Below are 55,088 nucleotides of genomic sequence, written 5' to 3'. Positions count from 1 at the left end.
CGGGTTTCATCTCCTTCGTCGTCCTGAATGGTGACGTCATAGGAGGTGATGGTGTACAGCTCGTCCATCAGGGCTCCGATTCGCATGACGCTCCAGGCTTGCTCGTCGAAGGGCTGACCTTTGAGCTTGCGGTTCTGGCGCATCACGTCCTGAACCATGCGGGGCGTGACGTCCTCCTCACGGATGGGTCGTGGAGGACGACTGAAGACGCGCGTCTGCATCAAGCGGGAGGTGAACTTGCTGCCGAACACGGTGGAGCGGAAGGCTTCACCCGCGTCCTGCAACTGCCTCACCTTGTACCCGGTCCTGGCACGCGTGGTCTTGCGTGGCCAGTTGCGAGGCTTGGGAAAGGTCCTCACCGTGATGGACTTGTGGCCGGAGAACCAGGACAGCAGCGGGTTGAGCTGGGGTTTGCCATCACCGTTCTCGACCTTCTCCGGGGGAGTCCGCACCGTGAGGCCCGCTTGAAGGCTGACGGTGGTGTGGGCCGGGAAGCGGAGCACGAGCGGGGCGGGGAGACCGGGACGGCGGAGCAGGGGGGCAAGGGTTTCACCCTGGGCGTCGCTGTAGGCAGTCATGAAGGGGCGGTTATGGCCGCTCTGAATGATCTCGTGGATCGCCGCCCTGACTGCGATATGAGACCAGTCGCTGCGGCTGATAGCTTCAGCTTCCTTGCGTTCACGTTCCAGCTCGACCGGCAGCGTGAAGCGCACGAAGGCGGAGAGTCTCATGCCTCGCTTGGGGTCCCAGCGGTGCACGACACGCCAGAGGCTGATCAGCGCGGCGCTGTGGGCGGCAGAGAAGCTGACGAAGTTGCCTGCCTGTTCACGTGCCGCCAGCAGTGCGATAGGACTGAGCGCGCGGTGCAGCAGCGTGTAGGCGTATTCCTTCTGGAGTGCCGTGCTGTCCTCGCTCGCCAGGATGCCCGCAAGCCGGAGCGTTTCCCCATCACTGAGCAGAACGAAGTCCTGTTCGGCGGTGCGGCGGGCGAGTTCGAAGTCGTCCGCAGGAGTGGTGAAGGCAGGAGCGGCGGTACGGCTGTTGAGCTTGGAGGTCAGGGTGGCGGTGGCCATGTGGGTACTCCTCTTCGGGGGTCGCTGTCGCGCCGCGCCCCCGGTGAACTGGAGGCTGAGGACGCGCGGGTGGCCCGGGGGAAGTTGGCCCTTGCTGGAACTAGACCGGCTGGAGGCTGGTCATCAGGAGTTTCTGGGTGCTGCTCGGGAAAGCGACGGTCGCGGCTTCTCCCAGCGCGGTCGAGCTGACGGCGAGGATGTCACCCCGTCCGTAAATGGGGTGGGCCACCTGTTGCCCGATCTCGAAGGCCAGGGGATTTGGCGCGCGCTCGCGGAGGGGATGGCTCGTGGGTCGTTCCGTGGGGGTCAAAAGCGTCCGGGTTCCAATCTCGAAAGACACCCGGGTCATCTCGCCCAGCACGGTGACGACCTTCTGGAGAACAGTGCCTTCTCCGAACTTCGGGTGGACGATCTGCGGAAGGTCTTCTTCCAAGGCTGCCCTCACCTGCCCACGCACGCTCGCCTCAGGGACGATGGCGGTGCAACGCTCGAAATCCACGATAAGGCACGGGCCGTGCTTCATCTCGGTCTTGCCGCGCAGAACACCACTGCCGAACTCGGGGTGGTGAACTGTCGCGGTGGGCACGACCTGCTCGGCCTGCATCGGGCGTGTCACCTCTTCCCACTTCCGGTAGGTGTTGACGACTGTTTTGCCCTGCTCCACGGCGTCCTTGACGCAGCCCGCGGTGCCACCGGCGCTGCCGTCGAAACACGCGAGGAGCAGGTGAGCATGGTCGACCATGAACTCGTTGCGCCACTGCATCGCCGAGCGGATGTCCGCATCGGCCAGGTCGTCCGAACCCACACAGACCACCAGCGCGGCACGCTTCAGGAGACCGAGGTGGCGTTCCTGGTCGAGTTGCGGCCAGCGCGAGGCCTGGCGGGGGAACGGCAAGGCGGCGACGTAGGGAATCCGCAGCCCGAGAGCGGCGGCCGCCAGGGCGGTGTCCCAGCCGAGCGCCATTCCCGTGATGACGACGTCGGGCCTGAGCTTGAGGAGGTAACCCCTGGCAACTTCAATGAGCGCTTCGAGCGCCTCCAGGCTGAACCCACCGAGTTTGTCGGGCCGGTGTCCGGTTCCGGCAATCACGAACTTCCCGGTCAGGAAGTCGGTCACGCCAGGGTGGCTGGGGCGCAGGGCGGTGAGGTCGCCCAGCAGGATCGTCTTGTCCATCGCAGGTCTCCTTGCCGGGGGCGCGTTTCGCGTCACACCCCCGGTCTTGCAGAGGGGTGACGGGCGCGCGGACGCCCAGAAGAGAACTGTGGTTGGAGGCGCTGCGGCAGTTTACCTGCGGAAAAAGGTCCGCCAGAACAGGAGGAAGCCGATGTACGCTCCATAGAGGAGCAGGGGAGTTGTCACGGCTGCGGCTGGCAGACTCATGCGTTCACTCCCTTGGGACCGTGAAGTACTGCAAGAAGATGAACAGGGCGAAGACCATGCAGCCGATACTGCTGAGCAGGCCCAGCAGGGCATCGAACTTGGGGGACATTCCTGTGCTCCTCGCCGGGGGACCCGCGTCTCGCGCCGCCCCCGGTCTTGCGTGGGGCGCGACGGACCAAGAGGCCCTGGGAGGGGTCAGTACAGACCGTTGTGCCTGGTCCAGGAGGTGTCAAGCGCCGCCCTGGGCTTGCCCTGGCGGGCAAGATTGTGGGCGAGGATCTCATCCACTTTTCCAAGGCTGCACATCTTGCCCACCAGCTCGGCGAGACGCACCTGCAGTTCCGCACGGGTCACCGGAACGTCCGCGCCGCTGGGCATCCGCTCGCACCAGCGCAACTGCATACGGGCAGGTTTGAAATCCCACCCGGCAAGTTGCACGGCCACGGTCTTCAGGCCGAGACGGCGGGCGGCCATGACGGCGGCCTTGCCGACGAGGTCGTCGGTGTCGGCGGCCACCACCGGCACCTGCTTGCGTTGCAACGCGGCAGTGAGGAGCTCGACCAGCCGGTCGAATGCCTCGGCCTTGAGGGCGCGGGGCACCCGGAGGCTCTCCCAGTCACCCGTGACGAACAGGGCGCCGGCCAGCGCTTCTTCCACCCTGGGGTGAAGGGCGCGGGGCTGCACGCTTCTACCCGGCTGCGGGTCCGGCTCGTACCAGGCTCGCGCCTGAAACGTCCCATAATCGCGTACGGGATTCCCCCTGTAGCCGCAGCCCAGGGCTTCGAGCCGGGCCAGCAGTTCGGGGTCAGGGTTCCCCGCTGCCAGCAGTTGCGCGGCAGCTTCCTCAGCGTTGTCGGCAAAGATGCCGAGCGCCTTGAGGTCAGCGTCCACCCCTTGCAACTCGTGCTCGGCGTGTGCCCAGTCTCGCTGGGCTTCAGCGGCGTGGGCTTGTGCCTGCACCTCCTCGGCGTCGAGCGTGTAGCCCACGCCATGCAGGCTCTGCAGCGCGGCGAGTGCCGTGTAATCCACGTCGCCCCGGGTCAGGCCGTAGTGGACACTGGGCTGGAGCATGTCGTCCCGACGGACGAACATCTTGCCGCGCCCAGGCACCATGACATCGCCTTCCTTGACATTCTTCGCGGTGGCGAAGACGGCGCGGATGACTACGTCCCGGGCCTTGGATTCCCACTGGCTTCTTGCGGCGGGCACGGCCTTGACGGCCACACCCTTCTTGAAGGCCAGGGGCACCATCGCCTGGAGCCACGCGGCGGTGTCCTCGTGGGCGAGGAGCGCCCCGTAGACCTTCTCGTCGATGTTTGCCCCGGGCTGCTTGCGAGCACGGGCCAGCAGCTCGACGAGGCTGACGGGGAAAACCGCCACATCCTGTACACTCATCTCGTTTCCTTTCGCTCGCGGTCAGGGGGGTTGGTCGCCCCTCGACCCTGACCGCGAGTCTCGGAGAGAAACAACCCCTTCCCGCGCGGGAAGGAAACGGTGGCACTCCACATCTGCAAATGTGGGGTGCCGCTGCACTAGAAGGGCTCGGGTGAGCCGGGAGCCTCCTCGGGGAGGCCAGCATGAGGTCCGCCGCGCACGTTGCCGCGCCGGTGGGTTCAACAGGGTATCCCGTTGGTGAGTCGAGCATAGCAGGGGAGGCAGATCGGTGCCAGGGACTACGGCAGGGGGAGTGCCGTTCGCCTTTATGCCACTTATGTGGGCCGTGCGGGCCCCCGCGAGCCTTTGGGGGTAAAGGGTCCACCGGACCACGCTGCTCCCCCGCTAAGCCCCTCAGGGCCACCACTGGACCAAGCCGACGAAGACACGGTGGAGGATTCCTACTTTGTGGGTTCTACTTGGTGCCATGTCCTGAACCGGGATGGTCTTCCTGACTGTTGATTCTTCAAAAAGAAAAAAGAGTAGAAAAAATATGATGATCATCATCAGGGCGCCCAGGCGGAGTACGGCCTGGCGCGCCTTTTTCGGAGTGATCCTACAAACTGTCGGAGGCGGGTCCTACAAAGTGTCGGAGGACAACCCGGTCCATCCCGCAAAGTGTCGGTAGGACTCCCAGGACGGCCCCCCTGAGTCCCGCAAAGTGTCGGAGGCGGCTCCTACAAAGTGTCGGAGGGGCTGGAAGGGCGTTTCAACGCTATCCCGCAAAGTGTCGGAGGCAGCTCCTACAAAGTGTCGGAGGGGCTGGGAGGGCATTTCAACGCTATCCCGCAAAGTGTCGGAGGCGACTCCTACAAAGTGTCGGAGGCTCCTGCCGTCGGTCCCGCAAAGTGTCGGAGGGAGTCCTCCTGCCTCTGTCTGCCAAGTCCCACAAAATGTCGGAGGCAAAGGTGGAGCAGCGAAAAGGGAAGGCCCCCGTCATCTGCTCTGCCGGGGACCACAGTGAATTGAGCAGAGACGGGATCAGGGGGTGGGATGCTCCCAACCTGAGATCTGGCCTTCAATCTGGGGCCTTTCGAGCGAACGCAGTTGGAGAAGGTCCAGGGTGCTGACGCGCCCATCCAGGTACAGCTTCACAGCCCGGTCACGCAGGGGCCGGAGGGCACCTGTTTCCTCGAACCTCTGCCCAAGGGCCATGAGTGCAGACTCTGGTTTCCTCTCCACCGGGGCCGGGTCTTCCTCATCGGGTGTGGGCAGGGGTAGAGGAGCAGGCCGCCGCGCACTGGACGGTTTCTCCTGGACCTCCACCGGGTACTTGTCCGGGTCGCGGAGCATATCCACCAGGAGCCCCTGACGGTTCTTGACCTTGCCCTTGTAGGCGGTCTTCATCAAGGCCTCGAAACGCGTCAGGGTTTGATGCACGTGCGCTGCGCTGTACTGCACGGCCAATTCCAGGGCAGCCTTGCTGCTGAGATACTGCGACAAGAGTTGGGCCGCCTCCGGATCGGCCATCCGCACCTCTTCCTCAACGAAGGTGTACGTGAAGGTTTTTTGCCGCCCCCGCCCCTCGGTCGCGACGGCGGCGAGGTAGCCGCTTTCCATCAACGCCTCGTGGGCAGGGATCAGGGCGCGCTCGATGAGGGAGGGCAGGTTGCGGCCGTCCATCTGGTGCGACAGTCCCAGGTGCTCAGCCCAACTCAGGAGGGGAAGTTTGACTTCCCTGGGTGGCGTGCCGTTCTCGGCAAGGTTCGTGCGGAGCATGGAGAGCGCCCGGTAAACACTGCGACTCATCGGCTGCTTGAGCCGGCCGAGCAGGGCGCTGTCGAGGGGTCGAACGTACCCGGAGCGAATGCTCTGCATCAGCTCCGGGTCGAGGCGAATGACGAGCAGCGTCTTCGCCTGCCAACGGCCGATGTCCTCGACTTTTTCGGTGTTGTCTGCCTGCCAGTGCTTGGCGACCAAGTTGAAATCCACTGTCCGCCAGTCGCGCTTGCCTTGGTCGTACCAGCACTCGGTGATGGTGAAGGTGCTGCGCTTGAGCCGGTGCAGGGCACGTTGCACCTCGCCGTAGCTCCTGGCGTTGTCCGGAAGACAGCTCAGCTTCAGCAGTTCGCTGGCGCTGATGCGAATCTCGCCGCCCGGTCTCGTGTTCTGTAGCACGGCAGCGCTGATCAGGCCCAGCAACACATCGTTGTCGATCCCGTGCGGCACCACGTCGTTGAGGTCGGCCGTGCACTCGACGGTCATCGTGCCCAGCGCGTCGAGCGCGAGTTCCTTGCGCCAGCCCTTGAGCGTGGTGCGGTTCTGCGCCAGGACCAGGTTGAGACGGGCGAGGTTCAGCTCGTCGTGCCTCTCCTTGAGCATCACGCGTGAGTTCCCCACCGAGAGCAACATGAGCTGAGTGTACTCCTCATCTCCTTTTCCTCAAGAACAGAATGAGGCGTTGCCTCCCCGGAAGACTCACGCCCTGCTGGAGTTGCACGGCGGCCTCCCGAGCCAGAGCAGGGTTCAACCCCAGACTTCGCAGGGCGCCCGCGGCGCGCTCCTCGCTCTCGCGGGCGTAGGTGGCTGCGATGAGCCGGGCGAGCTGGACGCGCTCTTCCAGGGTGAGCTGCGGCAGCACGCGCCGGGCCGCATCCAGTGGGTCCGTGACCGTCCCGCTTCTGCGCGCCGGCTTCAGGCGCGCGGGCGCGCGATACGCGCTCTCCAGGCTGGAGAGCGCGTGGCGGCGGGTGTAGGGGTCATGGCGACCGTGTGCGTGTGCGCCCTGCTGCCCGACCCCGTCGGCGTAGTCCATCATCACGGGCCGGGCGTCCTCCAGAGCGTACCCCGCCTTTTTCAGTTCACGGGCCAGCCAGTACCCGGCGTTGTTTCGTGCGCCGGAAGCCCGGCTCAGCGCCTCCCGCAACAGGGTCGGCGCGTCCTCCCCGGCCCCCAGCTTGCTCGGGTCGAGTTCCGGCAGCTCCGGCGGGGGCGGGCAGGTGAGGCCTGTCCACAGGGCCACCGCTTCGGGCAGACACGCGGGGTCGAGCAACTCCTCGCTGAGGAGCTGGTACCTCCCGTTGGCCAGAACGCTCGGTGGCAGGACGATCATCCCGCCATCCCCCCGCACATCCAGTCCGGGGAACGGTGGGTTCTTGAAGCTGCCGCTGGCGAGCGTCCGGACTTTCCAACCCGGATGCGGGAAGTACAGGTGCGGGGACCCGCCCCCCGAGAGCGCGCTGGGGGGAAGGCCCCACTCCTTCAGGAGCGCCCAGCCTGCCGTTCCGTCCAGGTCGATCACCACCCGGCTGCTGACCATTCCGGTGACGCCCGCCATGCCCGGGACGCGGCGCCGGGGGTGGAACCACTCGCGCAGCAGGTCCAGGCTGACCCGCTCCTGTTGGAATCCCCGCCAGGCAGGCACCCGCTTCCCCTCGTCGTTGATGGTGTAGTGCCCCGTCTCGACCATGACGGTGTGCGGCCCCTTGAAAGGATGAACCGGGATCACATTCCACCCCACCTCCAGGGCACGCCGGGCCTGTTCCAGCAGGTTCATGCGGACTGCCGCTCGTCCGACTGGTCCCCCGTCGTCTCGGTGTTCGTCCCTGCGGGTGTGGCCGGCAGGACCTGGGCAGGAGGCGCTTTCCCTCGGGCTGGTTTCTCGCCGCTTTCCTTCCCGGGGTCCTTGCCCGCGTCATGGCCCTGGAGCTGCCGGGCCTTGCCGGCCAGCAGGGCGAACATTTCCGGCGTGCAACCGGCGTAGGTCTCGCGCGTCGCGACCTTGCCCTCGTCGTGCCGGAAATCGAGCACCTGCGCGACCGTCTCCTTGTGCCACCGCCGGAACCGCTCATCGTCGAGGATCGCGTATGACGGGAAGTCCAGGCGGTGCCTCCCGCAGCGCAGGGTCTGCTCCTTCCCGGGGATGGCGTCGAATCGGCCTTGCGAGAACGCCTCCTGAAAACGCTGGAGGTACAGCTGAAGATAGCCGGGGTGGTCGAATTGAGCCGTCACATCGGTCAGGTCAGTGATGTGCATGGGGCCGTCCTCGTTTCTGAATGAGGCTGCGGATGACGGTGCGGGTGGTGATCTCGTAGGCCACGGGCCAGCCGCTCAGGCGCCGCAGGTGGAGACCGAGGAGGTCGTCGGGCGCGGTGGCCGTCAGGACCACCAGTGTGCCCTGCTCCCGGTCCAGCCGCAGGGGATAGAGGTCGTGCCGACGGATGGCCTCCTCTGGCAGGAGGTGTTCTTCGAGCGTCACGGGCGCGTGCCGGTAGAGGGGGAGTTTCAGGTGGTCGGCCAGGGCGACCGCGTAGTCGTCCTCACTGATCAAGCCGTCACCCAGCAGCCCCGCTTCCCGGCCCTGGTACGGCCGCATCTCTGCCCCGGGGATCAGTCCGGTGACCGCGAGGCGGTCGGCCAGACTCAGCGGCCCGGCCAGCGCCTCGGGATAGGTGAGGCGCAGACAGCGGCGGTACAGGTCGGGGGGCACGACCGAGCAGGCGAGGTCCCCGCCTCCGGTCAGTGAAATCGCGTGTGCACGTTCCTGGAGCCGCGAGTCGCTGAGGTCGAGGAAAGGGTCGGGGGAGAGCAGGCGCAAGGTTTCCCCTTCGCGCCGCTGTGCCAGGGTAAGGGTGTCCAGCGCGAGGGGACGGGGAAGCATCGGTTCCACCCCGCCGCCTGGCCGGTGAATCGCTTCCTCGACCGTCTCGATGTCGTTCAGGCGGGTGTAGACCGGGCGGCCATGCAGCCGGGCCAGACGTTGCCAGAGGTCGTGGGTGTCGGCCGCGGTGCGTTCCAGGACGCGCAGCAGCGTGCCTCCCAGGGTCTGCTGGGCGCGGAGGGCCGTGTCGGCCTCCTCCTCGCTCAGCAGGCCCCCGGCGTGCAGCAGTTCGAGCGTGTCCTCGGTCATGCCAGGTTGCGCCCGGTGTACCAGCGCACGGCGCGGGCGAGGGTGTCGTCGAGGCGGGTCTGGGGCACGTTGAAACGCAGGTTCTTCTCCTCGATCAGCCGCCCGATTCGTTTCGCCAAAGGCTGGACATCCGGGTAATCGCTCAGGTACTTCTCGGCGTCCTCCCAAAAGCGCTGTGAGGTTGGGTGTTGGTGCCGCAGCTCGACCGTCTTGCTGGGAGCGACCAGGTCGAGGGCCCAGCAGGCCGCCTCCAGTTCGGTCTGGCAGAGCTGTTCACCCCGCACCCGCCCGTCGTAGAGGTGCAGTTCGCCTTCGCCGTACAGCAGTCCGGCCACGTGCGTCTGCAGGCCGTCGGTGACGGCGTAGGTGTGCAGGTGGTAGTGGTTCAGCCCGTTCATGCGTGGGAGAGTCCCGCCCTCCGCCTGGGCAAGGATGTCCTGCCAGAAGCCGTCGAGCCGGGTGAGGGTGCCCACCCGCAGTTGCAGCGACTTTCTCTGGAGCAGCGCCTTGAGTTCTTTCGGCCACCCGCTCGGCGGACGGCGCAACTGTTCGCGCAGGGTGTGCAGATTGGTGTGGACGTACACCAGGTTGTGGAACGGCACGCTGCCCAGGGCGGTGAGGAGTGCGCTGAGGCGCTGTTCCTCCTCACCCTGGCCCTGCACCGGCACGGTGAAGTAGTGCCCGGTCTTGCCTTCGTTGCGGACGTGCATGACGGTGAGGTCCTGGCCTGAGAACTGGAGGTACAGGCGCTGCTCGGGACGTTTGCTGGCTTCAGCAGGCATGGGGCTCCTTGTGACGTTGTTGGTGACCTTGGCGGGCACGCTCGAAGGTGAGGCGGCGTTCCTCTGGGAAGATGGCTTCGTCCCTGCAAACCCCGATCAGGTTCCCCTGCCGGTTGCCATCGGCGTGAATCCACACCTGCGCGGGAGGGGCTGGCCCGCGCAAGGACGGAGTGAGGTGCTGGGTTGTGGGTCGGCTCCGTCCGGCGCAGACGCTGCGTGTGCCGTGGGTCGTGTCCCAGGAGGTGTTCACGCGCCATTCGCCCAGCGTCAACCCAGCCTCGTCGGGTGGGTCGAGGAGGCTCGGCTCTCCGGTTTTGAGCCGCATTGGGGGCTTCCTCAGCAACCGGGGGAGTGAGCAGCGGCCGCAGCGACCGGGACCGCAGGGGACGGGGGAGGGCGCGGGTGACGCGGCAGCGAGGCTGGGGAGGACGCGGCCTGCCCGGCCGCCTCGGTGCCGCCTCGAAGGTGGCAATCAGGCACCCCTCGATGGCGCGGATCAGCCCGCCACCGACCAGGTGCGCGAGCAGTTGCTCCGCCACCTCCCGGGCCACGCTGAGAGCGTTGCGAAACGCCACCCCCGAAAAGCGCCGTGGTCCGTCCGGATGGAGCAGGGTGGACGCCGCCTCGCTTGCCCGCTGGATCAGTGCCGGGTCCAGCGCCGGGCGCTGCGCTGGCGGGCGCAGCCGATACCGGGTGATCTCGTCTCGCCGCAGCCGCACGGTCTGCCGCTCGACGTCAGGCAGATCCTGCAAGACGTCACTCAGCAGCGTCGGATCCCCGCCGTAACCCCCCGGAACTTCCGCAAGCCCCTGTCGCAACTGCGCGAAGTCGGCCCAGGTGCCAACACTTGCCAGCACTTCGGTCACGCGTGCCTGCAGCCGGACTCGCCAGTCCTGCAAGCGTCGGGGGAGGTCCTCTCGCAGGAAGTACACCTTGACGTTGCCCCCGTGGGCATGCAGGGTGCACTCCTCGGTCAACGTGACCAGCGCCTGACGGCAGGTCCGCAGTGACGGTGCACCCGGCTGCCCACGGCAGAGCTGGTACATCTCCGCCGCGGTGGTTCCGTTTCGGCTCAGTTCAAGGCACAGGGGGCGTAGGTCGGCTCGCATCTCGCGCGCATGGTGCCCGCCATACTCGGAACTCTGCGGCGTTCTTTTGAAATCACGTCCACAACGCTGTTATTACGGAAAAAATTTAAATCGTCTAGATAAGGAGCAGGGCTATATCGTGTTTAAGCATTCTTTCCTCGCCCTAACTGTTGGGCCTTTGACTGGATGCTCGATAGAGGACGCCTCTTGTCCTGAGATGGCTGACATAACGGTCGATAGATTAAGAACTGGTAAAGAACCTGATCGTCTCCGTGTCTAACTTGTCTAGCGTTTTTAGAACTGGTTCCCAGTGGCTCAACTTGTCTGGGTCAATTCTGCCGTTACGGGAGTCGCCGTTGGAGATTTGAGAGGAGGAGAAATGCGAGGATGGCTGGACGTCTGAATGCAGTGAGCCCGGTGCCGCTGTTGCCGCGGCCCCACCTTCTGGCACGATTGGCGGCGCCGGTCGCCGTCCTGGCGGCACCTCACGGCTACGGGAAGAGCCGACTGATCGAGACCTACCAGGCGCAACTCACCCTGCAGGGTCAGCAGGTGGTGGCGCTGACCTGTTCGCCTGACGACCGGCGCCCCTTCCACCTCGCCAACCGCCTCACCCGCGCCATCATGCGTGTGACGGGCCGCCGGATGTTCGAGGGGTTGGCCTCGACATATGCGGCCGGGGACCTGTACAGCGCCTTCGGCCTCGCGCAGGCGGTGGCTGAGGACCTCCTGTACGCCGAGGTTCCCTTTACCCTGCTGATCGACGGCGTCGACGGCGAGGAGGCAGCGACCTTCGTCGCGGAACTGGCAGTGCGTGTCTCCCCCCTGGTCCAGGTGGTCGTTTCGGGATACGAGCCGCTCGCCGCGCACTTTCCCGCGGAGGTCACGGTCCTGGGGCGGGAAGACCTGGAGTTCACCTCGCAGGAGGCCGCTGCTCTGGGGGTGCCGGACAACCCGTATGACGGCTGGCCCGCACCGACCCTGATCATGGCGGGGGGGCAAGGTCAGCCCGACCAGTACACCCAGCAACTGGTCGGACGCCTCGCCCCCGAGGACCTCGGGCTCCTGCCTGCGGCGCTGCTGGACGTCTGGCACCGTCAGACCGGCAGCCAAGTGTGCAAGGCGCTCGGTCTTCCCCGCAACTATCTCCGCCGCTTCGAGGAACTGGGCTTCCCGCTCCGTCCTCACGGCGACGGAGTGGCTCCCCCGGCGCTGCTGCGTGAGGCGATGCTTGAGGAGTTGCGCCGGACGGACGCGGACGACTTTCGCAAGTACAGCGAGCGGCTAGCGACGCTCATCGAGGCGACCCAGCCGACCCGCGCTCTGGAGCTGCGCAGTGAGATCGGGGATGAGGAGGGGGTATTGGCGCTGGCCCGCACCCGGCTTCCCATCTGGTCGCGTGAGCGCAACTGGTCGCAGGTCCGGGCTCACCTGGAACCCTTCTTCAACCGACTGACCGCCGACGAGCAGTTGCTGCTCGCCCGCGCACAAGACGGGCTGGCGACCCATCAGGAGGAGGTGGGCCGTGCCCTGAGTGTGGCTCAGCACGCACAACGTCGGGGCGCCGATGAACCGGAAGCGAGCCTCGTCGTGGGGGAGATGTTGCTGCGCCTCGGCCGGCTGGATCAGGCCGAGAGCGTCTTCAGCGAGGCGGTGAGGGCCTCGCCGGAGGGGAGCGCGCCGCGCCTGCGCGCGCTGGGTTGGCGTGCGTTGTGTCTCGTGGCGCAGGGCCGCCCCGGTGCCGCTTTGATGGAGTTGCAGACCGCCTCAGCCGCCGCGGTGGGGCTGCCCGCCGAAGAGGTCGGGGTCTTCTACGTCGCGAGGGCGAGTGCTTGCCTGCGTCTCGGTGACGTTCGGGCCGCAGGGGACGCGGCGCGTCAGGCGCAGATGGTTTACAGCTACAACCTGCCGCTGGCGTTGTCGGACCTGACGGTGACCTTCGAGCTGCTGCATCTCCTGGTCGATCTCGGCGAACTCCGGGAAGCCCGCCTGCTGCTGCGGCAGTTGCCGCGTGTGACCGTTCCAGTCGGGCGCTGGTACGGTGCGAGCCGGGCTCTCTTGCAAGCACACCTGGCTCACCGCGAGCTGCGGCTGGGTGACGGTGAGGAGGAGGCGCCCGGGCAGGCCCGGCGTGCCCTTGAGGAAGCGCGCCTGGGAGGCTACCAGACCCTGGAGGTGCAGGCCGGTCTCCGGGTGTGTCTGCTGCACGTGCACCGCCACGAATACTCGGCGGCGCTCTCGCTGGTCGGACAGCTCGAGGCGCTCTCGCCCCGTGACCCCTGGGTGGAGCCCGCCCTGTCGGACCTCAAGGCGGTCTTGCGGGCCTGCTTGAGTGAGACGCCGCCGCCGACCTCCCAGCGCCCCGTCGCGCTCCGTGAGAGTGCGTTGGTGCGGGCGCTGGTCCACGGTGGGCGGGAGGGCCACGAGCAGGTGTACGGTGCGGCCGTCGTGACCACCTGGCGGAACTGGTTTCCCTGGAGGGGCGGGAGCCCATGCGGACGGGTTCCGGACAGCGCGGCCGATGTCCTCCTGGACGACCCTCTGCCCGGGTGTACCTCCCTGGAGATCTCTCCGGCAGGGTACGGCCTGCCCCCGGTCGAGGAGCGCCCACCCGAGCATCACACCCTGGAGGTCCGCCTGCTGGGAACGCCACTGGTCCGGCTGGACGGCCGGGTGCTGGAACTGCCGCCCCGGGCGCTGGCCCTGCTGGCGTACCTGTGTGACAGCGAAGTCCACTCGGCGGGTGAGCTGATGGAGACGCTCTTCAGCGATTCCCGGCGACCCCGGGTGTACCTGGCCGTCACGCTCAGAGGGCTGCGCTCACGTTTGCAGGCCGTGCTCGGTCAGGCATGCGACCTGGTTGCCCGGGTGGATGGAGGCTACCGCCTGGCTCCTGAAGTGCGGGCCCGCTGCGACCTTCGCGAGCTGCGCGGCGCCACCCTGCGTGGGTTGCTGGGCCTCTACCGGGGACCCCTGGCCCTGGAGCAACCCTGGATGTTCCTCACCCCAAACGACCTCCGCCACGACATCCTGGCGCGCTTGAAGAAGGAGGCCGACCCGCGCGAGGCGCAGGAGGTGCTGGTCCGGCTGCGTGCCGTGGATTCCGGGTTTCCTGCCTGGAGCAGTGACCACACCTGAGACGGGAAGGTCACCAACCTGGGGTGAACCCATACTGCCCTCATGCTCGTCTTCCCTCTGGACTGGACTGAAACGCCTCCCTACACCCTGCGACCGGTCGGCCCCCAAGTCGGCTATGTGCCGCGGGTACGCCGCCGCGTTCCCGTCTACCAGGCGCTGGCGTCCGTGGACCCCGAGATGGCCCCGCCGCCGGTGCTCGTGCTGGCTCCCGAGGGCACATCGTGGTCCGCCCCGGGCGCGGCGCTCTTAGGGAAGGACGGGCAGGTGGTCGCCTACGCAACTTCAACGAGCCGCCGTGACCCCTGCGTGACCGCCGTGCTAGAGCGCTCCCTGGACCTTTCTGCTGGGCAGGCCCTGGCCACCTGGGACGCTTCCTGCTGGGCGGCGCAACTGCTCGCGTTCCGAACGCCGGGCGCCTCCCGGGAGGCCGCCTGGATGCGGCTGAGCCGCCAGCCGGTGTTCTGCCTGCGCAGCAGGCTGGAAGAGCAGGACATTGACGTCTTCACGCTCGCCCAGGCCTGCTCCCATTTCGGTCTGCCTGCGCCGGGGGAGGACGTCCTCTCGACCGCGTTCACGGTCCGGGCACTTCTTCAGATGGCGTGGGGAGGTCATACCGCTCACAGAGTTGGGTGAGGAAGGTGCGGTGGTTGGCGCGGGCGGCCTCGACGGTGGCCGCCCGCGCCACCACTTCACCCTCGTCGCCGCGCACCAGCACCGTCTCGTAAAGCAGGGGCGGGTCAGCTCCCTCCCAGACGGGGACGAACAGCGTGACCAGACTGAGGTAGTCCGGGTCAGGCAGAAAGTTCATGCCGATCACCCGCTGCCGGGCCCGCCAGACCGTGGGGGGGAGCCGCTCCACCTCGACCGGCCGCCCTGTTTCGTCGGGAAGAAAAAACCGTGCCCCGTCGCCGTAGGGCCTCTCGTAAAGCAGGTCCGTTGCCCGCTGCCGGTCGACGTTCATGCCGTAAAGCGTACCTCCCCGGCGTGACCGCACCGGAGAAATGTGACGGGGTGCTACCCCCCACGCCCACCGCCCTCATCACCTGCGCGTGCATGGCGGGCGGATAGACCGCGACGCTGATCCGGCCCTGGGTGTTCCAGAGGGTGTCGAAGTCCTGGTAAGAGATGTAGGCGTATCCGATCAGGGGGTCCGCCAGGTACAGCCGGGAGAGGCGTGGAGTGACCCCCCAGAAGCGGACCAGGAGGCAAGGCACTTCGCCCCCGTCAGCCCGTAGGCTGACGGCACCGAAGGAGCCCGTATGCCCGGACGCACCCACAGCCGCGAGTTCAAGCTGGAGATCGTCACCCAGATTGGAAGCGGCCAGAAGACGACCGCCCAGCTCTGCCGGGAACACGCCCTGTCACCCAGCCTGATTCACCGAGTCGCGTAAGGAGGTGGAGGCCCGTGGGGAAGCGGCCTTCACCGACCAGGCCAAACCCGACCAGACGCTGGAACAGCGGATTGCCGAGCTGGAGCGGTTCTGCGGGCAGTTGTCGCTGGAGAACACCATTCTGAAAAAGTCGTTGGCGACGTACCGCTCGAAACCAGGCACTTTTAGGATCGAGGATGCGCGCTCCGCGCATCCGGAGGTGTCGGTACGTCGCCTGTGTGAACTGCACGGGGTCAGCCGCTCGTGGTTCTACCAACAGCAGCACCGGGAGGAGGTAGACCCCGACCAGGCGCTGTTGCAGGACATCGAGGCGGTGGTGGAGGAGTTCAATGGGTACGGGTATCGGCGTGTGACCCGCGAGCTGGCCCGGCGAGGCCGCCGGGCCAACCACAAACGGGTGCTGCGGGTCATGCGGGAACGCCGCTTGCTGTGCCGCCAGAGGCGCCGCTACCGGGTCACGACCGACTCGAACCACCAAGGGGCACGGTTCCCCAACCTGCTGCGCGAAGTCATCCCGGTGCGGCCGGATCAGGTGTGGCAGGCTGACCTAACCTACGTGCGGGTTCAGCGGGGCTTCGTCTACCTGGCTTGCGTGCTGGACGGTTTTACCCGTGAGGTCGTCGGCTGGTCCATGTCCAGGTTCATTGATGCGGACTTACCGCTGGCGGCCTAGGACAACGCGCTGCGAGCGCGTTGTCCTGCCCCGGGGCTCCTGCATCATTCGGACCAGGGGGTGCACGGTGGATTCAAGCGGTCGTCGCAACACCTCGAAAAAGGGGTTGTGATGGGGACGGGGAAGCGAAAGTCAGATGCTGCGGGGCGACGGAAGCTGCATTCACCAGGACGGCCAAGCGTCGCCCGACGAGAGCACCAGCGGCAGTTCTGGGTGTTGATCGCAGCAGGTCAGGCGAGTGAAGATGCAGCCACAGCCGTCGGTGTCTCGCCCGCCGTGGGCGCGCGATGGTTTCGAGAGGCAGGTGGTATGCCCCCCACAACGCTGGCCCCCTGGAACGCCGCGCCGTCAGGGCGGTATCTGTCCTTCGCCCAGCGGGAAGAGATCGCGCTGGGCCGAGCACAAGGTCATGGTGTCCGGGAGATCGCCCGGCACCTGGGCTGGGCACCATCGACAATCTCGCGGGAGTTACGACGCAACGCCGCCACGCGTGGCGGCGGCCTGGAGTACCGGGCGACGACCGCCCAGTGGCACGCCGAACGGTCGGCCCGCCGACCGAAACCGGCCAAACTCGTGACGAACGTGGCGCTGCGGACGTACGTGCAAGATCGCCTGGCCGGGCAGATCACCGCCCCCAGTGGGGTGAGTATTCCCGGGCCGATTGTGGCGTTCAAGGGCCGTCGGCACGGGCGGCGACAGAGTCGCCGCTGGGCCAGTGCGTGGAGTCCACAGCAGATCGCCCGCCGATTGCGGCTCGACTTCCCGGACGACCACACCATGCGGATCAGCCACGAAGCCATTTATCAGGCGCTGTACATCGAAGGGCGGGGTGGGCTGCGCCGTGAGCTGGTCACCTGTCTGCGGACCGGTCGGCCACTCCGTGTTCCTCGGGCGCGACGCGCCCGACAGGCCAAGGCGTTCGTCACCCCCGAAGTCATGCTCAAAGAGCGTCCAGGAGAAGCGGCGGATCGGACGGTGGCGGGCCACTGGGAAGGCGACCTCATTCTTGGCCTGGGCAGCTCCGCCATCGGGACGCTGGTGGAGCGCTCGACACGATGCACGTTGTTGCTGCATCTGCCCCGCCTGCCTAGCCACGGCGTGGAAGTTCGCGTCAAGAATGGCCCGGCGTTGGCCGGACACGGCGCCGAATCGGTGCGTGACGCGCTGAAGAGCGCACTCACTCCCCTGCCGGAGCAGCTCCGTCGGTCGCTGACGTGGGATCAGGGTGCCGAGATGAGCCAGCACGCGAGGTTGCGTGGCGAAACCGGGGTTGCCGTCTATTTCTGCGAGCCGCAGAGCCCGTGGCAGCGGGGCACGAACGAGAACACGAACGGACTGTTGCGTCAGTATTTCCCAAAGGGCACGGACTTGAGCGTCCACAGCGCGGACGACCTTGCCGCCGTAGCCGCCACCCTGAACGCCCGACCTCGTCGGGTACTTGGCTGGCGAACGCCCCAGGAGGCCTTTGAACACGCGCTGCACGCCATTCATGCTGCTGTTGCGACGACCGCTTGAATCTGCCCACTACGCCAGCCGGGTGTACGTGGACCGCCTGCGGTCCGCGGATATCACACCGAGCATGTCCAGAACGGGGAACCCGTATGACAACGCCAAGATGGAGAGCTTCTATAAGACCCTCAAGACCGAGGAGGTCGATCTGCAAGAGTACGTCGATCTGGACGATGCCCGGCGGCACATTGACTGCTGTATTGCGGACCTGTACAACCGCCGCCGACTGCACTCCAGCCTGGGGTACGTCCCACCTGCCGAGTTCGCCGCCCGTTACACTGCCGCCCAGACCTGACTTGCCCCGCGGTCCGCTCGATGGGGTTCACTCCAGCGGTCGTCAAACCCACGGATCACGCGGAAATGCGGCACCTTGCCGACTTCCTGGGAGTACTGCAAGACGATGCTGGGCACACCCAGCGCGATCAGATTCTTGAGCAAGGGAATCTGGCTGCCTCGGATCTGCACGGCCCGCAGGCCGTAGCGGCCGACAAAGTGCTCGATGGCCTCCACCTGCATGTAGCTGCCCGGGGACGGTTTGGTGGCCCGGCTGATGGTCTGCACCGGGACGGTGAAGTCGTAATACGCCAGCACCATCGCGATGCTCGCCGGGCCGCAGTCGTTCCAGCCCTGATACACGACGGGCAGGTGCTGCAGGGCCAGGGCGGGCTGGGAGACGGCCCGGGCGGGAAGGGCCAGGGTGAGCAGCGCCCCCAGCGTGAGGGAGAGAAGTCGTCGTCGCATGGGGCCAGTGTGCCGCCGGGTCAGGTTGGACTTCGTGCCTTCCAACCTGACCTCCCCCCAGGATGGCACCATGCTGACGCTGACCCACGGCACCTCCGCCGAGTTCACCGCTGCGCTCGCGCGTCCGGGCGTCCTGAAACCCGGCGGCCAGTTCGCCACGTTCACCCTGGCCGGAGAGTTCGAGCGGTCTCGGGAGGACGGGACGTCGATCCGGACGGTCTTTTACCAGCCCTGTGTTGCCGCGGGTCGTCTGGCAGGACGGCTGGGGACGCTGGGCGCGGGCGAGGCGATCAGCGGAACGGGCGTGCTGGCCGCGTATGAGGGTGAGATCGTCATCGTGGTTCAGGATGCGGCGCGCCTGCCCAGCGAGCACGTCCGCCTGGAACTGGACGGCGGCGGGGCCGCGCGGCTGCTTCGTGCCCGTTGGCGGGTCCGGGCGCGGGGGGTGTTGATTACCCCACCGCAGGCCCAGCGCCTGGAGAACGAAGTGCCGGTGACGAACATTCGACTGGGGCTCACGCCGAAGCGGGCGGAGGGGACGGAGACTCAGCTGGTGCCACTGGAACTGGCCGCCTACGGGGAGCTGGCGGTCGTGCTCGCCGGGCAGGGCAAGGGAAACTACCTCGACACCTGGGGTGTGTTGCAGCGTCGTCAAGGAGCGCAGCGCCGCTTTTCCCGGCTGGAAGTGCAGGACGTTGAGCCCCTGCACGGGACGCGGGCGCTGCTGTAAGGATAAATTTCAAGGCATGTCTATCCATCAGGGATGCTATGTAGAAAAGCATTTATCTTTTGAACTGTCTGCGGAAACCCTAGCACTGCACTAACAGTGTAAATTTTAAATCAAGCGACAAATGCCTCACTTGATTTTCAAAAGGTAAAATTCGTACAGTCGTCAGTTGTAGGGTGGAGACGGTTTTGTATTTAAATCGAATACACGTGATCGTCAGCTAATGCTAAAGTGATCGGTAAATGTAGGTGAGTGTGGGCGCGCCAAGCAGGTTCGTGATGGGCAGAGGTGAGCAGGCTTGAAGCCTTGGCAAGCGCCATTCTCCACTCGCCAGCCTGTTGCCCATCCCAGTTGCGTGTAAGGTCTACGCCTGCAATGTGTTCACATGAATGGTTACGTGTGGCTTGTCTAATCTCATCGAGAAAATCCCTTCGTACGAAGTGCCGCCCACTTATAGGTGTGGCATACGTACCACGCAGACCACCAAGCATAGTGTTGTCGTGATCAATGACACCAAGGGCAGCTCCCACAAACTCAGCTCTCATCCGGGTCAATGTACGTAATAGGGCAGAGGTCACAGATATGTCCTCTCCTAGGATTACAACTGACGCGCTGGAGTGTGCAAGACGCTGCAAAACGTCAACTGCCTGTAGTCGTTCAGCAACATGCATGTCGTGAACAACCAAGACGGCCGATGCCAGCGAGTCGCTCTCCTGCGGTGAGGTGGGAGATAGAGCGAGAGCGGCGTGTAGTTCCTGAAGGACGGATTTCGCACGTGTAGCATAGCTACCTTTGCCAAAGGTAGCGCTAATAATGCGTCGTTCGCCTCCCTCTTCTCGTGCCAGAGCTACCCGGTACTCACGGTAGCCATATAGCCGCGCTGTAATTTCAAGGGCTTGCCCGTGAGATAAAGAAATCCTTCTTGCAGCAAGCAGGGGTCGAAGAGACGCAGCAAGGGGACGTGCGACCATGACAAATGCACTCATGTGATTCCTAGCGCAGAAGTAATTAACAGCACTGGTATTGTCCTACTCACTTCTGCGGCTGCTCACTGTGCAAGTGGCGGTCACGCGCCCCGTTAGGCCCCAGTGCGGGCAAGGTGGGGTACCGACCCCAGCCTAGCATACTTTTAGACTTCCTTCCCTGGGAGACAAATCGTGTAATAAGGAGGAAAAGGCCGCTCGCCTACGACCTACTGAATAATCCCCGGTATCCGCGCCTCCTCCCCTCTGCCTCCCAAGGATTGGGGAGTGACAGGCCTTCGAATGGTCCACGCTCCAGCACTAGGCTCTCGAACCTTACCTCGCCGTCGGGCCCCAACGCTCGCAGGACGGCGCCTGCCCCGCCGACCGTCCACTCGGCGGTCAGCCGCTCGCCGTCCTCATCCGGCCAGCCACCCGTGCACACCAGCGCCCGCGCATCCTCGCGCGCCAGGGTGGGGTAACGGCGTTCAGTCGGGGCCGTCTCCAGGGGCCAGGCCGACGTGCCCGGCACCCGTAGCACGACGACCCGCCCATGCGCGTGGGCCAGACAGGCCAGCAGCAGGGCGTGGAGATCAGGGTCGAAGTCGGTCCCCAGATAGTCGGTGACCTCACCCGGCTGTATGGTCGTGTCGGCCGCCAGCAGGAGGGTCAGGTGAGACTCCCCGGCCTGCTCCTGGTGGACCGACTCCTCAACCTGAGGGGGCGTGGTGTCGTTTCCCTCCAGCAGGCGGTCGAGCGCCGTGGACTCCGTCACCAGCACTTCCACACGTGGCTGCCCGCTGCGTTCGGCTGCGACCTTCCGAAGGACCGCCTCGCGGTGCGGCTGGTCGGTGAGGACGGAGAACGTCCCGTCCTCCAACCGGTGCCCGAACACCCGGTACGTCCTGCAGGTGGGTTCGTCGAGCAGGTGCGCGGCGTCCTCGCGTGGCGGGTCCAAACGGACGTCCACGAAGGGGAGACCACGCGAGAGGGCCAGCGCCCGGAAGGCCAAGTCCTCACTGATCCGCCGGCTCTTCAGGAGAGTCTGTTCCAGGCGCGGGTCCGACAGTTCCGAGGTTTCCACTCCTCCGTACCCGAGTTGCAGCAGCGCTTCGGAGATGGACATCCGCCGGGACGTTCCACGCTCCGGAAGGGTCCCGGGTCCCCCGTTCTGGCTGGACCCTGGGTGGGACACGTCGACAGCAGGCGTGGTCTGTGCATCGGGTGAGAGGTCGACGATCACCGCCTCGGGTCCGGTTTCACGTTCGGGACCTTGGGCAGGGGAAGGCGGCACGGACGACTCCGGCTGCGCGGCGAGGGCTGCCAGATCGATCGGGGGTCGGTACTCCTCCTCAGGCACGGTGGGCGGGGGGCTGATCCAGGCCGGTTCGCTCGGTCGGCTGGCAGGTCGGCCCACCACGATCAGGGCGGATGGGGGGAGGTAATACAGGCCCTCTTCCTGAAAGGGATTGCTGCTGGCCCGTACCGTCTGCCCCTCCGCCTCCGCCTCGACCAGAGCACGGGCCGCGTCGAGAATCCGCAGGGCCCGCTCGGCCTGTGGAACTCCGTAGGCGGCGAGCACTCGGCCGATCACCCGCTCGTCGAGGAAGGTCCGTGCCCGTTCCAGGACGTGCGCGTCCTGCTGGGAGCGGGACCACCGTCTGCCGCCTGGAGGACGGAGACGGCCGAACTGGAAGAAGGTCAGCCGCGCCTCGCTGCGCAGGACATCGGCGAAGGTCGGTTGTTTCAAGGGCTTCCTCCTCTCACCACCGGCGCACGTTCCAGGGCCGGTAGCCGTCCAGCCACAGGTGCAGCCAATACGCGATCAGGTATCCGGCCAGTGCCGCCGCGAGGAGCGGCCCACCTGGGGTGGGCACCCGCAGGGTGACGCCCAGGACACGGTCCACGGCGAGCAGTGCGGCGACCGGCAGTGCCAGCAGGACGCCCGCGTACCCCAGCAGGAGGAGCGGTCCGCGGACGTAGGTATGCGTGACGCCCCGGTGCCGCACGAACAGGTTCAATGGGCGCCACAGGTCTCCCCAGACACCCCAGTTGCGCCGGGCCCGCACCCGCACGTGTCCCGCCAGGTCGAGGTCGGGCGTGATCAGCAGCGTGCCCACCAGGTACCCCGCCGCCAGCGGGAGGAGCAGGTCCTGGGCGACGTGCAGGGCGGCCAGGGGTCCGGCGATCCCCACCAGGGCGAGCAGGTTGACTCCGGTATGCAGGTCACCGCTGGGCATCGCGGCCGGGCGTGACGTTGAGGATCGTGCGGCTGGTGTACTCGTTGATGCCGACGCGGTACGGCCACAGCACCGTGGGATTGGCCCCAGCGTCGGCCGCGCTGGCGGTTACGGTGCCGTAGCGGGTCGTGCCGGGGGCGACCACGAGCGTGCCGAGGTTCGTCTTGACGAGCACATTGCCGCCGTTCTGACCCTTGATCGCCAACTGCCGTTCGTTGAGAGTGACTGCCCGGGATCCGGCCTGCACACGGTAGTTGACCACGAGCACGTTCCCGTCACGGGTGGCGGTGAAGGTGAAGCGCGGGATCTCCTCGGCGCCGAGGGCCGCACCCGGACGGAGGCTGACGGTGGGAGCGCTGACCTGTGGAGTTGCCGGGGCCGGGCTCGTCTCCTCGGGGTCCTGGACGGTGACGTTCACGATGCTGCCCGCGTGGTCGGTGGACAGGGTGAGGCGCCAGATGTAGGTTCCGCTTTCGGTCACGATCTGCAGGGGCGTGGAGCCGTACCCGGCGAGGCCCGCGAGCAGCACGCGGTTGCCGTCCTTTCTGCGGTCGACCAGCCCGTCGCGCGTGACCAGGACGTCCTTGACGGCCTCGGGGAAGACGAGGGTGCCGAGGGCGCCGGGACCGAGCGTCAGGGTGTAGTGTTGGGCCTGCTGCGGGGTCAGGATGACGTTCACGTCCTTCAGGGCGACGGCAGGTGTGGAGACAAGGGCGAGGAGGGCGAGCAGGGTGAGGCGTCTGGTCATGGGTGATGTCCTCCACCCTGAAGTGTGGTGGCGGGCCAGGTTGGACGCTGCAGCGTGTCGGGCAGCCGTGAGGCCCTGTTGTTGCCGGCCACGTGCTCCTGGCCCTGCTCTCGCTTGAGCGGCTGGACGTCCCGACCCTCGCACACCCCTTCGTTCCCGTTCACCCTTCATCCAAGTTGACCGGAAACGCTCGGCTGCCAGGCTCCACTTCGGGTGAACACCCCCAGGCTCCCGATGCAGCGGCAGCTCACCTCACCTCGCCAGAGCGCACGGGTGAGCACGTCCGTGACGACCGAGCGTGGAAAACCGGTCGTGGTGACGAGTGCCGCCACGGTGCGCTGCCGCTGGACCTCGGCGAGGACCCGCTCCTGGGTCACCTCGGCGGGCTCGGTTTCCAGAGTGGTCAGATGATGGAGGCGGAGAGTTCCCGCGCGGTCGGCGGCCTTGCAAGCCAAGCCAGCGTCCTGAAGAGTCCTGAGAAGGGTGTGGGCGTCCGCACGCGGGAGGCCGATGAGGGCCGCGATGTCGCCGGTGGTGGACGGGCCTTGCCCCAGGAGGTCGAGCACCTGCAGGCTGTGGAGAGGGGAGAGGACGTTCATGCTGCTCCACCACGCGCCGCGTGAGGGACCAAGCGGGCGAGCAGGGCCCGTTGAATGAGCAGGTGCGCCTGAGCGGGCTGCTGGGCGTACAACTGCTGGTACTTGAACCGCAGGGACGCGAGTTCCCGAATCTCCGGCAGCAGGGGGAGCGCGCCGACGAAGTAACTGCTCTCGCGGACATGGACGTGGGGCCCCCCGGCGTGTTGGTGGAGGACCAGGGCGGTGAGGAGGCTCAGCATCAGGAGTTGGGCGCGGTCGCGCTCAACCTCGAACACGCCCATCAGGGCTTTAGTGAGTTCCTCGCGGGCCTGTGCTGAGCGCAGGGGCAAGTCGTTCACGGCGTGGTGCTTGTGTACAGGTTGAACCAGAGGATGAGTGTCTGGCGCCCAGCGCCTGCTGGTAGGCGGGGAGGACAGGGAAGATGACCCGGGTGCTGGACACAGTGCAGACGTGACGGCATACCACCATTGTTCCTGTGGCTCAGGTTGGACTCGGGCCTTGCCGCACTCGGCGGGGTTGCCCTTTTCCAGCCTGTCCACCAACAGCGGTGATCGGATGTGCCGAAGCCTCGTGCAGGAAACGCCTCTGGGCGAGGACGTAGCTGTGCCCTGCCTGGTGAGCCTCACCACTCCCGGATGGCTTGCCGGGCGCGCTTCACGCCCACCCGCACGTACCCGCGCGTCGTGTTCACGTTGGCGTGGCCCAGCACCTCCGCCACCGCCACGAAGTCCCCCAGCGCCTCGTACAGCCGGCTCCCCATGTACTTGCGGAAGGCGTGGAAGCCCCGGAAATCATTCCCCCCGTCCCGCCGCGCGAACAGCGGCCGCACGTGGTACGCCGCCCCCTGCCAGGTGCGGTACGGAAAGATGTAGTCCTCGCGGTGGCGTCGGGTCCGGGCCGCTCCCCGGTAAGCGTGCAGGGCATCCGCCAGGCGCGGGCTGATGGGGACCACGCGGCTCTTGCGGCCCTTGCCCGACTGCACGACGAGGTGCGGCTCGTCGTCCCCGGCGTCCACGTCCGGCCAGCGCAGGCTCAGGGCCTCGTCGATGCGCAGTCCCGAGTGGGTGAGCACCAGCAGCAGGGCCCACACCTCCAGTTGCCGAGAGCGCTTTGCTGGTGTATCTGCCTCCCCGTAGGCGTCCCGGGCGCGGGTCAGCACCCCGGCGACGAGGCTCTCGCTGTACGGCGCATTCTTCTCGAGGGGGTGACGGCGGTCACGGGGGAGGCGCACGTCCTCGAAGGGAACAGCCTTTGTGGCGCCCGCCCAACGCAGGGCCTTGTACAGGGTGATCCCGGCCGCCACGCGGGCCTGCACGGTACTGATCGACTTGCCGGAAGCGATCAGGTCGCCCACCCACCCCTGGGCGTCCTCACGCTCGGGACCGAGCACCTTCCAGGCCCGGTTCGTCATGTGGTCGACGAGCTGCCGGACCCCGGTGCGGTAACTGAGCAGGGTGTGGCGGCTGATCAGGACGCCCGACTGCGCGTGCTGGGTGAGGTAGGCCTCGACCAGGGACCAGAGCGCCTCGGCGTCCTTTTCGGCGCAGGCCTGGACGGCGCGGCGGCGCCGCTCGTCGGGGTGGAGTGTTACCCACGCCCGGGCGCGGTCGTGCAGGTCCCGGCGCACCAGGTCGAGGGACAGGTCCGTCACTCCCGCGGCCTGTGGAGGTGACGGGCGAGGACGGTGTCCAGGACATCCCCCGGCACGTCGCGCTGACCGGCGTCCCAGGCGTCGAACAGGACCCGCGCCAGTTCGCGGACGGGGGGAATCAGGGCCGGGTCGGTCGCCAGCCGCTCGGCCTCACGCCGTCGCTCCTCGGGATCAAGGCCGTCCTCCTCGAACGCCTCCAGCAGTTCCCCGACCCGCAGGGCGTCCGTGCCCTGCAAGGCCACGTCTTGGCGTATGTGCGCCTGGCCGTACCGGCCCTCGTACTCGGGGGTATGGAGCGGCCCGGCGAGGAGGCAGGCGAGTTCGAGGAGGGCCTCGTGCGCGTTCCCGGGCCAGGTGTCGGGGAGGTCGCGCACCACGGCCGCAAAATGGTCGAAGCCGGGCCCTCGGATCTCCTGGGAGTCGAAGGTCACCCGGACGAGGCGGATCTGCGAGGCCGGGGTCAGGGCGTAGTACGCGGCGGCATGGCCCGCCTCGTGGTGCATGAGGGTGATCGCTTCCACCAGGTCGAGGAGTTCGGCAGCCAGGGTGGCCGCTCGTTCGGGCGTCTCTGCCTGGCGAACCCGACGGGCAAGGTCGCGCAGCCGATCCGTGACGGGGTGATCCCCGAAGTGGGGGTGGAGGGTTGAAACCACCATGAGATTTTACAATAATTGATCTTATTGGAAAAACTGGTCAGACGTCGACCCAGCCGTCCCGGTGGCCGGAAACGTCCGGGGACCACCCTCGACCGTGGTGCAGTGGAGTCTGCCGCCGGGCGTGTTGACGTCCCCCGCTGTCCCGGCGCAGGCTGAGGCACCAGAGTCCGAGGCCGCCGGGAGACGTGGCCCACGCATGGGGCTCAGCCGCCGGGAAGCCGGGACTCGGGCGGCCATTGGACGGGCAGGGGCACGCGGCCACGTAGACGCACCCCTGCCCCCCGCTTGTGCCCTCACGCTCATGGCTCTCCCCAGCAAACGAGTCCTGATTGAGGTGTGGAAGCCCGGCATGAACGGTTGAAGCTGCTGGACCGACGCGTTGGGGTCAAGCCCAGGCACCACGCTACGCAGTGGTGTGCACGAGGAGCCCGGAAGGCCAACTGATCATCGCCGCCTCCAGGGCCTCCTGCGGGGTGCCCCGCAGCCAGGCGTCGAGGTCCTGAGACAACAGCAGGGCCGGCATGCGGTCGTGCACCTCCAAGCCTGGCACCGGATCGCGATTCACGACGGTCACGCTCTCGAGCGGGCCGTCCGGCGTGACGGTGACTTCCCACAGCCCGGCGGCGAATCGTGGCGGGCGGACGTGCTCTGCACGCGTGGGGCTCAGAGGGTGTACTTCGAGGTGCAGCGCAGCGGCATCACCCTGGAAGCTCTGCACACCCGACAGGCGCGGTACCGAGCGAGCGATGTGCACGGCGTGTGGTTCACGCGCACCCACGAACGTGCCCTGCGCGGCGCGCAACCCTGGCAGCGGGAGACCCCGGCCCTGTACGTGACCGAGCAGCACCAGGTGCCCGCACTGGGCTTAAGCCTGGAGGCCACCGTGGAGGCTACGTTGGGCGGACACCTCGACCTCTTCCTGTCGCCCGTACGGCCGGTGCAGGTCACGGTGCTCTCGGAGACCATCGGCTGTTTTCGCTGCGCAGGCAACACCGGGTTGCTGGTGGTCGTGTGGCTCTGCCCGCCGAATTCGCCGGACCTCGCGGTCATGTTGCCCGGCACGACTGCCTGCCTTGCCGCCTGGGTACACGGCCTGCTCGGTCCGGCCTGGGGCGGTGAACACCGGACGTTCACGGAGTGGCCGAGAGAGAAGCCCCGGGTCTACACCTGTCCTGGGTGTGGACGAACGCGCCAGGCGCGCATTCAGAACGGACGAGCACGCCTGGCGGCAGCTCGCTGATCGCTAGCCGGGAGAACCCGTGCGTCCGTTCTGGGCGTTTCACCAGGGGCGGCACGGGGTGGTGAGGAAACTCGCCGTGCTGACCGAGGCGCAGCACGCGTGGTGGATGGAGACGGCGGGTGGGAAGTGGATGCTCAGCACCATGATAGGACCGCAGGCGCCTGGTGAAGGAGCGGAGGGGCCGAGGGCCGCTCCTCCCGCTCCCCAGGGCCGTCCCCTGTGATGTGGAGCGAGCCACGATGGTCACACGGAGGCCTCAACTGTCAGACCGCTGCGACGCCTCGTCCGTCATCATGCAGGAATGAACGGCCCCGTCGCGGCCCTCCTGGCGCTGGCGTCCCCCGACCGCGCCCACCTCGACGCGCTGGTCACCGAAACGGCCGTGCGGAAGGCCCTGTGTGCCGAGGGGCATCACGTGGCGGGCTTCGGGCTGTGGGCGCTGCGGCGCCGCGCCCGGCGACAGGACCCGCTCGTGCAGGTCCTCACCCAACCGCGCGACTGGACCTGGCTCGCCTTCGCCCCCACCTCTCCACACAACCTTCCCCCGGCCGACGCCCGCCTCCTTGCCCGGATCAGCCAGGGACTGCACGGGGTCACCCTCGTTCAGTGGAGCGTGGACGACCAGGCCCTGACCTACACCACGTGGCCGATACAGGTCACGACGGTCCGGGGGCAGTCCTGCCTGGTTCCGGGTGCGCCGCGCCCGGCCCTCCGGGTGCCCCTCCGAGGTGGTCCGCTGCTCGCGGACCTCTCGCGCTGGCGCACGGTTCCCGAGGCGGACCTGCTGGCCGCGCTCGTCGAGGCGTATCACATCGAGCACTTGGCCGCCGCCGAGCCTGGCGCGTTCACGAACGTGGACGTCCTCATGCAGGGCGACGGCTCTCCGGTCGTGCTGGAGGTCAAGCGCCGCAGCCGGGCGGAGGCCGACTCGGGTGCCCCCCTCACCCTAACGGTCACGCAAACCGAGACCCTGCGCCACCTGCGTGCGGCGGGCTGCGAGGTGCACTTTGCCGTGCGGGTCGTGCCCCCGGGAACAGTGGGCGATCCCACCCGGGCGCTGACCGAGGGGCACTGGTGGGCGGGCGCGGCCGTCATCCGGCCTGGGTGGGGGGAGGCGGTGCTCGACCTGCTCGGCCCGGTGGAGGCTCCCACGCTGAGCGCCCTACGTGAGGCGAGGAGGCAGGCCACCGTTGCCGCGCCCGTGCAAAAAGACCCGCCCACCCCAGTCCCCTCTCCTCCAGAACGGGTCAGGGCCAAACGGTGGGGCCGTGCCGCACGTCCGGACAGTTCGCGCCCGCGAGTTCCACCCTCCTCTCGACTGCCCAAGGCGCCGGGGCACTTGACGTCGTTCACCTTCGAGTTCGAGTTTCTGGGCGTGTGGTCCGAGGTCCCCATTCGCTTGCGGGGCCAGGCGTACGCGGGGGTGGGCGTCGCCTTCCTGGCCGCCCAGACCTTGGACGAGGACGTCCGCCAGCAACTCGCGGAGGTCACGACCCGCGGGGCGGCGCTGCGGATCGCGCGACGTGCCCCTCAGCGGACCGACTGGCCGACCCTGCGAGCCACCGTGGCACGGGACGTGTTGCGCTTCGCGTATCGGGAGGACCGGGCCGAGCGCTTGATCGCCACCCTTCCCCTCCTGCTGGCGGACACCGAGGTCTTCGACCCGCTGCTGGTCGGGGTGCAGGGCCGGGAGGGGCTGGACGCGCTGACCCTGCTGCGCGGGCAATTGGCGACCCGGGCGGCGCGGACGGCGGGCGACCGCTGCTTCTCGTGCGTGTTCGCCGCGCCTTCCGCCTGGCCGGGCTTCGTCGGCTGCGCACACCCGGGAGGTGCGGAGGCGACGGTGGCTTGTGTAGGGAAGGCGGCGGTGCGGGGGCCGCTCCAGCGGGGCAAGGGCGTGCTGGTGCCCGTCACGACACCGCATGGACCGCGATTCGTGCCCCGGTCAGAAGAGTCCGCCGACTGGGCCTGACCGAGGGACGGACGGCTGCTTGGCGGCCTCGTCGCGGGCCTGCACGGCGAGCTGGTCGGCGCGTTCGTTCTCCGGGTGGCCGGCGTGCCCCTGCACCCACTCGAAGGTGAGGGTGTGTCCGCGGGCGGCCTCGGCGATGGCCTGCCACAGGTCGGGGTTCTTGACCTTCTTCCACCCCTTGGCCTGCCACCCGGCCAGCCAGCCCTGCTCAAAGGCGTCGATGATGTAGCGGGAGTCGCTGACGACATGGACCTGGCAGGGGCGCTTCAGGGCGCGCAGCCCTTCGAGGAGAGCGGTGAGTTCCATGCGGTTGTTGGTGGTCTGGGGCTCGCCGCCAGACAGTTCGCGGGTGTGGGTGCCGCTGGAGAGGAGGCAGGCCCAGCCGCCGGGGCCAGGATTGCCCGAGCACGCCCCGTCGGTCACGAGGCGCACGGCGGCAAGGCGGGGCGTGTCCGGCATGGAGCCTCCAGTGTAAAACGCCTAGACCGAGGGTCGAGTGTGGCTCAGGCCGTTGAATGCTGCACCTGTGGCAGCAAGAAGCGCCCCTTCCAGGGCGCTGAAGTGAAACGAGGCTTACTCGCTGGCCGGCGCGTCGCCCGTGCCGCCCAGCGCCCCCTTCAAGGTGTTAGCGACCTTGAAAGCGACCTTTTTGCCGGCGGAAATTTGGATGCGCTCGGTGGTCCCGGGGCGGACGCCGGTGCGGGCAGCGGTCGCCTTGACGCTCAAGGTGCCCAGCCCGGGCAATCCCACGCTCTGCCCCTGCCTGATCGCCTCCACGATGGCTTCCATCGCGGCGTCCACGGCCTGGCCAGCCTGCTTCTTGGTCAGGCCGCTCTGCTGGGCCACCTGCTCGACGAGTTGCGTCTTGGCGACCTTGCCGCCGCGCCCACCGGCGGCCTCGCCCGCGCTCTCCTCGACGGCGGGTGCGGGCTGCTCGGCCTTGGCCGCCTCCCGCTTGGGAGCCTTGGCAGCGGCAGGCTTCTTGGCCGGGGCCTTCGTCGACTTTTTGGTCATGCTGCGCATCGTGCCTGCCCGGCGGCAAAAAGGCAAGCCGACGTCAGGTCCCCCAATCCAGAGCGCCGCCCGAAGGTTCTTGTCTAAAGGGAGTGGTCACCGCTTCCTTCTCACGGCCATCCACGGGCAGGGGGCGCTCACCGCGGTCACCGGAAGAGTTGAAGGGCGAGGACGTGTTGAAACCAGCCGTGAGCGTCGGAGGAGGTCACGGTGTCAAGCGCTCGGCGCAAGGCGTCGAGCACGCCCTCACGGGTTCTTGCCGCAAGAGCACGCATGGCGGCGTTGAGCTTGGAGAACATCAGTTCAATCGGGTTCAGGTCGGGCGAGTAGGGCGGCAGGTGGACCAGCAGGGCGCCGGTAGCCTCGACCAGCTCACGAACCCGAGGGTCCAGATGGGCTCCCAAGTTGTCCAGCACGACCACCTGCCCAGAGCGCAGCACTGGGACCAGCACCTCTCGGACGTACGTGACGAACACGTTGCCGTTCACCCCGCCTTCGACCACCAGCGGGGCCGTGGGACCCGCGAGCGTCAACGCACAGAGCAGCGTGAGGTTCTTCCCCCGGTTCCGGGGAACAGTGTCGATGGCGCGTTGCCCTCGGGGGCAACGCGCATGAGTGCGCGTCATGTCGGTCTGGAAGCCACTCTCGTCCAGATACAGCAAGTCGGCAGGGGCGACCTCGGCCAGATCAGCGACGAACTGAGCCCGCCACGCCTCATCCCGCTCAACGGCGGCCAGCGTCTTTTTTTCTCGTCAGTTGCAACGCCTTGAAGCGTCGGACCAGCGTGCTGGCCGACGCTGCCGGGTGGCCCTCACGCCACAACGCCGCATGTTCGGCCAACGTCAGGTCTGGGTGGTGGTGCAGTTGAGCTCGCAGCGCCTCGTGCTCCTGGGGCGGAATCACGGTCACCGTCCGTCCCGGACGGGGCCGAGGGTACAACCCTCGGCCCTCCCGCTCCAGCCGCACGTACCGCTCCACACTCGCCACACTCAACGTGAACTGCCTCGCCGCCTGCTGTTGGCTCATCCCTTGCTGCACGGCACGCACGATCCGCTCTCGCAAATCCACGCTGTACGCTCGCCCTCGCATACCCCACCCTACTCCCTCAACTGATGCGGCCACTGCTGTCAGAGACTGTCTGGAAAGTGAAGAATCAGGCAGAAACCGCGTGTTGCTGGGCGAAAGCGGCGAGTCGGCGAAGCATACGACGAATGAACGACAGGAAGATGAACGCTTCGGTGGTCTCGGGCAGCAGGTCATACTCGCGGTTCAACCGTCGGTCGAAGGACAGCCAAGCGAAGCTGCGTTCCACAATCCAGCGCTTCTTGATGACGATGAATTCGCGGTGACCCCGGAAGGTCTTGATCTGCGCTTCGGTCAATTCCTGACCCTCTGGGAGCCAATACCCGCGGGTGTTGGCGTCAGGACGTTGCACAATCTCAACGCTGTATCCAAGCGTGGTCTTGACCCAAGCTTCCCACTTGCCCTTGTACCCACCGTCAGCAAAGAGATGGAGCTTGATCTGGGGTTGCTTCTGGCGCAACTCCTGAAGGAGTTGCTGACTGCCCGCTCGATCCGTGATGTTGGCAGGCAACACCTTCACCCCAAGCAGCAAGCCCTGAGTGTCAACGATCAGGTGGTGTTTGCGTCCGTTGATCTTCTTGCCACCGTCATAGCCGCGTGGCCCCCTTTTTGCGAGGTCTTCACGCTCCTCGAATCGACAATGCCAGCAGTGGGCACGGCGTTTCGCCCCAGGGCTTGACGTGTCTGTGCCCGGAGCGCATCGTTCATGCGCTCCCACAGCCCGCTTTTCTTCCACTGCCGGAAATAGTCATACACCGTCTTCCAGTGGGGAAAATCAGCAGGCAACAGCCGCCAGGACACTCCACCCCGCTTCACATAGAAGATGGCGTCCATGATGTCCCGGCGATCTATTCGAGCGGGTCGTCCACCGGGTCGTGGTGCAGGAATCAGCGGACCGAGGATGGCCCACTCTGCATCGCTGGTGTCGGTGGGGTAGGTCCGGCGCCGAGTCACGCAAAAATGCTACCCTTCTCGGGACAACTCCCTCCTACACGCTTTCCAGACAGTCTCTCAGACGGCACGGACGTGTTCGGGGTAGACCCACCCCCAGGGCTTTACCGAAGTTGAACACACCTTTTCTAGCATGGCCCCTATGAACCTCCTGCGTTTCAACGAGAAGGTGCTGATCGGGCTGGGCCTGGTCGCCGCCGGAGTCGACTTCACGCTTCTCCCCGTGACGTTCGGGACGGTGCTGCTCGGGCTGCTGGTCACCACGTGCCTGGCCCTCGTGCTGCTGACGCGGCGGGGGAGCTTCTCCGGGAACTTCCGGCCCCGGCCTGGACTGGAACCTCAACCCGCGCGGGTTCCGGCCCCGGCTGCCGTCCCGGTCACGCCGGTGAGGAGATGACGTGACGACGAAGGTACGGGGCATGACTCCTCCTCGCCGTGCCGGGGCGCTGCTCACGGCGGCTCTCCTGAGCACGGCGCTGGCGGGCGCCGTGCTGTGGTGGTCCACGCTGGGGGAGGCCGGCACCACGGCAGGTCGCCTGGGCGGGGACTTCCACGCCCTGCGGGCCCTCCCGGGCGGGCGCCTGCTGTACGGCCAGCACGCGGGCGTCTCGGCGAGCCTGGACGGGGGCCGGACCTGGGGTCCCTTCGTGGGCGGCGGGGACGCGATGGCCCTCGCCGCGTCCCCGCGGGCACCGGCCGTGCTCGTGCTGGCCGGGAACGACGTGCTGAGGGTCAGCCGGGACGGCGGGCAGAGTTGGCAGGACCAGGGCTTCGGGAACCTGCCGGGAACGGACGTCCACGGATTCGCCGTGGCGCCCGACCTCCCGAACGTGTGGTACGCGAATCTGTCTGGGCGGGGCCTGTACCGCAGCGAGAACGGGAGGGACTGGCGCCTCGTGTCCCCGGCCACCGGGGGCACGATGGCCCTTGCCGTGGGCCCGGGTTCAGTGCCGCGCCTCTACGCCCTCACAATGGACGCCGGGCTGATCGTGTCGGACAACGGCACCATCTGGCAGCGCGCCGGGGACGCACCGCAGGCGGCCAGCTCCGGCCTGGACGTTCACCCGGTCAGCGGCCACGTATACCTCGCCGGTCCCGCCGGGGTCGCCCGCTCCGAGGACAAGGGGGCGAGCTGGACGAACCTGGACCTGCCGGAAGGCGCACGGCTGATCACGGCGGACCCGGGGGACGAGACGAAGCTGTACGCGGCCGGTGAGAGCGGGGCCGTGTACCGCTCGGCGGATGGGGGGCGGTCGTGGAGCCGCTGAGGGTCCCCCGCTGGACGGGCTGGCTGGCGCTGGGCCTGGCGTTGCTGGGGCTCGTCCTCACGTGGCCCGCCGTGGCGCCGGCCCTGCGGGAGGCGGCCGGGAGCCTTTACCGCCTGGGCGGCACCTTGAATACTGTCCTGGCGGAGCCGGTCAACCGCCTGCGGGCCCAGACGGGTGTGTCCCTCCTCACGCCGTTCCTGCTGGGCCTGCTCGCCGCCACCGCCCCCTGCCAGCTCTCGACCGGCGCGGCGACCCTGGCCTACGTGGTGCGGGACGGGCACGCCGGGGGGGCGTGGCCGCGCAGCCTGGCCTTCGTGCTCGCGCGCGTGCTGGTGTACCTGGTGCTCGGGAGTGTGGCCGTCTACGCCCTGGGCGGGGCAGTGCAGGCCCCGGGCCCGTTGTTCATGGGGGTCCGGCGGGTGCTGGGCCCGCTGATGCTGCTCGTCGGCCTGGTGCTCGTCGGGGCGATTCGCCCACGCCTCGCGGTGGGCGGTCGTCTCGTCGGGCAGGTGGAGGCCCGCGCCCGGCTGCGGCGGGGAACGCTGGGTGCCTTCGTGCTGGGGCTGGCGTTCAGCCTCGCGTTCTGCCCGACCCTCTTCCTGCTCTTCTTCGGCCTGACCGTCCCGCTCGCGGTGACCGCGCCGCTCGGCGCGCTCTACCCGGTCGCGTTCGCGCTGGGCATGACGTTGCCCCTGCTCGTTCTGGTCGCGTTCCTGCCAGGCGCGGGGGTCGGGCAGGCGTACGTGGGCGGCCTGCGCCGCGCCTCCCGGCTGGGCACCCCGCTGGCGGGGGCCGTCTTCATCGCCGTGGGACTGTACGACACCCTGGTGTACTGGTGGATGTGACCCTGGGGATTGACGTCCCCTGGAACGGCGACTCGGTCAGGAGGAGCCCTTGAGCGCCAGGCGCAGAACTTCCCTCCTCGCGTGGTTGGGCCTGCTGGCCTTCTCCCTGAACCTGGCGTGGGAACTGGCGCAGGCCCCGCTGTACACGGGCGGCTCAATGGACGGGAAGCACTTCGCCCTGTGCCTGGTCGCGGCGCTGGGGGACGCCCTGTTCGCGCTCATCCTGTACGCGCTGCTGGCCCTCGTCCACCGTGACCCCTGCTGGGTGCTGCGGCGTGGACCTGCGGACGCGGTGGTGGTCCTGGGGACGGGTATCGCCTTCGCGTGGGTCGCCGAGTCGCTCGCGGGGGCGTTGGGCTGGTGGGCGTACGGGCCCGGGATGCCGCTCGTGCTGGGGGTCGGCCTCCTGCCCCTCGTGCAACTTGCCGTGCTGTCGCTGCTGACGTTCGAACTCGTCGGCGTCCGGGCACGCCACGGCGGGTGAGCCCGCCCTACCCGGGCACCGCCCGCAGCGTGACGAGGATGCCTGCGAGGCGCCGCTCGATCACCTGCACCCCGAAGCCCGAGGCGCGGAGCAACTCGGCGGTGGGCCGGTTCGGGTGACACCCCACCAGGTGGTCGAAGACCGGGTCGATCAGGTCGGTTGCCGCGCCGAGCCAGCGGTTGGGGGGCCGGACATGTTCCAGCGCGAGGAGTTGGCCGCCCGGCCGCAGCACCCGCCGCACCTCCGCGAACAGCCGTGTCGGGTCGGGAACGCCGCACAACCCGAGCGAACTGGCCACGGTGTCGAAGCGGGCCTCCTTGAACGACAGGGTCTGGAAGTCTCCCTGCATGAGCTGCGCCGGAAAGGGCAGGGTGAGGGCCCCCAGGTGCGCCCTTTGCAGCATCGCGTCGCTCAGGTCGAGGGCGGTCAGGCTGCGCAGGCCGGGCGGGTAGTGGGGGAACGTGGCACCGGTGCCCACCCCGAGTTCCAGCACGTCCCCCGCCGCCCGTGACAGCAGACGGGAGCGCAACTCGTCGAGCAGGCGGGCGCGGGTCGCCTGGTCGTAACGGGAAGCGGCGCGGTCGTAGAGGCGCTGCACGCGCTGGGCACTGGCCATCTGGCTCCTCGGGGACAAGGGGAGCGCTCGTCCGGCATTCCCCCGTTCGTGATGTAATCTCGGCGGGCAGGCGGGGACCAGGAAGAGCCTCCCGACGACTTCCGCCGTCCTGCGCACCGCAGCGAGAGAGGGATGCCACCTGCTCGACGCCCACCCAGGGTGACGCATTTTCGGGGCGACGAGGGAACGGCCGCCTTCCCGGGGAGGCCAGGCCGCCCCTTCGCCCGGGTGCCTGAACCAAGAGCTCCGCGTGGTGAGGACTGTCCCAGAGCGTCTCCCGTCATCCCTCATCGTGTGGTTCTTCTGGTGGACGCTCTGCTGTCTCCCCCACTTCCCGGGCGGCCGAATCGCTCAGCAGGGCACCCGGTCCGGGCCCGCCCCCAGTCCCGCCACCGTCGTAGCCCTGGTCCACGGGGGTCTCCCGGGGGTCTGCATCGCCTGGAGAATTCTGTTGCGGCTTCGTCAAGCTCAGAACTTGCACCTGAATAGGTAGCGCAAAGGCGCTCCCAGACGCGAGAAAGAGGGTGTGTGGAACCTCAAGCTTCGCGGGGAGCGCGCCTCCACTCTGGCAGACGCGCTCCTCTCCGTCCCGACCAGCCCGTATCAGCAGCGCAGCCTGGAGGCTGCGCTGGGGCTCTTTCTCGACCTGAAGACCAAAACAGCTCTGCACCGCGCCCATACCGTGAGTGCCAGTGCACTGAGTCGATTGCTCAACGTGTACGAGTGGGATACGCCCGCCTGCTGGACAACCCTGGTCCAGGCCCAATGGGACGCGCTGCTCCTGGCCGCCCAGCGCAAACACCACCCACGGCTGCGGCTGTGCGTGGACTTGACCAGCATCCCGAAAACGGGACGCGAGCTCCCCTTTGTTCGTGTCTACAACGAGGTCCACGGGATTCATCTGGTGATGCTGTACGCGGTCTACGGAGACCTGAAGTTCCCGGTGGGGTACCGGGTTTACCGGGGGAAGGGGTTCCCTTCCCCCGTGGGCGGTGGTTTAAGGAAGCGATACCGTTGGCGAAGTCGGGGAGCGAGGCGCACACTGAGAGATGCTGCGTCCAGACCCGCTTGGCCCCGTTCCTAAAGACACGGCTCGTATCTCCCACGCGGCCTTTCCGAAGGGGAATCTTTACCTCAAACTCCGAGACGAGCTGGGCGTGCTGTATGCCGATGAAGATTTTGCCGCGCTGTTTCCAGCGTTGGGTCAGCCCGCCCTGCCTCCCTGGCGACTGGCGCTGGTCACGGTCGTCCAGTTCCTCGAAAACCTGACGGATCGGCAAGCTGCTGACCAGGTTCGAGCGCGGTTGGACCTCAAATACCTGCTGGGATTGGAACTGAGCGATCCAGGCTTCGACTTCAGCGTCCTGTCGGAGTTCCGGGCTCGTTTGGTCGCTGGGAACGCGGAACACCTGTTGTTAGACAGGATGTTGACACGCTTTCGGGAGAAGGGCTTGCTCAAACGGCGTGGACAACAGCGGACCGACTCGACCCATGTCCTGGCAGCGATCCGTCACCTGACCCGGATCGAGTTCGTCGCTGAAACCTTCCGAGCCACGCTCAATGCAGTGACTGGTTGGCCCCGCGACTGGACCCACGCTGGCGGGAGTGGTACGAACACCGTGTCGAGTCGTATCGCTTTCCCCAGGGAGCGGACGCTCGGCTGGCCTATGTACGGCAGGTCGGGCAAGACGGCTTTTCGTTGCTCGACAGCCTGCACGCCGATCCCAGTGCGGCCCCGCTGCTGAGCTTGCCCGCCGTCCAGACCCTTGAACTGGTGTGGTCGCAGCAGTTCAGCCGCAAGACGGGCGAAGTGCAGTGGAAGCCCGGCACCGCCGTCCCACCTTCTGCACAGCGACCGGAGTCGCCCTATGACACCGAGGCCCGCTTCTCGACCAAGCGTGGTCGCGGCTGGGTGGGCTACAAGGTGCATCTGACGGAAGCCTGCGAACCGGACCTGCCGGAAGTCATCACCCACGCCCATATCTCGTCTTCCTGCACCCAGGACATCCAGGTCATGCCCAGCGTTCACCACGCCCTGGCGGCCAAGGAGATGTTGCCGAGGCAACATCTCGTCGATTCGGGCTATGTCAGTGGGTCCGTCCTGGCCGACAGCTTGGAGCAGCATGGGGTCGAGGTCATCGGGCCCACTCGACCGGGAGCCAACTGGCAACTCCGTGATCCAGAGGCCTTCAAGATCGACGACTTCAGCATTCACTGGGAGAGCCAGCACGCGACCTGTCCGCAGGGCCAGCGGTCGACCAGTTGGCTGTTGGGGCAGAGCCCAGAAGGTATTCCCCTGGTCTTTGTCTCGTTCCCGCGCAAGGTGTGCCAGTCGTGCGAGGTCAGGGCGCGCTGTACCAAATCCACGAGCGATGGACGGTGCCTCACCTTGCTGCGCCAACCGGCCTTCGAGGCCCTACAAATGATGCGTAAGCAGCAGGAAACACCTGAGTGGAAGGCCATGTACAACCGGCGGTCTGGGATCGAGGGGACGGTTTCGGTCGCGGTACGTGCCCACGGGGCACGCACCGCTCGGTATCGAGGAGAAGCCAAACTGCGCTTACAGGGGATGGCGACGGCAGCGGGAATCAATCTCGGGCGCGTCTACGCCTGGTGGCAAGGTCGGCCCAGGGCGGCGACCAGAACAGCCTGTTTCGCCCGCCTTCCAGCGACCGTCTGACTTCGCCAACGGTATCGCTTCCTTAAACCACCCCCCCGTGCGGCTCGCCCTGGAACTGCTGGCAGCCATCCCCGCTGAAGTCCGCCGCCGCTTCGAGACGTGGGTGCTGGCGGACAGCGGCTTCGAGTCTGCAGCCTTCCTCCAGGGCATGCGTGACCTCGGCCTCGAGTTCGTGGTGGGCGTGCGTTCCACCCGTCGAACCGACCATCCCGGGCACGTCAAGGTGGCGGACTGCGAGCACGGCAGTTGGATTCACCTCGCCAACTGGCCCTGGGAGACCTTGACCCTGGCCCGTGTGGACCGAGGGGAGCGCACCTTCTTCTCGATCGCCTCGCAACTGCTCCAGGGCGACACAGTCGCCCTGGAGGGACGACGACGCTGGGCCATCGAGTCGTTTTTCAAGGAAGCCAAGCATGGCTTCGGGCTAAATTGGTTCGCGTTGCGAACCGCTCAGGGGCTCGACCGCTGGGTACTCCTGGTTTTTGCGGCTTTCACTCTGTCGATGCTCTGTCGAGCCGATACCCTCTCGCTGGAACAAGCGGCGGAAGTTGCGGCTCGGGTGGCCCTGCCTCTGCTGGTCGTTCAGCGGCTGGCTACGCAGGTCTGGCAAGAAGAGGAGTTCCTGCGCCAGCACGGCTATTCACTCACCCTATCCAGGTGCAAAACCTGAGTCAAGGGTTCCATCCCTTCTGCGCGCCCGGTGACGCGCGGTGTTGACCGACCAACGGGGCCACCGTATGCCGTGCCGCCGCCTCAGTTTGCAAAGTCATGAGCGGGCTCAGCGACCGGTTCACCTCCACGATGAACGAGAATGGGCACGAACCTTGCTGATAGAGGGCAACGGACCGCTCTGCTGGCCGAACCGTCCCGGCACGGCTCAGAGGCGGGAACTGGCCGGGCATTCAGGGGTAATCCTCAGGCCAGTCGGTGGCGTCCTGCTTGGTCACTTCAGGCATGAACGCCGGCGTCGTGCCGGTCCCGCCCTACGACCGGACCAGAGGGCAGACCAGGGCCGCTGGTTGAGAGTCCTCTCTCCTTTTAGGTAGGAAAAGTGTTAGATCGGCACCTTACAGTGAAGGGCCGATGAACATTCGCAGGCTGTTGATCTTGTTCATTCTCGGGAGTGCCGGCGCCCAGACGACCTACACGGTCCAGGCCGGGGATACCCTGAGCAGCGTCGCGCGCAGGTACCAGACCACCCCGGTCGCCCTGCTGACCCTGAATGCCCTTCCCAGCACGACGATCCAGGTGGGGCAGACGTTGCAGCTTCCTCCACCTCCCCAGCACACCGTTCAGGCGGGTGAAACGCTGTACAGCATTGCCCGGCAGGCTGGCACCACGCCCGAGGCGCTGATCGCGCTCAACGGGCTGCAAAACAGCACCTTGCAGGTGGGACAGACGCTGCGACTGACCGGGGGTCCCCGGCCCTCTGACGCGACTTCCACCACACCGCCCGTGGTGACCACCACGCCGCCCACGCTGACCCGCCCACCCCCCACCCCGCCGGTGGCGGGACGGCTCGAACGCGGCCTCTTCACGCCCCAGCGGCTCCCAGCCTTCACCGACGTGCTGCTGCGCACGGCCAGCCTCGGCGGGCCACGCCCGGCGAGCGCGTACCTGCCCAAGGTGGGGTTTGGGTACCAGACCCTCAACAACTGCGGTCCGGCGGCGGTCGCCGCCGCAATGAACGCCTACGGGGTTCCGGCGGACCAGCGCACCTGGCAGGAGCGGCTGCGCCCCACCGGCGGGAACATGTCCACCGAGGCCGCCGGGGCGCTGCTCACCGAACTCGGCTTCGACGCCCCGGCGCTGCGCGGCGGCACCATCGAGGCGGTGAAGCGGCACGTGGCCGACGGCCACCCGGTGATCGTCCTCCAGTACCACAGCGTCCTTGGCAAGCCCCCACACTTCCGGGTCGTGCGCGGGTACGACGACACCCAGGGGATCCTGATCATGAGCGATTCCCTGAGCGGCCCGAACGTCGCCCTGACCGAACGCGACTTCGATCTGCTGTGGAACACCCAGGGCCGCCAGTACCTCCCGGTGGAGCCGCCACAGGGCTGACCTAAGCCGCCGAGACGTCCAGACCTCGCTCGCTCTGGCCACCCGGTCCTGCATGGGGAGGTTCGGCAGGCCGAATCCAAGGCTGCTTCAAGGCCCTCTCAACCTCACCCGCTGATATAACCGGGACATCTTAAGCCGCGGTCTTGCCTACCCTGAGGAGCAGTGGCTCCTGTCCGCCGACTCCTTTCGCCCCGGAGGCCCCATGAGCACCTCGAACCACGTTCTCGCGCTTGTCAAAAGCCACGTCGACCGGGACGACCAACAGTTCCTGTCGGTGGCCTTGCAGGTCGCGGCGCGTGAGGCGCGGCAGGGACACGGGAACGTCGCGCAGGAACTCAGGAAGCTGATCGACCTCGCCCGCTCGAGAGAAGGGCTCGCGCCGCCAGCCTCCCCCTCGCCGCTGGTGTTCCAGCCCCTCCAGCCCAAGGGCGAACTGGCCTCCCTGCTGTCGGTGTCGCACCCACGCCAGCGCCTGAAGGACCTCGTCTTACCCGACGAGACCGCCGGGCGCCTGGAGCGGGTCATCCACGAGTATGTTCAGCAAGAACGGCTGCGGGCCTTCGGGCTGACCCCCCGGCGCAAGATTCTGATGATCGGTCCGCCCGGCAGTGGCAAGACGATGACCGCGCACGCCCTCGCCGGCGAACTGGGTCTGCCGCTCCTGACCCTGCTGCTCGAGGGCGTGATCACGAAATTCATGGGGGAAACGGCGGCGAAGCTGCGCACGGTCTTCGAGGCGATGGGCACGATGAGGGGCGTCTACTTCTTCGACGAGTTCGATGCCATCGGTGCGAGGCGCAGTGCGGGCAACGACGTCGGGGAGATCCGGCGGGTCCTGAACTCGTTCCTCCAACTCCTGGAACAGGACACCTCCACGAGCCTGATCGTCGCGGCCACCAACCACCCGGAACTCCTCGACCCCGCCCTGTTCCGCCGCTTCGACGACGTGATCGAGTACCATCTGCCCACCCCGGCCGTCATCACACGCCTCCTCAAAAACCGGCTGGCCCGGTTCGCGCCGCCGAAGTTCAACTGGCCGAAAGCTGCCGCCGCCGCCGAGGGGCTGAGTCACGCCGAGGTCACCCGGGCGGCAGAAGAGGCCGCGAAAACGGCCATCCTCGGCGGCCGCGAGCAGATCGGGGCCACAGAGCTGCTCGCGGCGATTGAGGAACGCAAACTCGCCCGCCGATGACGTGCTTAGCCGCTAACATGCGGGGCAATCCGCATGGCTGAACCGCAACGCGATCTGAAGCACCTCTACCTGGAGGGTCGTGGACAGGCCACCCGGTACGAGGTCCAGGGCAATGTCAGGGCACATGTCACGCCACGTGACGACCGCGCCGCGCACGCGGCGGCCCTGGCGAGTCAACTGGCGCTGGCGAGGCAGGCGCTGACGCTCCTGCCCAGGGACCCCGCGTTCCCTGACGGGCCGCAGGGGCAGTACCTCGACTTCGAACTCACGGGGCGTGACGCGGACCGGGCCCTCCTGCAACGCTTGGAGGAGCGGCGGCAGGGCATCGAGGTGGCTTCGGTCCGGCGCGACCCGGCCACGGGCCGCGTGATCGCGACGGTCGTCGTTCCAGAGCCGGCGGCCGAGACCTACGACCGGCGCATTCACGAGTACGCCAGCCAGGACACCCCCCAGGGGAAGCCCAGACGAGCGTCCCTGGTGACGAACATCGAGGGGATCCGGCACGCCGCTCTGCGCTCCATCTTTGTTGGCGACGCCTCGGCCTTACCCGGGCCGAGCGCCCCCGTGTGGTGGGAGGTCTGGGTGCGCCAGGGTACCGCCGAGGAGTTCCGGCGGATCGCCCGGCGGGTGGAGCTGACGGTCGCCGAGGAGAGCCTGACCTTTCCGGACCGGGAGGTGCTGCTCGTGCACGGGTCCTTTGACGCGCTCAGCCGGGTGTTCCTGCACACCGTGGTGATGGCGGAGTTGCGTCTGTCCCGGGATACGCCCGACGTGTTCGTACGGATGGAGAATGCCGAACAGGCCCAGTGGGTAGACGAGGCCGCGGCGCGTCTTCAACCCCCCGACGCGTCGGTGCAGACGTCCGTCCTGCTGCTCGACAGCGGCGTCACGCAGCCCCATCCCCTGATCGCCACCCACCTGCATCCGAACGACTGGCAGGCGTGGCAGCCCCTCTGGGGGCCGGACGACTCCGGGTGGGATGGGCACGGCACGGCCATGTCCGGGCTGATCCTGCACGGGGACGTCCTCGCCTTCCTGCTGTCGAGCGCGGCGGCGCGGCTCAACCACCGCTTGGAATCGGTCAAGATCCTCCCCCCGGCCGGGCACAACCCCCATCACCTCTACGGGCGCATCACGCAGGACGCGGTGCGGCAGATGGAGGCGACCAACCCAGAGCGGCAGCGCGTCCTCTGTCTGGCCGTGACCGCGACCCTGGACGTCAACCGGGGCCGCCCCACCGCCTGGTCCGCCGCCCTCGACCAGTTGACGTCCGGCGGCGGTGACGAACCCCAACGCCTCGCGGTGGTGGCGGCCGGGAACAACACCCCGGCGGTCACCGATCTGCTGGGGGACTACCTGGGATCGGCCGACACCGCCCAGGTGCACAGCCCCGCGCAGGCGTGGAACGTCCTGACGGTGGGGGCGTACACGGACAAAACCAACCTGCTCGACCCGCAGTACGGGGGATGGTGGCCGGTGGCGCCGGGTGGGGACCTGTCCCCGACGAGCAGCACCTCCGTGCTCTGGCAGGAGCAGTGGCCCATCAAGCCGGAGGTCGTGATGGAGGGCGGCAACCTGATCGTGAATGGGGGCACCTTCGATGCCAAGCACCCCGACGTCCGGCTGCTCACCACGGATTTCGACCTGACGACGGGGCATTTGCGCGACTTCGGCGACACGAGCGCGGCCGCCGCATTGGGGGCACGGATGGCGGCCCAACTCGCGGCGGAGTTTCCCCAGTACTGGCCGGAGACGATCCGGGCGCTGATGGTGCATTCGGCCGAGTGGACGCCCGCCATGCAAGCGCGCCTGACCGGTTCCCGTCGCCTGGATGTCCGGAACCTGCTCCGCCGGTACGGGTACGGCGTCCCCCAGCTGGAGCGGGCCCGCCGGAGCGCGCAGAACGACCTCACGCTGGTCATTCAGGATGTCCTGCGCCCGTTCGAGGCGGTGGACAGCCGGACCCGGATGAACGAGATGCACCTGCACCGCTTCCCGTGGTCGGCCATCGACACGGCGGCGCTGGAGGGCCTGGACCTCGAGATGCGCGTCACGCTGTCGTACTTCGTGGAACCCAACCCGAGTGAGCGCGGCTACGCCCAGCGGTTCCGCTACGCCTCGCACGGGCTGAGGTTCGCGGTGAAAGGCCCGCTGGAGACCGAGGCGGACTTCAAGGCTCGCATTCAGCGTGAGAGCCTGCCCAACGAGGGGAGCAGCATCCGGGACGCGGGCAACGACCACTGGGAGTTCGGCCCAAGGCTCCGGACCTCAGGTTCTATCCACTCGGATCGCTGGCGTGGTGACATCGCGACGCTGCAAGCCTGCGAGGCGGTGCTGGTTTACCCCGTGAGCGGCTGGTGGCGTGAGAAACGAGGCGGCTCTCCGCCCTACGTGGACCGTGACGCGCGGTATGCCCTGATCGTGAGCCTGCGGGCCCTGGAGGCGGACGTTGATATCTACACGCCTATCGCCACGGCCCTGAGCATTCCGATCCGCACGACGGTGTGACGGCTGGGAACAGGGAGAGGAGGACTGTTCACCCCGCACGGTCGGGAATGAGCGAGTCGCCTCCCTGGCCGGACCACACCGGAGGGTCGTTGTCCTTCGGGATGGAGGGGACAGCCGGGGTACGGCTGTGCTCTCACCCCAGTTCGGACCGCCCACCTGGAGGAGTTCGGGGACAACGGGCACTCTGCCAGGGCAGGGAATCCCTGAGGGGCGTGTTCCGCCGACCTCCGGAGGGCCGGAGCGCTCCTTCTGGAGGGTTCAACCCTCGATAAGACCGTTTTCGAGAGCAACCTGGTCCTCGTCCAGTTCTGCTGCCCGGCCTTCGTCTACCACCCGCTGGATGCTGCGGCGGCGGTCTTCCTGCGTGTCCTGTGCGGACGGCGCGGCAGCCCCGCATGAGGTCCACCGGCCAGCGGTCTCAAGGGTGGCTGAAGCTGGCCGATGACGCCCGCCTGGGAGTATGCCCCCGACGGACGCCGGGCCGGGCGTCTCCTCTCCCCATCAGTCGGTCGAGGAACTCGGCTTGGTCACAGGACTCGTCGTGCCGCGGGAGAGGAGCGACACGGCGGCCAGGATGACCAGCGCCAGCAGGCCGCCGTACAGGAAGGCGTGGTCCGCGAAGCGCGCGCTCAGGAGGCTCGCCACCGGGTACGCGAAGGCCCACCACAGGTGACTCCACGCGAAGTGCGCCCCGTACACCCGCCCCTGAGCGGCCTCCTCGGTGCGCTCGGCCAGCAGCGTCTCGGCGGGCAGGTTCACCCAGTTCTGCCCCACCCCCGCCACCAGCCACAACGCCATCAGCGGCGCCAGACCCACCCCGTCCCCCGGAAGGATGGCCAGCGAGGTCAGCAGCGCCCCCACCAGGATGAAGGTCGTCCTCGGCACGCGCCGCCCCGCTGCCCCCACCGCCAGCGAGGCGACCGTGGCCCCCAGGCCGTAGAGCGCCATCACCCAGCCGTACTGCGCCTCCCCCAGGTTCAATCCCCCCTGCACCCGCACCACTGTCACCACCAGGATCAGCGCGCCCGCGACCGCCGCCACCAGTTCCATCAAGAGCGCGAAGCGGATCGGCGCGTCCCGCCACAACCGGGCCGTGCCGTCCCGCACGTCCGCGAGGGTGCTGCGCTCCACTGTGCCCCGCCCCGCCCGCAGGCTGGGCAGGGTCAGCACCAGCAGGCCCGCCAGCACGAAGGACGCCGCGTCGAAGAAGAACAGCTCACGCCCGCCCACGAACGCGGCCAGGACCCCGGCCAGCCCGGGGCCGACGATGCCCAGCAACTCGGTCGTCGCACTGGAAAGGGCGAAGGCGGGACCCGCATCCTCGCGCCCGACCACGAGGGGCACGGTGGCCTGGTTGGTGGGGGTGAAGAAGGCGGTGAGGCTGTTGAGGACGAACATCAGCACGTAGACCTGCCACACCTCGCCCACGAAGGGCATCAGGCCGATCACGACCGCGCGGGCGAAGTGGCAGCCCGCCAGGATCGTCCGGCGCTCCAGACGGTCGGCGAGCACCCCGGCGAGCGGGGAGAACAGCACGAAGGCCGTCACGCGCAGGGTGAGGGCCGTACCCAGCACGACCGCGGCGTTCTTCTCGGCGAGCTGGTAGGCGAGCAGGGCGAGCGCGACCCAGGTGAAGGCGTCGCCGATCTGGCTGATCGTCTGGGCGGCGTAGAGCCGGGCGAAACGGGGGTTGCGCAGCGCGGAGAACGGGACCAGGGCGTTCACTGGACGCTTCCCTTCACCGTCTCTGCGGCGGGGTGGTCGGGCAGGCCGAGGCGCTCGTGCTGGGCGTGGGAGAAAGCCTCCTGCAAGAGGCGGGCGACGTGCCCGTCGGCGAGGTGGTAGTACACACTGGTCGTCTCGCGGCGGGTCCTGACGAGTTCGGCGCTGCGCAGCAGGGCGAGGTGGCGGCTGGCGGTGCTCTGGGGCACGCCCAGGGCCTCGACAAGTTGGCCGACGTTGCGCTCGCCGTCCCGCAGCAGCAGCAGCAGTTGAACCCGCAGGGGCTCGGACAGGGCCTTGAAGACTTCGGTGACCCGGCTCAGGTCCTCCGGATGGGCCTGGGTGGGGATGGCGTGGCGGTGCATGGTGCTATCCTAGCATCCGTGTTTCCGAATATCCGCAAACTAGAAAGCCACTCGGTCACGGTTCGTGTGCTTCCCGATCAAATCACGGGGCCAGTCGTCTCCAGCGACGACCCGCGCCTGCCGGTCGGCACGCCGGTGGGACTGCGGCTGGCCGACTTCGAGGGCATCTCCGAGCCGAGCGCCACGGTGGGGGGGGTGATCCTTCCCATCGTGGTGCTCGCGCTCGACCGCCTTCCCGACGGGAGCCAGGACGTGACTTTCGAGCTGTTGGAGGTGTCCCCTTCCTTCTTGGGATCGGGTGGGGACATTCCTGAGAACCCGGGTCCGTGACTGGTCTCTTCCCGGTCCGCGACGCCAGCCCGTTCAACGTGGGGCTCCAACCCTCACGGACCAGAGGCCTGGCTCACTCGGTCCGCCCGGGTGAACACCTCGGCTGGTGGACTCCCCTTCTCGAGGACCAGGAACCGTGTGGGCTGAGGGGTTGACCCTGGGGAACGCCGGGAGTGTGGGCGCGAACTTCCAGACAACCCCAGCCGGGTTACACGAACTTAACAGCTCGCGCCTAGCCTTGCGGCAGGAGGAGGTGGAGATGAACTGCCAACAACCCATCCCCGTGCCCACGACCACCCAGGGCACGGCCGTGACTCATTCCGGCGCCACGCCAGGCCGCGTCCCTGCTGGTGCCCACCGGCGGCTGCCGGCCCGGACGCTTCAAGCCCGGTCCGTCCGCTGGGATTTCGCCCTGATCTGCTCCCCCATCCGGGGTGAGGGCGCGACGCCAGGTTCCCGACACGTCGTGCCCAGACCCTGGACTCCCGGCGGCAGGAATCCCTGGATGATCGCGGGCGACACCCTCGAGAACCGGATGGAGGGGTGAGGGGCCGGTCCGTTCCATTGGCCCGCGTCTGCGCCGCGCCCAAGTTCCGGGGGCGGGCATGACTCCTGCCGCGACCGGTTGGGCGACCATCGACGTCATCCTCGCGGTGTGGTTCGGGCTGACCGCGCTGGCGACGGTCTACGTCGCCTGGGACGCCTTCACCCGCAACCCGGAGATGAAGGTGATGCGGTGGGGCTGGCTGCTCGTCACCCTCTACACCGGCCCGGTGGGCGCGGCGCTGTACGTCCTGTCGTGCCAGGAGCCCAGCCCGGGTACCCACGAGGCCTTCGTCCAGCCGCTGTGGAAGCAGAGCGTGGGTTCCACCATCCATTGCCTGGCGGGGGACGCGACGGGCATCATCGTGGCCGCCGCGATCACCATGACCCTGGGCCTCCCGATGTGGCTGGACGTGATCAGCGAGTACGTGTTCGGCTTCCTGTTCGGGCTGCTGATCTTCCAGGCGCTCTTCATGCGGGACATGCTGGGCGGCTCGTACCTGAGGGCCGTGCGCCGCTCCTTCCTGCCGGAGTGGGTGTCGATGAACGCGGTGATGGCGGGCATGGTGCCCGTGATGGTGATCCTGATGAGCCGCGACATGACCGCGATGGAGCCCACCTCGCCGCGCTTCTGGGGGGTGATGTCCCTGGCCACCCTGGTGGGCGGCGCGCTCGCGTACCCCGTCAACGTCTGGCTGGTGGCGAGCGGGCTCAAGCACGGGATGGGCACGGTACGGGCGCTAGGCCGGGGAGGACACGACCTCGCCACCGAGGAGCGCCTGATCGAGCACACCACCGGCGAGGTGCCCGCGCCCAATGCCGCCACCGCCCACCACTCCATGAAAGGCATGTGACATGAACGACCAGCAAAATCCTCGGGAGTCCACTTCGTCCCCGGACCACGGCGGTATGGACATGACTCCTAAAGTGTCACGCCCCCAGATCGCGGCCGTGACCATCCTGAGCGTGCTCGCCCTGGCAGCGGGCGTCGGCCTGGCCGCGGCATTCGGCGACCTGAACATGAGTGCCCGCGGGATGAACATGACGGGCGAGGGCATGCCCGGGATGAACATGGGCAGCGGCGGCACGGACATGAGTGGGAACGCCTCCGGCACCCAGAACATGCCCGGCATGAACATGGGCGGGGGCAACACGAACACGGGCGCGGCCGCCCCGGCGCCGACCCCCGTGGGCGAGCTGCCTGACACGCCCCTCCAGACGCCCACCCGGATGGGCGACCTGGTGATGCCGCCCGGCATGATCATGACGAAGACGATGAACATGGAGGCGATGCGGGACATGGCCGCGGTGGACCTCACCCAGGTCCGGTTCACGGCCCCCGCGAGCGCCCGGGGAGACCAGACCCTCGCGCCGCAGGTGGTGGGCGGGGTGAAGGTGTTCAACTTCGAGACCTCGCTGATCCGCTGGAACATCCTGAAGGGCGTGCAGGTGGCGGCCTACGCCGTGAACCGCCAGGTGCCGGGGCCGCGCCTCCAGCTCACCCAGGGGGACCGGGTCCGGATCAACGTGAAGAACAACCTGCCGGAGAGCACGACGATCCACTGGCACGGCCTGATCGTGCCGAACAACATGGACGGACCGGCGGACGTGACCCAGAAGCCCATTGCACCCGGCGAGACCTTCACGTACGAGTTCACAGTGAACCAGGCCGGCACGTACTTCTACCACTCACACAAGAACCCCGACCGCCAGCAGGGCCTGGGGCTGTACGGGGCGCTCCTGGTGGCCCCGAGGGGCGGGGTGGCCCAGCCGCAGGCCGACATCGACTACCCCCTGCAACTTCAGGAATGGCTTCAGCGCGACGGCTACACCTTCCCGGCGATGATCATGGAGGGCGCGCTGCCCAACTTCTTCACCATCAACGGCAAGGCGTACCCGGAAACCGACATCATCCGCATGCGGGTGGGGCAGACCGTGAGGCTGCGGTTCGTGGGCAGCAACAACAACTTCGTGCATCCAATGCACGTGCACGGCGGCCCTTTCGAGGTCGTGGCCCGGGACGGCGAGACCCTCAGGGAGAGCGCGCGTTACCTCGCCGATACCGTGAACGTCGGCCCCGGCCAGCGGTACGACGTGATCTGGAAGGCCCGGGAGAAGGGGATCTGGCTGATCCACTGCCACATCCCGCACCACACCACCAACGACAACGTCGAGGAGCAGGGGGGCGGGGGGCTGACCATGCGAATTCAGGTCACGTGACCATGACCGCGACATCATCTGTCAGGCTATTTCGGACCAGGGAATTGGGCTTTGTTGTGTCGGTCAGGTCGAGCACCAGGAGAAGTTGTCCCGCCCATACAGGACGGCTATTCTGCACTGCATGATTCGCCGCGCCCTGCTGCTGGCTGCCGTACTCCTGTCGGGCGTGGGAGGAGCCTACACGGTCAAACCCGGCGACACCCTGTACAGCCTCGCGCGGGCCAACGGGACGACCGTGGCCGAACTCGTGCGGCTCAACGGCCTGACGGGCACGGCGCTCGCGGTGGGGCAGACGCTCCGCCTGCCCGGGGAGGAGGCCTCCTCTCCCGCCGTCCCCACCCCCGAGCCCTCTTCCCGGCCCGGGGCGGCACTCCAACTCGGCGGTCTGACCGTCACTGCCCCCGCCTCGCTGCGAATGGGGGACCCGTTCGTCCTGCGCCTCAGTGGCCCGAGGGCGGCCGAGGCCAGCGTGCGGTTTCCCAGCGAGGTCGGGGAGGACGTCCGGCTGCCCGGCGAGGCCCTGACCCCGGTTCCGGCGGGAGGCGGGCGCCTCGTGCTCGGGCGGGTGGTGCTGGGCAAGACCACCCCGGTCGTGTACGAGATCCGGGTGGGGTCGGACGTGCTGCGCGGCCGCATCCCGGTGACCGGATTGACCCAGGCGATCCAGCGCCTGAATCTGCCGCCCCGCATCGCGGGCAAGCTCGAGGATCCAGCCCGCAAGGCAGAAGACGCCGCCGTCGAACAGGCGTACGCGCGGCGGACCCCCCAGGTCTGGTCGCGAACCTTCCAGCCCGCCGCGAAGGTCCGCGCGCAGAGCAGCGCCTTCGGGCAGCCGCGGACCTACGTGGCGGGTGGGCCGGTCCTGTACCACTACGGCACAGACTACCCGGCCCCGGCCGGGACCCCGGTGCTGGCAGTCAACGACGGGACGGTCGTGATGGCCGGCATGTACCCCGTGCGCGGCGGGCTGGTGGTGATCGACCACGGCGCGGGGCTGACCAGTATGTACTTCCACCAGAGCCGGGTCACGGTGAATGTCGGGCAACAGGTTACGCGGGGACAGAAGGTCGGTGAGGTCGGCAGCACCGGGCTGAGCACCGGTGCTCACCTGCATTTGGAGATGCGGGTGCGGGGTGAGGCCACTGACCCGGCGAAGTGGATGAGTCGGGTCTGGCCCAAATGACGGGGTGGCGCTTGTGCAAGTCGAATGGCCCGGTACTTTGAAACCACGCCCTCCTGGTACGTGTCTCCCTGGCTTCTCAGGTGACTTCGCGTCCCTCCTGTCGGACCATGGCGAGCAGCATTGGCCCATGAGAGGACGAAGGCAGAGAGCGATGTCCCCTCCGAGTTTCGGGATGAGTTGCGCTTCTCACGCTGGATGCCAAGGCACTCTACGTGACGAGGGCAGCGGCGGGAGGGAACTGGGTCTCCCTAGCTTTTGGTGACGCGGGCCGCCGGGCGTTGGGCCTGGTGCAGCACCCTCGCCTTGAGCAGGTCGAGGCCCGCTCGCCCGTACATGCCCCGCTTAATGGTCTTGAGGCGGTTGACCTGCCCCTCCACCTGCCCATTGCTGTACGTGGTCTCCAACGCCGCCCTCACCGCATCGAAGTCCCGGTCGAGTCCCACCGCGAAGGCACGAAGTTCTCTGATGTCACTCTGTTCCAGGTCGCTCAGCCAGCCCCGTAGGGGCTGGGCTTCGTGTCCCCTCAGCAGCGTCCAGCCCATCGTCAGTAGCCGTTCCACCTGCACGAACTCGGGCGTTGTTGCTCGACCTGCTTCTAACAGCGCGCCTACTTCCGGCGCGCGAATAGTGCTGGGGACCAACACGGCCCAGGAGAGCGTTCGAGGTGAGGGACAGACGGCACGGCGGTGTCCGGCGCTGCCTGATGTGCGGAGGTGCCGACAGAACTCACGGACGGCGGTATAGCCGCCCGGGTACCCCCGCTCCCGCAATTCTTGGTGCAACGCCACCGCGTTGCACCTGCCCGCCGCCCATTGCGCGGTCAGCCACTCCCGATACGGCGCGACCACGTGGTGGCGCGGTGGCCGCGCCGCGGTGCCGGGGTGCTGCTCGAACTGAGCATACTTCCTGACCGTACCGATGGCGACCCCCGTCTCTCGGGCGGTCTGCTTGACCGAGCTCCCCTCGGCCAACAGGCGCTTGACCGCCTCGAAGCACTGCCGCTTGTGGGCGGAAGGGGGATGAGCCTGGAGTTGAGCGGTGGGCTCGTCCGCCCTTTCGTCCTCGACCACTCGAAGTGGTGGAGGGTCGGGCGCTGCAAGAGTCTTGCGCAACGCAGTGAAGGTCGAGTGCGTGCGCTGGAAATAGCGTTCGAGGGTTTCGCGCAGGTTCTTCAACAAGTGCCAACGGTCGGCCACCTGCTGCGCTTGGGGCGCCCCTCGCAGGGCCCCTTCCTGATAGGCCCCGCCGCGGTCGCGGGTGATGACTTCGATCTCGGGGTGGCTCGTGAGCCACCCTGCCAAGGTGTCCGCTTCCCGGTCCGGCAATAGGTCCACCACGCAGTGCCGTTCCAGATCGACCAGGATGGTGCCGTACGTCTTCCCCTTACACCACGCCCAGTCGTCGATCCCCAGATGCCGAACCGAGACGACGCCCTGCACGAGGGACGGACGCCGGACTCCAGCAAGCAGGGTGTCGGCACTCACCGGACAGCCACAGAGCCCGAGAACGCGGGCCGCACTTTCGGCGCCCACCTCCAGCGCGACCAGGTGGTTCTGGCGTTCCAGCCGGACCGTCTTGCGTCTCCAGGGGTAGGCCACCGAGGGCAGGCGCTCACAGAAGATGCGCTGCGCGCATCCCACGGTGTCGCAGAAGAACTTGCGGACGGTCAGACGTAAACGGACACGTCGCCCGAGCAGGGCGACGTCTTTGAGGATGCGGGTGTAGCGGCTGTGCCGATGGGATGAGGCTTGCCCACACGAGGGGCAGACACCTGAGGGTGCCCGACTTTCCAGGTCGAGCCACAGGACCTCGGGCTGCACAGTCGTGGCGCTCAGCGTCAGCAGCTCAGGGTCGGGGAGACAGGACTGGAGGTCCATGCCCTGAGTATTTGCACCCGGTGGCCCGCGTCACCAAAAGGTAGGGAGACCCAGGGAACTGAACCCGGAGGCAACCGTGGAGAGGCACGCGCGCAGGTGAGTCGTCATGGGTGTGCAGACCTCCGGCCTGCTGGATGTCCTGGCCCTCCGTGGGGATGTCTCCTCAAAAGGGCCTGCAAGGAGCTGTGATGGAGCCTTCCCTTGAACTCCGCTCTCCCCGCGCCGTGCCCTTGTGGCGGCGGCTCCTGCCGCCACTCCTCGCTGCCGCTGTCGTGGCGGTGCTGGGTGTGGCGCTCGTGAATCCGGCGCGGGACGCCACAACAGGAGGACCGCTCATCGGGAAATCGGCACCCCCACTCGTCTTGGAGAGCCTGGACGGAGGGCAGGTGAGCTTGGCCTCTCTCGAGGGCCGCCCGGTCGTGTTGAACTTCTGGGCGTCCTGGTGCGTTCCATGCCGTGAGGAAGCTCCTCTCTTCCGCGAACTTGGCGAACGCCAAACAGCAGGCACAGGGTTGGCCGTGCTCGGGGTGCTGTTCCAAGAGACGAAAGAGCAGAATGCCCTCGACTTTATCCGCGAGTTTGCCCTGGCCTACCCCTCCCTGCGTGACCCTCAATCCCAGGTGGCCATCAACTACGGCGTCGGCGGGATTCCTGAGACGTTCTTCATTGACCGGAGCGGCGTCATCCGGTACGTGGACCGTGGGGGGTTAACCCGGGAGCGGATGAACAGAGGCCTGGAGAAGATCGGTGTGGCCGGGTTGTAACAGTGAGCCTGCCCCAGTTTGTGGTCCAGCCTGAACCCCTCACGGCAGCCTAACCCGCCGAGCGGCGGGCGAACTCCTGCGGCGCCAGATGGTCCAGCGAGCTGTGCGGCCGGATCCCGTTGTAATCGCGTCTCCACACGCTCAAGATCAGTCGGGCCTGCGGCAAGCTCACGAACCAGTTCTGGTTCAAGCACTCGTCCCGAAAGCGTCCGTTGAAGGACTCGATGTAGGCGTTCTGCACGGGTTTTCCCGGGTCAATGAAGTGCCGCTCGATGCCCTGCTGATGTGCCCAGGCGTCCAGGGCACGGCTGGTGAACTCCGGCCCGTTGTCGCTGATCAGCACGTTCGGCTTGCCCCGTTCCTTGATCACTTCCCCCAGCAGACGGGCGACGGTGTCGCCCGTGATGGACGTGTCGGCGAAGCACACGATGCACTCGCGCGTGAAGTCGTCCACGACGTTCAGCACCCGGAAGCGCTGCCCGCTGGCAAGCTGATCGCTCACGAAATCGGTACTCCAGCGCTGATTGGCCGCGGTCGGGACTGTCGGCGGTGTACGGCGCTGCATGGTCCGCTTTCTGCGGGTCTTTTTCCTCACGGCGAGGTCGAGCGCCTTGTAAACGCGGTAGACCCGCTTGTGGTTGACCACCATTCCTTCGCGGCGCAGCAGCACCTCCAGTCGTCGGTATCCGAAACGGGGCCGCTCCTCTGCCAGCTTCTTCAGTCGTTCCCCCAACTGTTGGTCATTTTTGCGAGCCTGGTAGCGATGTGAAGAACGACCGAAGCCCAGGGCCCGACAGGCTCGTCGTTCGCTGACGCCGTGATGAGTCTGGAGGTAGCGCGCCGCTTCACGGCGCTGCACGGGCGCTACCACTTCTTTCCCACGACGTCCTTCAACATCGCGTTGTCGAGGGCCAGGTCGGCCACGAGCTTCTTCAGCCGGGCGTTTTCGTCCTCAAGCTGTTTGAGCCGCTTGGCATCATCGGTCTTGGGTTGGCGACCGTAAGTTGCCTTCCAGTACTGGATCGTCTTGCGGCTGATCCCAGTCGAGCGGCTCACCGCCGCAATGGTCTCCCCGTTCTCGACCCGCCCGAGCACTTCGAGGATCTTCTCTTCACTGTGCCGTTCTTTCCCCATACGCTCCCCCTGTTCTACCTGGGGTATCAGCGCTGGACCTCAAAACGGGGGCAATGTCAACAGGTGGCCTGTTCCCGCTGCCCGGTAAGCGACAGCTCCCGGCCTCCTTTGCCCTGATCCCATCCCAAGCGGGGAGGCAAAGACTTGTTCTTCCCGGGTGTGCCCTGGGCAGGTCAGCCCCAGCATGCCCGTTGTGCGATGGCGCTTGGGCAGAAGGCGGTAGCGGGACGCGACGATGGGAACCTCGCCTTTCGTGTTTGCCTTCCTCTCCTCATTGAAGGTGCGCGCTGTTCCTCCAGGTCATTTCGATGCCGCCTTCTGGGGAGGAGTGAAACCTGGGGGACGGACCAGGACGCGCCAGTTGAGCACAGCCTTGCCGCTGAGTCCCACGACGGACTCGCGGGCACAGTCGTACCTCGCGTTCGTCCTGCGGGTGATGGGCCACACCACCGCTGCCGCGCGCCCGGCGATGTCGCGCAGGGGCACTGGGCCGAAGAGGCGTGAGTCCTCGCTGCCGCCCGCCGTGCGGTTGTCACCCATCACGAAATATTGCCCGGCGGGCACGGTGATCTCCGGCTGGTCTTGGAGGATGCCCGCTCCGCTGGAGGTCGCGTTGTTCGCCAGGTCGCTCTGGGTGTCCCAGCAGCCCTGCTCCCGCCAGTAGTCGGTGGTCCAGCTCGAATCGAGCTTCACCCCATTCACGAAGACCTCGCCGCCCGAGACGCGCACTCGGTCACCGGGGAGGCCGATCAGGCGCTTGATTAGGGACGGCCGGTACGTCCACAGCCCCAATGCGCTCTTATGGAGATTGGGAATCTGCGCAGCGGCCTCGCGGGGCGGCTTGAAGATCAGGATGTCGCCGCGCTGGAAGTTGCCCACCCCCACCTTGTGCAGCCACGTCTCGTACTTGGGCACGAAGACCCGCTCCCGATCACGCAGGGTGGGCATCATGCTCACCCCGCTCACGCCGACAAGCGTGCCCAGGAACTGCGTGATCACCAGGGCGAACACGAGGGGTTCGAGGAGTTCCTTCCACAGCTTCCCTAGTGGCCCGAGCGTGGACTTGTTCATTCTGGTCATGCGGCTCCTTATCCCGACATGGGTCGGTGGGGCAGCGGTCTCGACTCGTGAAGGCCCCACAGTCCCAAAGGATCACTTCCGGAGGACCACGCCCGGGTCGCCTCGCGGATTGGTCCGCGAGGTGACCCGGGCGTGAGGTGCGCTTGGGCTTGAACACCTTGCCGCGGCGCAGTTCTTCCAGGGTGAGCAGAAGAGAGGGGAAGGACCCTTCAGGCTGCCCGGTCGAATAATGAGCCTCACCAGGCTGGAACGCTGCTGTCCACCGGCGTCAAGCGTGGGCCGACCGGGGCTGCGGGGCAGAACGCTCGAAA

At 67.3% G+C, this 55,088-nt stretch carries 55 protein-coding genes and 3 pseudogenes (2 of these 58 cut by a window edge); 27 read left to right on the top strand and 31 right to left on the bottom strand.

The features are described from left to right. From DAETH_RS23795 to DAETH_RS23760, 8 genes are all read right to left on the bottom strand, one after another. A protein-coding gene (locus DAETH_RS23795) for a hypothetical protein (RefSeq protein WP_264778696.1) crosses the window boundary here: on the bottom strand, positions 1-1,073 show its 5' portion. Its footprint begins 271 nt before the window's first position; 1,073 of the gene's 1,344 nt are visible here — the first part of the coding sequence; its start codon is at positions 1,071-1,073; its stop codon lies beyond the left edge, outside the window. 100 nt (positions 1,074-1,173) lie between these two features. Continuing rightward, the gene (locus DAETH_RS23790; protein ID WP_264778695.1) at positions 1,174-2,247 is read right to left on the bottom strand and encodes an LOG family protein; all 1,074 of its coding nucleotides are present in this window, start codon (positions 2,245-2,247) and stop codon (positions 1,174-1,176) included. 402 nt (positions 2,248-2,649) lie between these two features. Further along, a complete protein-coding gene (locus tag DAETH_RS23785) occupies positions 2,650-3,849 on the bottom strand; it encodes a hypothetical protein (protein ID WP_264778694.1) in 1,200 nt (399 codons plus the stop codon). Positions 3,850-4,869: 1,020 nt separating this feature from the next. Continuing rightward, positions 4,870-6,240, bottom strand: a complete 1,371-nt coding sequence (locus DAETH_RS23780) for a replication initiator protein A (RefSeq protein WP_264778693.1) — start codon at positions 6,238-6,240, stop codon at positions 4,870-4,872. Between the two features lie 16 nt (positions 6,241-6,256). Further along, entirely contained in the window at positions 6,257-7,384 is a 1,128-nt protein-coding gene (locus DAETH_RS23775) for a bifunctional DNA primase/polymerase (protein ID WP_264778692.1), read from the bottom strand. Beyond that, on the bottom strand, positions 7,381-7,863 hold the full coding sequence (locus tag DAETH_RS23770) for a hypothetical protein (protein WP_264778691.1): 483 nt from the start codon (positions 7,861-7,863) through the stop codon (positions 7,381-7,383). Before DAETH_RS23770 ends, DAETH_RS23775 begins: the two co-directional genes overlap by 4 nt. After that, on the bottom strand, positions 7,850-8,737 hold the full coding sequence (locus tag DAETH_RS23765; RefSeq protein ID WP_264778690.1) for a hypothetical protein: 888 nt from the start codon (positions 8,735-8,737) through the stop codon (positions 7,850-7,852). Before DAETH_RS23765 ends, DAETH_RS23770 begins: the two co-directional genes overlap by 14 nt. Further along, positions 8,734-9,519: a hypothetical protein gene (locus DAETH_RS23760; RefSeq protein ID WP_264778689.1), complete on the bottom strand. Its 786-nt coding sequence runs from the start codon at positions 9,517-9,519 to the stop codon at positions 8,734-8,736. Before DAETH_RS23760 ends, DAETH_RS23765 begins: the two co-directional genes overlap by 4 nt. 1,475 nt (positions 9,520-10,994) lie before the next feature. Here DAETH_RS23760 and DAETH_RS23755 point away from each other — a divergent pair. After that, on the top strand, positions 10,995-13,745 hold the full coding sequence (locus DAETH_RS23755) for a hypothetical protein (RefSeq protein ID WP_264778688.1): 2,751 nt from the start codon (positions 10,995-10,997) through the stop codon (positions 13,743-13,745). A 42-nt stretch (positions 13,746-13,787) separates the two neighbouring features. Continuing rightward, entirely contained in the window at positions 13,788-14,378 is a 591-nt protein-coding gene (locus tag DAETH_RS23750; RefSeq protein ID WP_264778687.1) for a hypothetical protein, read from the top strand. Here the strand turns inward: DAETH_RS23750 and DAETH_RS23745 are convergent. Further along, positions 14,317-14,706: a hypothetical protein gene (locus DAETH_RS23745; protein ID WP_264778686.1), complete on the bottom strand. Its 390-nt coding sequence runs from the start codon at positions 14,704-14,706 to the stop codon at positions 14,317-14,319. The genes DAETH_RS23750 and DAETH_RS23745 overlap by 62 nt on opposite strands. Positions 14,707-15,004: 298 nt before the next feature. On the opposite strand from DAETH_RS23745, the gene DAETH_RS23740 reads away from it, so the two are divergent. From DAETH_RS23740 to DAETH_RS23725, 4 genes are all read left to right on the top strand, one after another. Then, on the top strand, positions 15,005-15,136 hold the full coding sequence (locus DAETH_RS23740; protein ID WP_264778685.1) for a transposase: 132 nt from the start codon (positions 15,005-15,007) through the stop codon (positions 15,134-15,136). 4 nt (positions 15,137-15,140) lie between these two features. Next, positions 15,141-15,809, top strand: coding sequence for an IS3 family transposase (locus tag DAETH_RS23735; protein WP_264778684.1), 669 nt, complete (start codon positions 15,141-15,143; stop codon positions 15,807-15,809). 111 nt (positions 15,810-15,920) lie between these two features. Beyond that, positions 15,921-17,324, top strand: a complete 1,404-nt coding sequence (locus DAETH_RS23730; protein ID WP_264778683.1) for an IS30 family transposase — start codon at positions 15,921-15,923, stop codon at positions 17,322-17,324. After that, positions 17,299-17,613, top strand: coding sequence for an integrase core domain-containing protein (locus DAETH_RS23725; protein ID WP_264778898.1), 315 nt, complete (start codon positions 17,299-17,301; stop codon positions 17,611-17,613). Before DAETH_RS23730 ends, DAETH_RS23725 begins: the two co-directional genes overlap by 26 nt. On the opposite strand, the gene DAETH_RS23720 is transcribed toward DAETH_RS23725, so the two are convergent. Further along, positions 17,592-18,059 (bottom strand): C39 family peptidase, encoded by a 468-nt coding sequence (locus tag DAETH_RS23720; RefSeq protein WP_264778682.1) that lies wholly within the window; start codon positions 18,057-18,059, stop codon positions 17,592-17,594. The two genes, DAETH_RS23725 and DAETH_RS23720, sit on opposite strands and share 22 nt — an antisense overlap. A 70-nt stretch (positions 18,060-18,129) precedes the next feature. On the opposite strand from DAETH_RS23720, the gene DAETH_RS23715 reads away from it, so the two are divergent. Then, positions 18,130-18,789 carry a single-stranded DNA-binding protein gene (locus DAETH_RS23715; RefSeq protein WP_264778681.1) on the top strand — a complete coding sequence of 220 codons (660 nt, stop codon included), beginning with the start codon at positions 18,130-18,132 and terminating at the stop codon, positions 18,787-18,789. Between the two features lie 1,182 nt (positions 18,790-19,971). On the opposite strand, the gene DAETH_RS23710 is transcribed toward DAETH_RS23715, so the two are convergent. From DAETH_RS23710 to DAETH_RS23675, 8 genes are all read right to left on the bottom strand, one after another. Next, positions 19,972-21,498, bottom strand: coding sequence for a GspE/PulE/PilB domain-containing protein (locus tag DAETH_RS23710; RefSeq protein WP_264778680.1), 1,527 nt, complete (start codon positions 21,496-21,498; stop codon positions 19,972-19,974). Between the two features lie 13 nt (positions 21,499-21,511). Then, entirely contained in the window at positions 21,512-21,988 is a 477-nt protein-coding gene (locus DAETH_RS23705; protein WP_264778679.1) for a DUF2227 family putative metal-binding protein, read from the bottom strand. Next, positions 21,975-22,736, bottom strand: coding sequence for a hypothetical protein (locus DAETH_RS23700; RefSeq protein WP_264778678.1), 762 nt, complete (start codon positions 22,734-22,736; stop codon positions 21,975-21,977). The genes DAETH_RS23705 and DAETH_RS23700 overlap by 14 nt, the downstream gene beginning before the upstream one ends. A gap of 167 nt (positions 22,737-22,903) precedes the next feature. Next, a complete protein-coding gene (locus tag DAETH_RS23695; protein ID WP_264778677.1) occupies positions 22,904-23,335 on the bottom strand; it encodes a helix-turn-helix domain-containing protein in 432 nt (143 codons plus the stop codon). Continuing rightward, positions 23,332-23,673, bottom strand: coding sequence for a hypothetical protein (locus DAETH_RS23690; RefSeq protein ID WP_264778676.1), 342 nt, complete (start codon positions 23,671-23,673; stop codon positions 23,332-23,334). The genes DAETH_RS23695 and DAETH_RS23690 overlap by 4 nt, the downstream gene beginning before the upstream one ends. A 284-nt stretch (positions 23,674-23,957) precedes the next feature. Beyond that, positions 23,958-24,986: a tyrosine-type recombinase/integrase gene (locus tag DAETH_RS23685; protein WP_264778675.1), complete on the bottom strand. Its 1,029-nt coding sequence runs from the start codon at positions 24,984-24,986 to the stop codon at positions 23,958-23,960. Continuing rightward, positions 24,983-25,639 carry a hypothetical protein gene (locus DAETH_RS23680; RefSeq protein WP_264778674.1) on the bottom strand — a complete coding sequence of 219 codons (657 nt, stop codon included), beginning with the start codon at positions 25,637-25,639 and terminating at the stop codon, positions 24,983-24,985. The genes DAETH_RS23685 and DAETH_RS23680 overlap by 4 nt, the downstream gene beginning before the upstream one ends. A gap of 406 nt (positions 25,640-26,045) precedes the next feature. Continuing rightward, positions 26,046-26,360 (bottom strand): SOS response-associated peptidase, encoded by a 315-nt coding sequence (locus DAETH_RS23675; RefSeq protein WP_264778897.1) that lies wholly within the window; start codon positions 26,358-26,360, stop codon positions 26,046-26,048. Between DAETH_RS23675 and DAETH_RS23670 the strand changes: the two genes are divergently transcribed. The 3 genes from DAETH_RS23670 to DAETH_RS23660 all read left to right on the top strand — a co-directional run bounded on the left by DAETH_RS23670 (position 26,286) and on the right by DAETH_RS23660 (position 28,854). Next, on the top strand, positions 26,286-26,882 hold the full coding sequence (locus DAETH_RS23670) for a competence protein CoiA family protein (protein ID WP_264778899.1): 597 nt from the start codon (positions 26,286-26,288) through the stop codon (positions 26,880-26,882). The genes DAETH_RS23675 and DAETH_RS23670 overlap by 75 nt on opposite strands. A 19-nt stretch (positions 26,883-26,901) precedes the next feature. Beyond that, the gene (locus DAETH_RS23665; RefSeq protein WP_264778673.1) at positions 26,902-27,105 is read left to right on the top strand and encodes a hypothetical protein; all 204 of its coding nucleotides are present in this window, start codon (positions 26,902-26,904) and stop codon (positions 27,103-27,105) included. Positions 27,106-27,183: 78 nt separating this feature from the next. Further along, a complete protein-coding gene (locus DAETH_RS23660; protein ID WP_264778672.1) occupies positions 27,184-28,854 on the top strand; it encodes a hypothetical protein in 1,671 nt (556 codons plus the stop codon). On the opposite strand, the gene rnhA is transcribed toward DAETH_RS23660, so the two are convergent. The 6 genes from rnhA to DAETH_RS23630 all read right to left on the bottom strand — a co-directional run bounded on the left by rnhA (position 28,828) and on the right by DAETH_RS23630 (position 31,905). Then, on the bottom strand, positions 28,828-29,313 hold the full coding sequence (gene rnhA, locus DAETH_RS23655) for a ribonuclease HI (RefSeq protein ID WP_264778671.1): 486 nt from the start codon (positions 29,311-29,313) through the stop codon (positions 28,828-28,830). The two genes, DAETH_RS23660 and rnhA, sit on opposite strands and share 27 nt — an antisense overlap. Positions 29,314-29,427: 114 nt before the next feature. Next, positions 29,428-29,877, bottom strand: coding sequence for an HU family DNA-binding protein (locus DAETH_RS23650; RefSeq protein WP_456264410.1), 450 nt, complete (start codon positions 29,875-29,877; stop codon positions 29,428-29,430). A gap of 137 nt (positions 29,878-30,014) precedes the next feature. Next, entirely contained in the window at positions 30,015-30,554 is a 540-nt protein-coding gene (locus DAETH_RS23645) for an IS630 family transposase (protein ID WP_264778896.1), read from the bottom strand. 37 nt (positions 30,555-30,591) lie between these two features. Further along, a complete protein-coding gene (locus tag DAETH_RS23640; protein WP_264778669.1) occupies positions 30,592-30,957 on the bottom strand; it encodes a helix-turn-helix domain-containing protein in 366 nt (121 codons plus the stop codon). A 64-nt stretch (positions 30,958-31,021) separates the two neighbouring features. Next, on the bottom strand, positions 31,022-31,501 hold the full coding sequence (locus DAETH_RS23635; RefSeq protein ID WP_264778895.1) for a transposase: 480 nt from the start codon (positions 31,499-31,501) through the stop codon (positions 31,022-31,024). Beyond that, entirely contained in the window at positions 31,501-31,905 is a 405-nt protein-coding gene (locus DAETH_RS23630) for an IS5 family transposase (protein ID WP_264778668.1), read from the bottom strand. The genes DAETH_RS23635 and DAETH_RS23630 overlap by 1 nt, the downstream gene beginning before the upstream one ends. A 139-nt stretch (positions 31,906-32,044) precedes the next feature. On the opposite strand from DAETH_RS23630, the gene DAETH_RS23625 reads away from it, so the two are divergent. From DAETH_RS23625 to DAETH_RS23610, 4 genes are read left to right on the top strand one after another with little or no spacing between them, the layout of a single operon-like run. Further along, positions 32,045-32,299 (top strand): hypothetical protein, encoded by a 255-nt coding sequence (locus DAETH_RS23625; RefSeq protein ID WP_264778667.1) that lies wholly within the window; start codon positions 32,045-32,047, stop codon positions 32,297-32,299. A 1-nt stretch (position 32,300) separates the two neighbouring features. After that, positions 32,301-33,170, top strand: a complete 870-nt coding sequence (locus DAETH_RS23620; protein ID WP_264778666.1) for a WD40/YVTN/BNR-like repeat-containing protein — start codon at positions 32,301-32,303, stop codon at positions 33,168-33,170. After that, positions 33,158-34,015 carry a sulfite exporter TauE/SafE family protein gene (locus tag DAETH_RS23615; RefSeq protein WP_264778665.1) on the top strand — a complete coding sequence of 286 codons (858 nt, stop codon included), beginning with the start codon at positions 33,158-33,160 and terminating at the stop codon, positions 34,013-34,015. Before DAETH_RS23620 ends, DAETH_RS23615 begins: the two co-directional genes overlap by 13 nt. A 49-nt stretch (positions 34,016-34,064) precedes the next feature. Then, positions 34,065-34,499 (top strand): hypothetical protein, encoded by a 435-nt coding sequence (locus DAETH_RS23610; protein ID WP_264778664.1) that lies wholly within the window; start codon positions 34,065-34,067, stop codon positions 34,497-34,499. A gap of 7 nt (positions 34,500-34,506) precedes the next feature. Here the strand turns inward: DAETH_RS23610 and DAETH_RS23605 are convergent, their stop codons facing one another. Continuing rightward, positions 34,507-35,115: a class I SAM-dependent methyltransferase gene (locus DAETH_RS23605; protein ID WP_264778663.1), complete on the bottom strand. Its 609-nt coding sequence runs from the start codon at positions 35,113-35,115 to the stop codon at positions 34,507-34,509. Positions 35,116-35,641: 526 nt separating this feature from the next. Between DAETH_RS23605 and DAETH_RS23600 the strand changes: the two are divergent. The 7 genes and pseudogenes from DAETH_RS23600 to DAETH_RS23570 all read left to right on the top strand — a co-directional run. Continuing rightward, positions 35,642-36,103: pseudogene (locus tag DAETH_RS23600) on the top strand (IS701 family transposase); the annotation flags it as partial. 61 nt (positions 36,104-36,164) lie between these two features. Further along, positions 36,165-36,860 carry a transposase gene (locus DAETH_RS23595; RefSeq protein ID WP_264778662.1) on the top strand — a complete coding sequence of 232 codons (696 nt, stop codon included), beginning with the start codon at positions 36,165-36,167 and terminating at the stop codon, positions 36,858-36,860. Continuing rightward, a complete protein-coding gene (locus DAETH_RS23590) occupies positions 36,815-37,795 on the top strand; it encodes a transposase (RefSeq protein ID WP_264778661.1) in 981 nt (326 codons plus the stop codon). The genes DAETH_RS23595 and DAETH_RS23590 overlap by 46 nt, the downstream gene beginning before the upstream one ends. Positions 37,796-37,829: 34 nt before the next feature. Then, positions 37,830-38,465 (top strand): annotated as a pseudogene (locus DAETH_RS23585) (transposase); the annotation flags it as partial. A gap of 413 nt (positions 38,466-38,878) precedes the next feature. Further along, positions 38,879-39,859, top strand: a complete 981-nt coding sequence (locus tag DAETH_RS23580) for a LysM peptidoglycan-binding domain-containing protein (RefSeq protein ID WP_264778660.1) — start codon at positions 38,879-38,881, stop codon at positions 39,857-39,859. A 202-nt stretch (positions 39,860-40,061) separates the two neighbouring features. After that, a complete protein-coding gene (locus tag DAETH_RS23575; RefSeq protein WP_264778659.1) occupies positions 40,062-41,051 on the top strand; it encodes an AAA family ATPase in 990 nt (329 codons plus the stop codon). Positions 41,052-41,084: 33 nt separating this feature from the next. Further along, positions 41,085-43,559 carry a S8 family peptidase gene (locus DAETH_RS23570; RefSeq protein ID WP_264778658.1) on the top strand — a complete coding sequence of 825 codons (2,475 nt, stop codon included), beginning with the start codon at positions 41,085-41,087 and terminating at the stop codon, positions 43,557-43,559. Between the two features lie 501 nt (positions 43,560-44,060). Here DAETH_RS23570 and DAETH_RS23565 read toward each other — a convergent pair. Further along, positions 44,061-45,284 carry an MFS transporter gene (locus DAETH_RS23565; RefSeq protein ID WP_264778657.1) on the bottom strand — a complete coding sequence of 408 codons (1,224 nt, stop codon included), beginning with the start codon at positions 45,282-45,284 and terminating at the stop codon, positions 44,061-44,063. After that, the gene (locus DAETH_RS23560) at positions 45,281-45,646 is read right to left on the bottom strand and encodes an ArsR/SmtB family transcription factor (RefSeq protein ID WP_264778656.1); all 366 of its coding nucleotides are present in this window, start codon (positions 45,644-45,646) and stop codon (positions 45,281-45,283) included. The genes DAETH_RS23565 and DAETH_RS23560 overlap by 4 nt, the downstream gene beginning before the upstream one ends. A gap of 18 nt (positions 45,647-45,664) precedes the next feature. Between DAETH_RS23560 and DAETH_RS23555 the strand changes: the two genes are divergently transcribed. The 5 genes and pseudogenes from DAETH_RS23555 to DAETH_RS23535 all read left to right on the top strand — a co-directional run bounded on the left by DAETH_RS23555 (position 45,665) and on the right by DAETH_RS23535 (position 49,922). Continuing rightward, positions 45,665-45,976, top strand: a complete 312-nt coding sequence (locus DAETH_RS23555) for a hypothetical protein (RefSeq protein WP_264778655.1) — start codon at positions 45,665-45,667, stop codon at positions 45,974-45,976. 259 nt (positions 45,977-46,235) lie between these two features. After that, a complete protein-coding gene (locus tag DAETH_RS23550) occupies positions 46,236-46,523 on the top strand; it encodes a hypothetical protein (protein WP_264778654.1) in 288 nt (95 codons plus the stop codon). A 58-nt stretch (positions 46,524-46,581) separates the two neighbouring features. After that, positions 46,582-47,373, top strand: coding sequence for a DUF4396 domain-containing protein (locus DAETH_RS23545; RefSeq protein WP_319993769.1), 792 nt, complete (start codon positions 46,582-46,584; stop codon positions 47,371-47,373). Between the two features lie 376 nt (positions 47,374-47,749). After that, positions 47,750-48,739, top strand: a pseudogene (locus tag DAETH_RS23540) (multicopper oxidase family protein); the annotation flags it as partial. A 121-nt stretch (positions 48,740-48,860) separates the two neighbouring features. Next, on the top strand, positions 48,861-49,922 hold the full coding sequence (locus tag DAETH_RS23535) for a M23 family metallopeptidase (RefSeq protein WP_264778653.1): 1,062 nt from the start codon (positions 48,861-48,863) through the stop codon (positions 49,920-49,922). Between the two features lie 248 nt (positions 49,923-50,170). Here DAETH_RS23535 and DAETH_RS23530 read toward each other — a convergent pair whose 3' ends face one another. Further along, positions 50,171-51,799 (bottom strand): ISL3 family transposase, encoded by a 1,629-nt coding sequence (locus tag DAETH_RS23530; protein ID WP_264778652.1) that lies wholly within the window; start codon positions 51,797-51,799, stop codon positions 50,171-50,173. A 188-nt stretch (positions 51,800-51,987) separates the two neighbouring features. Between DAETH_RS23530 and DAETH_RS23525 the strand changes: the two genes are divergently transcribed. After that, a complete protein-coding gene (locus DAETH_RS23525; protein WP_264778651.1) occupies positions 51,988-52,563 on the top strand; it encodes a TlpA family protein disulfide reductase in 576 nt (191 codons plus the stop codon). 49 nt (positions 52,564-52,612) lie between these two features. Here DAETH_RS23525 and DAETH_RS23520 read toward each other — a convergent pair. The 3 genes from DAETH_RS23520 to DAETH_RS23510 all read right to left on the bottom strand — a co-directional run. Then, a protein-coding gene (locus DAETH_RS23520; protein WP_264778650.1) for an IS3 family transposase occupies positions 52,613-53,697 on the bottom strand; the annotation gives its coding sequence in 2 pieces (ribosomal slippage) (positions 52,613-53,433 and positions 53,433-53,697; 1,086 coding nt in all). A 300-nt stretch (positions 53,698-53,997) separates the two neighbouring features. Beyond that, a complete protein-coding gene (gene lepB / locus DAETH_RS23515) occupies positions 53,998-54,777 on the bottom strand; it encodes a signal peptidase I (protein WP_264778649.1) in 780 nt (259 codons plus the stop codon). 268 nt (positions 54,778-55,045) lie between these two features. Continuing rightward, positions 55,046-55,088, bottom strand: the 3' portion of a protein-coding gene (locus DAETH_RS23510; RefSeq protein WP_264778648.1) for a heavy metal translocating P-type ATPase. The gene runs 2,618 nt beyond the window's last position; the window shows 43 of its 2,661 coding nt (coding positions 2,619-2,661); its start codon lies beyond the right edge, outside the window; the stop codon is at positions 55,046-55,048.

Source organism: Deinococcus aetherius (assembly GCF_025997855.1).
In the GTDB taxonomy this organism is placed as follows: Bacteria; Deinococcota; Deinococci; order Deinococcales; family Deinococcaceae; genus Deinococcus; species Deinococcus aetherius.
This window is presented reverse-complemented; position numbering and strand designations above follow the sequence as displayed.

Coding starts and splice junctions, on each gene's coding strand:
- DAETH_RS23790 (WP_264778695.1), bottom strand. CDS start 2,247: ATGGACAAGACGATCCTGCTGGGCGACCTCACCGCCCTGCGCCCCAGC.
- DAETH_RS23785 (WP_264778694.1), bottom strand. CDS start 3,849: ATGAGTGTACAGGATGTGGCGGTTTTCCCCGTCAGCCTCGTCGAGCTG.
- DAETH_RS23780 (WP_264778693.1), bottom strand. CDS start 6,240: ATGTTGCTCTCGGTGGGGAACTCACGCGTGATGCTCAAGGAGAGGCAC.
- DAETH_RS23775 (WP_264778692.1), bottom strand. CDS start 7,384: ATGAACCTGCTGGAACAGGCCCGGCGTGCCCTGGAGGTGGGGTGGAAT.
- DAETH_RS23770 (WP_264778691.1), bottom strand. CDS start 7,863: ATGCACATCACTGACCTGACCGATGTGACGGCTCAATTCGACCACCCC.
- DAETH_RS23765 (WP_264778690.1), bottom strand. CDS start 8,737: ATGACCGAGGACACGCTCGAACTGCTGCACGCCGGGGGCCTGCTGAGC.
- DAETH_RS23760 (WP_264778689.1), bottom strand. CDS start 9,519: ATGCCTGCTGAAGCCAGCAAACGTCCCGAGCAGCGCCTGTACCTCCAG.
- DAETH_RS23755 (WP_264778688.1), top strand. CDS start 10,995: ATGGCTGGACGTCTGAATGCAGTGAGCCCGGTGCCGCTGTTGCCGCGG.
- DAETH_RS23750 (WP_264778687.1), top strand. CDS start 13,788: ATGCTCGTCTTCCCTCTGGACTGGACTGAAACGCCTCCCTACACCCTG.
- DAETH_RS23745 (WP_264778686.1), bottom strand. CDS start 14,706: ATGAACGTCGACCGGCAGCGGGCAACGGACCTGCTTTACGAGAGGCCC.
- DAETH_RS23740 (WP_264778685.1), top strand. CDS start 15,005: ATGCCCGGACGCACCCACAGCCGCGAGTTCAAGCTGGAGATCGTCACC.
- DAETH_RS23730 (WP_264778683.1), top strand. CDS start 15,921: ATGGGGACGGGGAAGCGAAAGTCAGATGCTGCGGGGCGACGGAAGCTG.
- DAETH_RS23725 (WP_264778898.1), top strand. CDS start 17,299: ATGCTGCTGTTGCGACGACCGCTTGAATCTGCCCACTACGCCAGCCGG.
- DAETH_RS23720 (WP_264778682.1), bottom strand. CDS start 18,059: ATGCGACGACGACTTCTCTCCCTCACGCTGGGGGCGCTGCTCACCCTG.
- DAETH_RS23715 (WP_264778681.1), top strand. CDS start 18,130: ATGCTGACGCTGACCCACGGCACCTCCGCCGAGTTCACCGCTGCGCTC.
- DAETH_RS23705 (WP_264778679.1), bottom strand. CDS start 21,988: ATGCCCAGCGGTGACCTGCATACCGGAGTCAACCTGCTCGCCCTGGTG.
- DAETH_RS23700 (WP_264778678.1), bottom strand. CDS start 22,736: ATGACCAGACGCCTCACCCTGCTCGCCCTCCTCGCCCTTGTCTCCACA.
- DAETH_RS23695 (WP_264778677.1), bottom strand. CDS start 23,335: ATGAACGTCCTCTCCCCTCTCCACAGCCTGCAGGTGCTCGACCTCCTG.
- DAETH_RS23660 (WP_264778672.1), top strand. CDS start 27,184: ATGAACGGCCCCGTCGCGGCCCTCCTGGCGCTGGCGTCCCCCGACCGC.
- rnhA (WP_264778671.1), bottom strand. CDS start 29,313: ATGCCGGACACGCCCCGCCTTGCCGCCGTGCGCCTCGTGACCGACGGG.
- DAETH_RS23650 (WP_456264410.1), bottom strand. CDS start 29,877: ATGCGCAGCATGACCAAAAAGTCGACGAAGGCCCCGGCCAAGAAGCCT.
- DAETH_RS23640 (WP_264778669.1), bottom strand. CDS start 30,957: ATGCGAGGGCGAGCGTACAGCGTGGATTTGCGAGAGCGGATCGTGCGT.
- DAETH_RS23625 (WP_264778667.1), top strand. CDS start 32,045: ATGAACCTCCTGCGTTTCAACGAGAAGGTGCTGATCGGGCTGGGCCTG.
- DAETH_RS23605 (WP_264778663.1), bottom strand. CDS start 35,115: ATGGCCAGTGCCCAGCGCGTGCAGCGCCTCTACGACCGCGCCGCTTCC.
- DAETH_RS23595 (WP_264778662.1), top strand. CDS start 36,165: ATGCTGCGTCCAGACCCGCTTGGCCCCGTTCCTAAAGACACGGCTCGT.
- DAETH_RS23580 (WP_264778660.1), top strand. CDS start 38,879: ATGAACATTCGCAGGCTGTTGATCTTGTTCATTCTCGGGAGTGCCGGC.
- DAETH_RS23575 (WP_264778659.1), top strand. CDS start 40,062: ATGAGCACCTCGAACCACGTTCTCGCGCTTGTCAAAAGCCACGTCGAC.
- DAETH_RS23570 (WP_264778658.1), top strand. CDS start 41,085: ATGGCTGAACCGCAACGCGATCTGAAGCACCTCTACCTGGAGGGTCGT.
- DAETH_RS23560 (WP_264778656.1), bottom strand. CDS start 45,646: ATGCACCGCCACGCCATCCCCACCCAGGCCCATCCGGAGGACCTGAGC.
- DAETH_RS23550 (WP_264778654.1), top strand. CDS start 46,236: ATGAACTGCCAACAACCCATCCCCGTGCCCACGACCACCCAGGGCACG.
- DAETH_RS23545 (WP_319993769.1), top strand. CDS start 46,582: ATGACTCCTGCCGCGACCGGTTGGGCGACCATCGACGTCATCCTCGCG.
- DAETH_RS23535 (WP_264778653.1), top strand. CDS start 48,861: ATGATTCGCCGCGCCCTGCTGCTGGCTGCCGTACTCCTGTCGGGCGTG.
- DAETH_RS23530 (WP_264778652.1), bottom strand. CDS start 51,799: ATGGACCTCCAGTCCTGTCTCCCCGACCCTGAGCTGCTGACGCTGAGC.
- DAETH_RS23525 (WP_264778651.1), top strand. CDS start 51,988: ATGGAGCCTTCCCTTGAACTCCGCTCTCCCCGCGCCGTGCCCTTGTGG.
- lepB (WP_264778649.1), bottom strand. CDS start 54,777: ATGACCAGAATGAACAAGTCCACGCTCGGGCCACTAGGGAAGCTGTGG.